At 54.0% G+C, this 53422-nt stretch carries 41 protein-coding genes, 1 tRNA gene and 1 pseudogene; 6 read left to right on the top strand and 37 right to left on the bottom strand.

Going from position 1 to position 53422, the window contains the following annotated elements; genetic code table 11:
* Positions 1-130 precede the first annotated feature (130 nt).
* From ACTNC3_RS10015 to ACTNC3_RS09930, 18 genes and pseudogenes are all read right to left on the bottom strand, one after another.
* Positions 131-1231, bottom strand: a complete 1101-nt coding sequence (locus ACTNC3_RS10015; protein WP_441227338.1) for a glycosyltransferase — start codon at positions 1229-1231, stop codon at positions 131-133.
* 14 nt (positions 1232-1245) lie between these two features.
* A complete protein-coding gene (locus ACTNC3_RS10010; protein WP_441227337.1) occupies positions 1246-2151 on the bottom strand; it encodes a D-glucuronyl C5-epimerase family protein in 906 nt (301 codons plus the stop codon).
* Positions 2152-2164: 13 nt separating this feature from the next.
* Positions 2165-3217: a glycosyltransferase gene (locus ACTNC3_RS10005; RefSeq protein WP_441227336.1), complete on the bottom strand. Its 1053-nt coding sequence runs from the start codon at positions 3215-3217 to the stop codon at positions 2165-2167.
* Positions 3218-3219: 2 nt separating this feature from the next.
* Positions 3220-4539: a nucleotide sugar dehydrogenase gene (locus ACTNC3_RS10000; RefSeq protein WP_441227335.1), complete on the bottom strand. Its 1320-nt coding sequence runs from the start codon at positions 4537-4539 to the stop codon at positions 3220-3222.
* A gap of 13 nt (positions 4540-4552) precedes the next feature.
* Positions 4553-5542, bottom strand: a complete 990-nt coding sequence (locus tag ACTNC3_RS09995) for a glycosyltransferase family 2 protein (RefSeq protein WP_441227334.1) — start codon at positions 5540-5542, stop codon at positions 4553-4555.
* Positions 5543-5746: 204 nt separating this feature from the next.
* Positions 5747-6133 carry a serine O-acetyltransferase gene (locus ACTNC3_RS09990; RefSeq protein WP_441227333.1) on the bottom strand — a complete coding sequence of 129 codons (387 nt, stop codon included), beginning with the start codon at positions 6131-6133 and terminating at the stop codon, positions 5747-5749.
* A 135-nt stretch (positions 6134-6268) separates the two neighbouring features.
* Positions 6269-6967, bottom strand: a complete 699-nt coding sequence (locus tag ACTNC3_RS09985) for a sugar transferase (RefSeq protein WP_441227340.1) — start codon at positions 6965-6967, stop codon at positions 6269-6271.
* A 24-nt stretch (positions 6968-6991) separates the two neighbouring features.
* A pseudogene (locus ACTNC3_RS09980) lies at positions 6992-7384 on the bottom strand (VanZ family protein); the annotation flags it as partial.
* Between the two features lie 134 nt (positions 7385-7518).
* Positions 7519-8751, bottom strand: a complete 1233-nt coding sequence (locus ACTNC3_RS09975) for a DegT/DnrJ/EryC1/StrS family aminotransferase (protein WP_441227339.1) — start codon at positions 8749-8751, stop codon at positions 7519-7521.
* Positions 8752-9436: 685 nt separating this feature from the next.
* Entirely contained in the window at positions 9437-9994 is a 558-nt protein-coding gene (locus ACTNC3_RS09970) for a hypothetical protein (protein WP_410043268.1), read from the bottom strand.
* Between the two features lie 289 nt (positions 9995-10283).
* Positions 10284-10571, bottom strand: coding sequence for a DegT/DnrJ/EryC1/StrS family aminotransferase (locus ACTNC3_RS09965; protein WP_441227332.1), 288 nt, complete (start codon positions 10569-10571; stop codon positions 10284-10286).
* Between the two features lie 152 nt (positions 10572-10723).
* Positions 10724-12676 (bottom strand): polysaccharide biosynthesis protein, encoded by a 1953-nt coding sequence (locus ACTNC3_RS09960; protein ID WP_441227331.1) that lies wholly within the window; start codon positions 12674-12676, stop codon positions 10724-10726.
* Between the two features lie 128 nt (positions 12677-12804).
* Complete coding sequence (locus ACTNC3_RS09955) at positions 12805-13002, bottom strand: hypothetical protein (protein WP_441227330.1); 198 nt, start codon at positions 13000-13002, stop codon at positions 12805-12807.
* A 60-nt stretch (positions 13003-13062) separates the two neighbouring features.
* Positions 13063-13815 carry a CpsD/CapB family tyrosine-protein kinase gene (locus ACTNC3_RS09950; protein ID WP_441227329.1) on the bottom strand — a complete coding sequence of 251 codons (753 nt, stop codon included), beginning with the start codon at positions 13813-13815 and terminating at the stop codon, positions 13063-13065.
* On the bottom strand, positions 13812-14624 hold the full coding sequence (locus tag ACTNC3_RS09945; RefSeq protein WP_441227328.1) for a YveK family protein: 813 nt from the start codon (positions 14622-14624) through the stop codon (positions 13812-13814). Before ACTNC3_RS09945 ends, ACTNC3_RS09950 begins: the two co-directional genes overlap by 4 nt.
* 15 nt (positions 14625-14639) lie before the next feature.
* Positions 14640-15359: a CpsB/CapC family capsule biosynthesis tyrosine phosphatase gene (locus ACTNC3_RS09940; protein ID WP_441227327.1), complete on the bottom strand. Its 720-nt coding sequence runs from the start codon at positions 15357-15359 to the stop codon at positions 14640-14642.
* Positions 15360-15588: 229 nt separating this feature from the next.
* Positions 15589-16134 carry a hypothetical protein gene (locus ACTNC3_RS09935; protein ID WP_441227326.1) on the bottom strand — a complete coding sequence of 182 codons (546 nt, stop codon included), beginning with the start codon at positions 16132-16134 and terminating at the stop codon, positions 15589-15591.
* Between the two features lie 2153 nt (positions 16135-18287).
* The gene (locus tag ACTNC3_RS09930) at positions 18288-19580 is read right to left on the bottom strand and encodes an LCP family protein (RefSeq protein ID WP_441227325.1); all 1293 of its coding nucleotides are present in this window, start codon (positions 19578-19580) and stop codon (positions 18288-18290) included.
* 267 nt (positions 19581-19847) lie between these two features.
* Between ACTNC3_RS09930 and ACTNC3_RS09925 the strand changes: the two genes are divergently transcribed.
* The 3 genes from ACTNC3_RS09925 to ACTNC3_RS09915 all read left to right on the top strand — a co-directional run bounded on the left by ACTNC3_RS09925 (position 19848) and on the right by ACTNC3_RS09915 (position 25033).
* The gene (locus ACTNC3_RS09925; RefSeq protein ID WP_441227324.1) at positions 19848-22025 is read left to right on the top strand and encodes a hypothetical protein; all 2178 of its coding nucleotides are present in this window, start codon (positions 19848-19850) and stop codon (positions 22023-22025) included.
* A gap of 279 nt (positions 22026-22304) precedes the next feature.
* On the top strand, positions 22305-23585 hold the full coding sequence (locus ACTNC3_RS09920) for a CapA family protein (RefSeq protein ID WP_441227323.1): 1281 nt from the start codon (positions 22305-22307) through the stop codon (positions 23583-23585).
* Positions 23586-23839: 254 nt separating this feature from the next.
* Entirely contained in the window at positions 23840-25033 is a 1194-nt protein-coding gene (locus ACTNC3_RS09915) for a DUF819 family protein (RefSeq protein ID WP_441227322.1), read from the top strand.
* 118 nt (positions 25034-25151) lie between these two features.
* Here ACTNC3_RS09915 and ACTNC3_RS09910 read toward each other — a convergent pair whose 3' ends face one another.
* The 8 genes from ACTNC3_RS09910 to ACTNC3_RS09875 form a co-directional block, all read right to left on the bottom strand.
* Entirely contained in the window at positions 25152-25499 is a 348-nt protein-coding gene (locus ACTNC3_RS09910; protein ID WP_410043256.1) for a type II toxin-antitoxin system HicB family antitoxin, read from the bottom strand.
* Positions 25500-26496: 997 nt separating this feature from the next.
* Positions 26497-28173 carry a Na/Pi cotransporter family protein gene (locus ACTNC3_RS09905; RefSeq protein ID WP_410043255.1) on the bottom strand — a complete coding sequence of 559 codons (1677 nt, stop codon included), beginning with the start codon at positions 28171-28173 and terminating at the stop codon, positions 26497-26499.
* A 582-nt stretch (positions 28174-28755) separates the two neighbouring features.
* Positions 28756-30327, bottom strand: a complete 1572-nt coding sequence (citF, locus tag ACTNC3_RS09900; RefSeq protein ID WP_441227321.1) for a citrate lyase subunit alpha — start codon at positions 30325-30327, stop codon at positions 28756-28758.
* Positions 30328-30659: 332 nt separating this feature from the next.
* The gene (locus ACTNC3_RS09895; RefSeq protein WP_441227320.1) at positions 30660-31214 is read right to left on the bottom strand and encodes a zinc-ribbon domain-containing protein; all 555 of its coding nucleotides are present in this window, start codon (positions 31212-31214) and stop codon (positions 30660-30662) included.
* A 193-nt stretch (positions 31215-31407) separates the two neighbouring features.
* A complete protein-coding gene (locus ACTNC3_RS09890; protein ID WP_410043252.1) occupies positions 31408-32229 on the bottom strand; it encodes a C40 family peptidase in 822 nt (273 codons plus the stop codon).
* A 209-nt stretch (positions 32230-32438) separates the two neighbouring features.
* A tRNA-Thr gene (locus ACTNC3_RS09885) sits at positions 32439-32511 on the bottom strand.
* A gap of 157 nt (positions 32512-32668) precedes the next feature.
* Positions 32669-33547: a YitT family protein gene (locus ACTNC3_RS09880; RefSeq protein ID WP_441227319.1), complete on the bottom strand. Its 879-nt coding sequence runs from the start codon at positions 33545-33547 to the stop codon at positions 32669-32671.
* Between the two features lie 145 nt (positions 33548-33692).
* On the bottom strand, positions 33693-35060 hold the full coding sequence (locus ACTNC3_RS09875) for a CapA family protein (protein WP_441227318.1): 1368 nt from the start codon (positions 35058-35060) through the stop codon (positions 33693-33695).
* Between the two features lie 155 nt (positions 35061-35215).
* Here ACTNC3_RS09875 and ACTNC3_RS09870 point away from each other — a divergent pair, with 155 nt between their 5' ends.
* The gene (locus ACTNC3_RS09870) at positions 35216-36709 is read left to right on the top strand and encodes a DNA polymerase Y family protein (protein ID WP_441227317.1); all 1494 of its coding nucleotides are present in this window, start codon (positions 35216-35218) and stop codon (positions 36707-36709) included.
* Entirely contained in the window at positions 36706-37020 is a 315-nt protein-coding gene (locus ACTNC3_RS09865; RefSeq protein WP_410043248.1) for a hypothetical protein, read from the top strand. Before ACTNC3_RS09870 ends, ACTNC3_RS09865 begins: the two co-directional genes overlap by 4 nt.
* A 38-nt stretch (positions 37021-37058) precedes the next feature.
* On the opposite strand, the gene ACTNC3_RS09860 is transcribed toward ACTNC3_RS09865, so the two are convergent.
* From ACTNC3_RS09860 to ACTNC3_RS09835, 6 genes are all read right to left on the bottom strand, one after another.
* Positions 37059-37838 (bottom strand): ABC transporter permease, encoded by a 780-nt coding sequence (locus ACTNC3_RS09860; RefSeq protein WP_410043247.1) that lies wholly within the window; start codon positions 37836-37838, stop codon positions 37059-37061.
* A 21-nt stretch (positions 37839-37859) separates the two neighbouring features.
* Complete coding sequence (locus ACTNC3_RS09855) at positions 37860-39017, bottom strand: polyamine ABC transporter substrate-binding protein (RefSeq protein WP_441227316.1); 1158 nt, start codon at positions 39015-39017, stop codon at positions 37860-37862.
* Between the two features lie 60 nt (positions 39018-39077).
* On the bottom strand, positions 39078-40115 hold the full coding sequence (locus ACTNC3_RS09850) for an ABC transporter ATP-binding protein (RefSeq protein ID WP_441227315.1): 1038 nt from the start codon (positions 40113-40115) through the stop codon (positions 39078-39080).
* 17 nt (positions 40116-40132) lie between these two features.
* The gene (locus tag ACTNC3_RS09845; RefSeq protein ID WP_410043244.1) at positions 40133-40966 is read right to left on the bottom strand and encodes an ABC transporter permease; all 834 of its coding nucleotides are present in this window, start codon (positions 40964-40966) and stop codon (positions 40133-40135) included.
* A gap of 218 nt (positions 40967-41184) precedes the next feature.
* A complete protein-coding gene (locus tag ACTNC3_RS09840) occupies positions 41185-42594 on the bottom strand; it encodes an amidohydrolase (protein WP_441227314.1) in 1410 nt (469 codons plus the stop codon).
* Positions 42595-42752: 158 nt separating this feature from the next.
* Positions 42753-44090, bottom strand: a complete 1338-nt coding sequence (locus ACTNC3_RS09835; RefSeq protein WP_441227313.1) for an amidohydrolase — start codon at positions 44088-44090, stop codon at positions 42753-42755.
* 150 nt (positions 44091-44240) lie between these two features.
* Here ACTNC3_RS09835 and ACTNC3_RS09830 point away from each other — a divergent pair, with 150 nt between their 5' ends.
* A complete protein-coding gene (locus tag ACTNC3_RS09830) occupies positions 44241-45137 on the top strand; it encodes a carbohydrate kinase family protein (RefSeq protein WP_410043241.1) in 897 nt (298 codons plus the stop codon).
* 180 nt (positions 45138-45317) lie between these two features.
* On the opposite strand, the gene ACTNC3_RS09825 is transcribed toward ACTNC3_RS09830, so the two are convergent.
* The 5 genes from ACTNC3_RS09825 to ACTNC3_RS09805 all read right to left on the bottom strand — a co-directional run bounded on the left by ACTNC3_RS09825 (position 45318) and on the right by ACTNC3_RS09805 (position 53304).
* The gene (locus tag ACTNC3_RS09825; protein WP_441227312.1) at positions 45318-47237 is read right to left on the bottom strand and encodes an ABC transporter ATP-binding protein; all 1920 of its coding nucleotides are present in this window, start codon (positions 47235-47237) and stop codon (positions 45318-45320) included.
* Positions 47234-49153, bottom strand: a complete 1920-nt coding sequence (locus ACTNC3_RS09820; RefSeq protein ID WP_441227311.1) for an ABC transporter ATP-binding protein — start codon at positions 49151-49153, stop codon at positions 47234-47236. The genes ACTNC3_RS09825 and ACTNC3_RS09820 overlap by 4 nt, the downstream gene beginning before the upstream one ends.
* Before the next feature lie 489 nt (positions 49154-49642).
* Positions 49643-52027 (bottom strand): HD domain-containing phosphohydrolase, encoded by a 2385-nt coding sequence (locus ACTNC3_RS09815; protein ID WP_441227310.1) that lies wholly within the window; start codon positions 52025-52027, stop codon positions 49643-49645.
* A gap of 9 nt (positions 52028-52036) precedes the next feature.
* Positions 52037-52384, bottom strand: a complete 348-nt coding sequence (locus ACTNC3_RS09810; protein ID WP_441227309.1) for an Hpt domain-containing protein — start codon at positions 52382-52384, stop codon at positions 52037-52039.
* 296 nt (positions 52385-52680) lie between these two features.
* Positions 52681-53304: an AAA family ATPase gene (locus ACTNC3_RS09805; protein WP_441227308.1), complete on the bottom strand. Its 624-nt coding sequence runs from the start codon at positions 53302-53304 to the stop codon at positions 52681-52683.
* Between the last annotated feature and the right edge of the window lie 118 nt (positions 53305-53422).

The raw sequence follows: 53422 nt of genomic DNA, 5'->3' as shown, positions 1-53422 counted from the left end.
TTGATATCGGACATGCTGAGCATCTTCCTTTCCTCCCTTATCTATTGGTTGTGCTTTAGATAAAGGATAATTTTGATTGGTTGGTGTTTCAACGTGTCCTTTCCATTTATAAGGAATTCCTTTTCCAATTTCAGGGATTTTTATTTCCAATTCCTGGTATTATTAGTTTACAACATACAGCCAAATACTTTTCTGCCATTGTCTTTGCAGAGAACTGTCTGGCTCTTATTAAAGCAGCTTGCCCAAGTGACCGGCGCAATTCAAAGTTATTTACAAGCATACCAATGCTATCTGCGATAGACTCAGAATCTGTTCCTGTAAAAATTGCTTCACTGCCATCCTCTAACATATCCACAATTCCGCCAACAGGGGTCGTGATAATTGGTAGCCCCGTAGCCATTGCTTCAATCAAAGTCATTGGCATACCCTCATATAGGGACGGAAGAATAAAAATATCCGCTTCGTTTAGAAACATATTTACTTCTGGTTGTAATCCCAACAAATTAACAGAATCTGAAATGTGTAATTCTTGAATAAGTTCCTTCACTTGTTCTTTTAATTCCCCATCCCCAATCAAGATTAGCTGAGAATCAGGATATTCTGACTTAAATAAATTGAATCCTTTTATCAACTCGATATGGTTTTTTGCTTCAGCAAATCTTCCGATATGCAGTATTTTCATTGGCTTATGAACCGAATAATCATCTTTAGCAATGCACTTCTCAATATTTATTCCGTTGAAAATAATTGGTATTTCGGTTATCGGAAGACTGTAAACCTGAGAGATTGTATTACGAATATATTCAGTTAGTGCCACCGGAATCACTTTACAATATTTATAAAAAAACCTGTTTATTAGTTGATCGATTTTGCCACATTCCTTTTCTGCAACGTTATGAACTGTGTGTACCATTCTTGGAACTTTTGCCATAACCGCAGCTGGAACGGTATATCGCATGACATATCTGTGTGTATGAACAACGTCAGGCTTTTCTTCCTTAAATATTCTATAAAACTTGGCCACCATACTGACGTCCAGACCATGTTTTTTCCCAAGATATCTAATGTCAATCCCGCGCTTTTCCATTCTATCCGTAATAGCCGAATGAAAGCTATACATACTCACTACGATTACTTTGTGTCCTGCCTTCACGAGTTCATAGGATAAATTTTCGCACATTGTTTCTGCGCCTGCTAAACCAAACTCCGGCATTATTTGAATAATCTTCATTCTTTTCACCAACTTTATTCTAGTATCTTTTGATAGGCTTTCTTTATAAAACTTCTACTCCTATTAATAATGGATTGTTGATATTCCGACCATTTCTCTGCCATTTCTTGAAATTTCGCATTATGAGTAATTGCATACATAGCTTTCATTTGAGCTATATGCAGATTATGGTAAAAAGGACTAGTTATCATACCTGCACAGTCATACATACTCCAATATCCATTATCGAAAGCGTCAAGATGATTTACCAGACTTTGAACTGTTTTTTCGAATATTTTCTTTGTTTCTGAGGTTCCACAAACTAAATTATAATCATAAAGACCCCATATACTAAAAATCCATCCGTTCAAAACAACTGGTTTGTGGGTAAATTCGTGAAAGAAAATATCCTCTCCCAAGTATTCCGTCGTTCCTCCATTGTTAATATCCAAAAGCATAAAATCTATTGCTTTCCGTGCGGCCGACAGATATCTTTCATCTTTACTTGTTTCATATAGTCTAAGAAGTAGGGATGTAGCCTCTCCTTGAGCCATTGAGGAGAATGGATGATCTGGGAACTCATAAGCAAAATTATCCCAACTACCATTTTTATTCTGAAATTCCATTGCCCAATCTGCACATTTTTTAGCTTTTTCAAACATCGACTTATCATCTGATAAAAGATACAAATCGTATGCTCCTAATCCATATTGAAAAATCATGATAGGAAAATATATCTTCTCTCCGCTATCAACAGTAAGCAATGGTATTCCTTCAGAATCCAATTCCTGTGATTCACTAACTTTTTCTGTCAAGTCGTTATAATAACCCTTAAGCTCAGATATAGAAAATGCTTTCCCTAATCCCTGGTTTACATGCTGTATGCTTTTCCCTGTCAGCATGCGGCACCATTTCTGTAGATTATAAAATGTAATCGCCATAATTGTTTCCTACCTACACTCGATAATTGTTTAGTTGTAATATTGTTTTCAATATCTCAGGTTGGTATTTCTTAGCCTCTCTCAAACAATTGCATTTCATTCCAGTTATACTTTGCGGATTCGCAATAACCTCTAGGAGCTTTATCTTTAAATCATGCATATTCTCGAAATCGTATCCCATTCCTGTTACGCCAGGCACAATGATGTCTGAAAAGCTCTCCCATTTTGATGCCAGAACAGGTACACCTGCAGCATAAGCATCAATGATTGTCCCTGGAATGCCTTCCGTATAGAAACGAGTCGGAAATACTAGCATAAAATAGTCTTTTATAACAGAAACACTTTCGGAAGCAGGTACACATCCACGATAAAAAACAAATTCAGAATTTGCATTAATCAATCTCTTAAAATCATTCTCGTATCCACAGTCAATCTGACCGTAAATATCCAGAAGAAAGACGGTACGATTTTTTTCTTGATTGATTTCTGAAATTACCTGAATAATGTCCTCAATTCCCTTCTTTTGCATTACTCGAGAAAAGGTACACAGCTTATATGGTTCCTGCTGGGAATAGACCAATTCTTTTTCTGCCAAAATAGGAATATCCTTAAAATTAGGTAGAATAATTACATTTTGGAATCCCTTAGATGACAAGGCCTGGCTCATGGTCGATGTCTCCACATAGATTCCATCCATTCGTTTCAGAAAAAAAGCCAACCATTTCCTTTTTGTTACCATTTCTGGTAGCCAACCGCCAATCACAATGTAGTGAAGACGTTTCCTAAACAATCTGTTCAGAATTACCAAGAACGGAGAAAAAATTTTTACACTGTTATGAGCAGGCAAAATGATAATATTGTCGCAATGAATCAGCATTGAAAAAAGTGCGTATAAACACTTCGGTAATACCCGGATACCCCCATATGTATCTTCTGTAAGAACTTGACTCTCTCCAAGTTCCTTTCGCAATTGTTCTGTAACACTTTTGGTCTTAACCGTTTGGCCATCAAGAAATTCCTTATTACCACCAAAATGTCCGCAAATACCCACTTTATATCTCGCCACAATTACAATCTCCACCATCTCATGCCAGATGCATCAAGGTCTGCTACCTTATACAGGCCCTTAACATCGAGCAGAACCTTCTCATCATCTGCACCGGATTTGAAGAGTGCCTTAATATCATTAAGAGCAAGAGCTCTAAACTCATTGTGGGCAACAGCCACAATCACACAATCCGCATCTTTCACATCATCCAGTTTGGTGAGCGTCACACCGTACTCATGCATAGCATCTCTTTCACTAGCCCAAGGATCGACAACCACCGGTGTAATGCCGTAAGAGCCCAGTCGATTAATGATGTCATCCACTTTGCTGTTTCTGGTGTCCGGGCAGTTCTCCTTGAAAGTCAGGCCAAGAATAACAACCTTGGAATTCTTCGGAGCCTGTCCTGCTTCAATCATTTTCTTAATTGCAGCGTCAGCAACGTATGCACCCATGCTGTCGTTTACTATTCTTCCGTTGAGGATGATCTGGCTATGATAGCCCAACTTCTCTGCTTCATATGTAAAGTAGTACGGATCCACGCCAATGCAGTGACCACCGACAAGTCCTGGACGGAAGCCAAGAGCATTCCACTTGGTGTTCATGCCATCGACAACCTCGTTGGTATCAATACCCATACGGTCAAATACCATGGCGAGCTCGTTCATGAAAGCAATATTGATATCACGCTGGCTGTTCTCAACAACCTTGACTGCCTCGGCTGTCTTGATGTTGGAAACTGGATGAGTGCCAACTTCGATTACCAGGTCGTATACATTCTTGATTTCTTCAAGAGACTCTGCATCGCAGCCAGATACAATCTTGCGAATATTCTCCAAACGGTGCACCTTATCGCCCGGGTTGATACGCTCAGGAGAGTAGCCAATCTTGAAGTCCACGCCACACTTCAGGCCAGACTCTTTCTCAAGAATAGGAATACATACATCTTCTGTACAGCCGGGGTAAACAGTAGACTCGTAGACGACAATTGCGCCTTTGGTGAGATTACGACCAACAATTTCCGAAGCTCCAATAACTGGAGTGAGGTCAGGTGTGTGATCGGTATTAACCGGAGTAGGAACTGCAACGATGATGAACTTCGCTTCCTGGAGCTTCTTCTCGTCAGCTGTAAACTCGACGGTAGTAGCCTTGATGCCCTCATCACCGACTTCTTTGGTCGGATCGACACCCTGCTTATACAGTTCAATTTTTGCCGCATTCAGGTCAAAGCCGATTACCTTAACCTTCTTTGCAAAGGCAACAGCAATAGGCATACCAACATATCCCAGACCGACAAGAGCGATTTTTTCTTCGCCAGCCACAATCTTCTCATAAAGTGTCATTTTACTTTTCTCCTTATCTATATTCCTTAGAAAACAATTTCAAAATACCTTTTAATGAACCTGCTCCATATGTGATGTGAAAAATAGGGAACAGTAAAACCAACAAAAAGAATTCCTTTAATCCACTAGCTTGTTTTGCTGAAAATAGGCAATCCAGAGCAAAATATAGTGCCATTTCTAAAGCAAACAGCCACCATATTGGGTGGTAGATAATCCCTGCGATAGGCAGGATAATTAGTGAAAGCAAGAAAGCTAATGGAATAAAATGTCTTACTCCCATGGAACCTGGACACAATTTCATTGTGATTACATTCCACATTCCATTTTTTACCGCCATGTCCGATATGCCCTTGATGCTATCTCGACAGTAATATGACAGCTTGATATCTGATGAAAGATAAATCTTACCCCCATTTTTTCTAATGCGGTAATTCATCTCGTTATCCTGGTTGCGAGTTAATCTCTCATCATATCCGCCCCATTTTTCAAACACTTCCCTTCGGAATGCTCCAAATGGAACTGTATCTACATATCCTGATTCACCATTAGTTCTGAATTCAGAATTGCCCACGCCAAAGCGGCTAGAGAGCATTTTCGCAATGGCATTACCAACGAAGCCCTTGCTCTTTGTTTCGGCAACTCCACCGACATTATCTGCATCGGTCGTATCAAGATAGTAGACACACTTTGATATGTAGTCTTTATTGTAATCGGCATGGGCATCTAATCTAATGATGTACTTTCCCGTTGCCTCTTTGATTCCGATATTCATTGCGTATGGAACTGTTTTGTTCGGGTTGCTCAAGAGTTTTATCAGATTAGGATATTTCTCAATATACTCCCCGATCAATTCTCTTGTTCTGTCAGAAGACATACCATCCACAAAAATCCACTCCATGCACTCCTGTGGATAATCTTGAAGTAATAAAGAATCAATACAGTTCTCTATGTATTTTTCTTCGTTATAAACCGGCATTACCACGGATATAAATGTTTTATCCATCTAACCTATACTCCTTGCTTGTTCCTTGCTCTCTTTCTTCATTGTGTTTTTCACCGTGTATTCCGGTGTTTTACTTATATTCCTTACCAAGCACAGCAAAAACGGTTCTGAACATGGTTGCTATATCACCAAAAAGGAGAAGTCTATAATAGACCAAAGATTGTACTTCATCTTCACAGGAAGTACTTCTTCCATACAATTTTTCTATTCTCCAATTACATTGTTGATGTAACAATCTGTCGCATTATTTCTGCTTATTATTTTTGCTGGACTACCTATTACAATTGAATGATCAGGAACATCACTATTCAAATATGTATTAGGCGCAATTAAAACATCGTTTCCAATATGAATAGAACCGACGATAGTTGAGTTCATTCCAATCCAGACATTGTTTCCTATCGTAGGTGTCCCTTTTCTAATACCTCGATTTTCCTGACCAATAGTAACTCCTTTATGGATATTGCAATTCCGTCCTATTACTACCTTATCGTTTATTGTTATGCCGTATGGGTGGGCAATAAAAAACCCTTTGCCTATTTGTACGGGATAGTCAATTTCAATTCCATGTTTTTTACCAACAATTAGCAACAGAGCATGATATATCTTTTGTACCCCCCCCGGGAGAATTGGCACTTTCTAAATAGATATGTCCAGAGTTTTATGTACTTATCAATCTTGTCATTGCCGTATCTCTGTAAATCGGCGCAATATACTTCTTTAAAATTACTCATAATCTTTTCCCATAACAGCAAGCACTGTACGGAACATTGTTTTAATCTCTCCTATGAAGGAGAATTCCTTAATGGACTGAAGATTGAACTTCATCTTGCCTGGAAGCACTTCCTCCATGTACACCTTGTCCACATCGTCTGCTGCTTCCAGCAACTCCGCTTCATCTTTGTATCTAATGCTGGCCTCAGATGTTATGCCAGCAGGAAGAAGTAGAGTAGCGTAATACTCAGGCTTATACTTCTCCACATATTTCACTGCTTCTGGTCTTGTGCCCACAAAACTCATGTTGCCGGTGATAAGGTCGAATACCTGTGGCAGCTCATCAAGTCTGCACCCTCTGAGTTTTGCACCAACCTTTGTGATGCGACTGTCATTACCAACGGTGACTGCAGAACCGATTTTATCCGCGTTACTCACCATTGTGCGGAACTTGTGGATTTTGAAGTGTTTGCCATAAGTTGTAATTCGTTCCTGTCTGTAGAAGACGGGACCTTCGGAATCCAGTTTTATCATCACAGCAATCACAGCCATTGGGATGGCAAGGATGATCAGCAGAATCAACCCGCCAACCAAATCCATCGCCCACTTCAAAACCAAGCTCAACTTCTTTTTCTTAAGTGCCTCATAGTATGGTCTGACTTCCTCAGTCCGCATAAAATCAGGCAATTCTTCCCATTTTTTCAAAATCATCAGATCACTCCATGAACACAAAAGAATTCCAATCACAGTACCAATTGTGTTGTTCAACACATCATCCGCTTCGCAGTAACCCAAGAGAAATATGTATTGAGAACACTCAATAAAAGTAGACAGTAGAAAACCGACCAGAATGGCCTTCCAGCCTTTACCACCGAGTAGAACACCCAATGGAATGAACAGCAGAATATTGAGAGCAATATCCCACCAATATCCCATCCGAACTTCCCAGAACAGGCCCTTGGTTATTCTCTCCATTCCCACTTCTCTCGAGAAAAGAGTCACCCACAGGATAAAGAAGATATACAGGGCTATAAGTACTTTCCGTTTCCTCTCCCCCAATGGCGCTCCTTTCTCCGCTTTACTTATCCACACACCATTCCCACACTCTTTTTTCCTCTCCACGCTCATTTCCACACATTTCTCCCTCTCAATCTCTCCATACCCCAAAACTCCTCATCTCCTCATCTCCTCAGGAGTGAGTGGTTAGAATGGTATGGTTTGGTGGATAGGAAGGTTTGACGTGCTTAGTGTTGAAGTGTGGGTTACTTCAAATATCCCTTCACTACTTCCTTGAAATTCTCAATAACATACTCCACATCTTCATCACTCAGTAGCGTATGGAGAGGTAATGTAATGAGGTTCTCATAATACTCATACGCATTAGGGAAATCCTTAATGTCCCAACCTAACTCTCTATAAGCAGTCATCATCGGGAGAGGTTTATAGTGGACATTGCAGTTCACACCACGCTCCGCTAATCTCACTATTATCTCCCTACGCTCCGCGTCTCCGATCCCGGGCACTCTACTTAAATAGAGATGGTTAGAAGATTGGAAGTTCTCGCCGCTGTGGACAAGATGCTTCACACCCAACTCATCACACATCTCGTCATACCGCGCAATAATCTCCCCTCTCCTAGCGAGGAGCTGCGGGTACCTATCCAGCTGCTTTAACCCTATCGCCGCCATGATGTCGGTCATGTTGCACTTGTACCAAGGACCGATTATGTCATATTCCCACGCGCCGATTTGGGATTTAGCTAGAGCGTCTTTGGACTGGCCGTGAAGGCTCAGAAGCTGGTACTGATGATAGATTTCCTCGTTATCTATTCCCTCTATATCTCTCCACGTACTAGCCCCACCCTCTGCTGTGGTAAAGTTCTTGACCGCGTGGAAGGAAAAGTCCGTGAAGTCGGCTATCTCTCCAGCCATCTTGCCGTTTCTAGATGCGCCCAGCGCGTGTGCTGCGTCTGAGAAGACTATTACTCTTCCAAGGGCTCTTTGAATTCTGGCTCCTAAACTATCTCCTTGGAGAGGAGTGAAGAGCGCCCTCTTCTTCTCCACAACATCAAACAGCTTGTCGTAATCACAGACAATTCCACCGAGGTCCACAGCCACAATAGCTTTGGTACGCTCAGTAATCGCCTCGCCCACCTTGTCGTAGTCCATCTCCACACAGTCTTTCTGACTGTCCACGAAAACGACTTTTGCTCCACAGTGGATGGCAGCTGAAGCACTCGCTGTGTATGTATAAGCAGGAACGATAACCTCATCACCCTCACCGATACCACAAACACGGAAGTTCAACTCTTCCGCTGCTGTGGCAGAGTTCAAGCAAACAACCTTGCTCGTATGGCAGTAGGTTGCAAGCCTACGCTCTAACTCTTTCGTCCTTGGCCCTGTGGTGATCCAGCCACTTCTCATCGCTTCCGCTACTTCATTTATCTCCAGTTCCGAAATGTCCGGTGGACTAAACGGTATTACTCTTTTTTCCATCATTGTTCTCCCCTTGCATTGTTTTCTAATTTTCTTATCCACGCCATTGGTGTGGTCATATATCCCTTTTCTTCTTCCAATCCAACCAACCACTCATCCTCACCATTTCCACACCGCTCTCCTCACTGCTCTTTTCCTTTCATCCTCACCACGCGGATGTGGTTGAGCGGAAGAGATAGATGGGTCGATAGATGATTAGGCATTGGTGTCATAATGCACCCCATTTTCACCCCTACACACCGCTTCCAACCCCCTCTTTTCCACCCCTCCTGCACGGTCATACTCACCAAAAAGTGAGTAGTGAAATTGGCGAAGTTGATAGGTAGATAGATAATTAGGGATTGGTGGCAAGATGCAGGTACTTTTTTGGGGTCGATAGATGATTAGGCATTGGAGGTGAAAGTGAGGGTCAATAGATGATTAGGGATTGGTGTCGATATGCACCTCTCTAGCCTTCTCTACACCTCTTTTTTCCTTCTCCTGTGGTCATCCCCACTCCTTTTCGTCTTTTTCCTTCTCGCCGCCACTCTCTTTTTCACTTCCCCGCCATTTCTGGCGTGGTTTTTAGTTGTGTGGCGGGGTTGGATGGGTGAAAAGTAGTGAATAATGACGAATACGGGTATGATATGGAGGTTGTGGATTGGTAGTTTTTTACGGTCGATAGATGATTAGGGACTAATATCGGCTATTGAATATCTCCAATTGTTTTACATTCATTCCATGCATCCACAGGATTGGTAGACATATCCTCTGTTCCCATTGCATAACCGGTGATTGTAATATTAATATCATCAATAGCTGCATACTCTGCATTTGAGATTGATTTCATGGTCATCTGATTTGTCAGAGCACTTGTACTATCTCCAGGAGCCAATATTGTCATCTCAGTACTTCCATAAGCATAAACAACTGTTCCATCATCCTCACTCACAACACACCATTCATCATCAACATCAAATGAGTAAAGAATTCCATCTGCTGTTGTTGGCATATCCACTTGTATAAACACATACATTTCTTCGGTTGCATCATTATATATAACTGGTTTTACATCAAAGCTATCACCAGGTCCCACTTTCGTTGCTGCCATATCAGTGGAAAGATCAAATTGGAAAACCGTCTTTTTTGAGAGTTTTGATGTTTCACTTTTTGTAAAAAATAATGACATTATTGCATATGCAATAATTGTTGTCCCAAGACAAACTCCGCAAGCGACTCCTGTTCCAACTGCTTTCTTATTCATAAATCATTACCTCTTGATTAATCCTTTGTATCCCTACAAAACTTAACCATAGCCCACCGCCAGACATGGCGTGTGAGCTAAGTCAGTTCCTCCTTATAGAATTTTCTACTCTGGATTGTGGGTCAATTCATGAGTATCCAAGAAGCCATCTTCACCTCTTGGATTCTCTGACCCACTCCAGTTTCCGTAGAAAATTTCAAATAACGGGGACTGACTTAGAGCCGAAAACCCTTGTAAATTCAAGGCTTTTTCTTGGTTGTCCCTATTATACAGCTATCACCTGCTTGCCTTAGAGTGCACCGTGGCTGATCGCCGGCTTTCCGTATAAGCGCTCGCCCGCGAGCTTGCAGCAGAGGTGGAGCGCTGCGGTACAGCAGGACAGGCCGACGGCGTACTTCACTTCTGCCTTCTCGGCCGCGATCTTCTCCACCTGGTTGATGTTCTCACCGACGGTGCTCATCCAGTTGGTTTCGTAGGCTTCGGTCACATAGGCGAGCTCCTCGCCGTGCATCGTCGGGGATGCCAGCCATACCTTCTTATCAAACGCTTTAAATTCATCTTTTCTTGTAAAAGCCATGTTTCCCCCTCCGCGCTCTGTTCCCCTGTTCAGGCGGCGCTTGTCTTCACTGTTTATGAATTGAAAAAGGGATTTCCAAACGAATTTGAAATCCCTTGCTTTAAAGGTGCTGATGACGAACTGTGTATCTTAGGCAAGTCTGAACCGTCGTCTTAGACTGTTTTCTGTTCCTTATCCGTCTCCGGCTGGTGATACGTCGGTACCACTCTCTGGATCACATCCCGTATATTCCCGACGTCCTTCCGGCTTTCGCGGTCGAGCTCGTCGAGGTCCTTCAGGAACTGTTCGTCGTCCATCTGAATCGGGTGGCCGATGTGGATCAGCTTGTTCGGTGTATCCGTCATGCCCTCTTCGTTCATGAGGAGCTCCTCGTAGAGCTTCTCGCCCGGGCGGAGACCTACGTACTTGATCTTGATGTCTACATCCGGGGTCAGTCCGGAGAGTCGGATCAGGTTCCGGGCCATGTCGTCGATCTTCACCGGCTTGCCCATGTCGAGGATGAAGATCTCGCCGCCCTTCGCGTAGTGCGACGCCTGGAGCACCAGGGAGACGGCCTCCGGAATGGTCATGAAGTAGCGGATGATCCGCTTGTCAGTGACGGTCACCGGACCGCCCTCTGCGATCTGCTTCTTGAAGAGCGGGATGACGGAGCCATTGGAGCCGAGGACGTTACCGAAGCGGACCGCGACGAAGTCGGTCTTCGGGTACTTCCGGTTCATCATCTGGACGATCATCTCACAGATACGTTTCGTGGCACCCATGACGTTCGTCGGGTTCACGGCCTTATCCGTGGAGATCAGGACGAAGCGCTTCACGCCGGCGTCGGCTGCGGCACGGGCGGTTTTCAGGGTGCCCATGACGTTGTTCTTGATCGCTTCGTTCGGGCTCACCTCCATGAGCGGCACGTGCTTATGTGCGGCTGCATGGAAGACCATGTCCGGCTTGTACTGCTGCATCACACTGCTGATGCGGTGCGTGTTCCGGCAGGAGCCGATGAGGGTCACGAGGTTCAGCTCCGGGTGCTCCATGAGGAGCTCCTGCTGGATGCTGTACGCGTTATTCTCGTAAATGTCGAAGATGACGAGCTGCTTCGGCTCGTGGCGTGCGATCTGCCGGCAGAGCTCAGAGCCGATCGACCCGCCACCGCCGGTGACGAGGATGGTCTTCCCCTGAATCATACTGAAGACTTCTTTGTTGTTGATCTTGATCGGTTCACGACCGAGGAGGTCGAGGACGTCGACGTCACGGAGCTTGCTGACGCTGACTTCGCCGTTGACGAGCTGGTAGATGCCCGGGACGGTCTTCAGCTTACAGCCACTCTCCTTACAGATGTTGAGGATCTCCGCGCGCTCTGCAGCGGTCGCGGTCGGGATCGCATAGATGATTTCCGTGACCTCGTACTCCTGTACGGCACGGAGGATGTCGTTTCGGGTGCCGACGACCGGGACGCCGTCGAGGACGCGGCCCTGCTTGTTCAGGTTGTCGTCGATCAGGCAGACCGGATCCCCCTTCAGGTGCTTACTGGTGAGGAGCTCCTTGATGAGTATCCCGCCAGCATTGCCCGCGCCGATGATCATCACTCGCTCGCGTGGCTCACTGCTCTTCCGCTCACTGGCGATGCCGTCGAGGAGACGGATGAAGCGGTAGAAGAAGCGCATGCCGGTGTGCAGCATGAAGCTGAGGCAGTAGCCGATGATGTAGTAGGATCGTGGCATGTGCATATGCATGAAGAACACGCCGAACGCATACAGTACGATGAGTACCAGGTAGGCGCGGATCATGTTGAGGAGCTCGACGAAGCTTGCGAAGTACCAGATGCTGTGGTACAGGCGGAAGAGGTAGAACACCGTGATGGTGCTCACGATGAAGTAGGGCATCGAGAAGAGGTAGCCCCAGAAGTAGTTCGTCGGGATCTGCGAGAACGCGAGGTCGAAGCGGAAGAACAGGCCGAGGAAGTAGGCGAGGACGAGGATACCGGCGTCGGCGATCATCAGCATGCCGGCGTGCATCACCCAGGACTGCTGGAGGTGACTGGCTTTTCGTTTCGAAAGCGTCGCATCCGCGGTGCTGTGGTTTTCAGTTGTTCTGTCGATCTTTTCGCTCATACTCTCTCACTCTATCCTGCATGCAGTGCTGGATGCGCTGCATATTTTTCGCTCCGTCCTGTGGATGCATCTCCGTATCCTGTCGGGATTCCCGGCTGTGCGGAGCGTCGAAACGCTGCTGTTCTTAATCAGTCTTTATTACGGTGCCAGAAGATGCCGGTGCAGGCGATCATCATGATCGCGGTGCTGATCATGGCGCGGGCACCGTCGATGGTGTCCGGTCCTGCATACGCACTCGGGTGCATGAGACCGAGATAGATCAGGATGATCGCGGCCACGAGGACCACGCCGATAAGACATTTCCACTCTGAACTGATACCCTTCATGATACCTTCCTTCCTGCTAAAATCTGTGTTCAGCTTCGCAGCTGGGCTTCGCTATGCTGCTTACTTCTTTCCGGAAGCGTCGCTCGGGCCGTAGCCGTAGCCATAGCCGTACTTGTCGTACTTCTTTCCGTATTTCTTATAGTAGCTGTTGTAGTAGCCGCCCTTCGTCATATTGACCTTGTTGAGGATCACGCCGAGGAAGCGGACGCCGGTACGGTCGAGCTGCTCCTTCGCGCGCTGGAACATGCGGCGGGAGGTCACCTCGGACTCAGCGACGAGTGCTGCGCCGTCGGCGTACTTCGTGAGGATCGCGGCGTCGATGACGGTTCCGACCGGTGCGGTGTCGAGAATCACGATGTCATAGTTCTCTTCCTTGATGAACTGGAAGAGGCGGTCGCACATCTCATCCTCGAAGAGCTCGGTCGGGTTCGGTGAGTATGGTCCGGCGAGGATCATGTCGAGGTTCGGGATGGCGTCGTCGGTATAGAAACCGTCCTCGATCGGGACCTGGCCGGTGAGGATCTGTGACAGACCCACGGTTTTGACATTGACCTGATGTACCTTGATAAACTCAGACGTACGGATGTCGCAGTCCACGTAGAGGGTGCGCTTGCCGGACTCGGCGAAGACACGGGCGAGCTCGAAGGAGATCGTCGACTTGCCTTCATTCGGGGAGGTCGAGGTGATCAGGATGTTCTTTACGCGGGATCCGGAGAACATGAGGTTCGTACGGAGGGTACGGAGTGCCTCGCTGTAGCGGAAGTCGTCGTCCGGGGCGAGGGTCAGTGTGATCTTATGCTTGTTTTCAATCATCTCTTCGCTCCTTTCTTTACGTTTCGGTTACGGGACTTCGGGTTCGCTGCGTAGTTATACTGCTCAGAGCGCTTCGCGGCGGCATCCTTCTCCGGGATGGCGGCGAGTACCGGGAGGCCGAAGTAGTTTTCGATGTCGTCCTCGGTCTTGATGGTGTCGTTCGTGAGCATGTCGATGGTGACGAACGCAACAGCCGCGAGCAGGAACAGGAGGGCCGCCATCATGGTGTTCCGTCCGGTCTTCGGGCCGGTCTTCTGAAGCGGGATCTCACCATACTCGATGATCTTCGGCGGGTCCTGCTCCATGATATCCGCGATGTAGCTCGACGCGCTGTCGGCGACGGCGTCGGTGAGCTGCTTCGCCATCTTCGGGTCGGTGTCGAGCACGGAGATGTTCAGGATTCGGGTGTTCGACGGGTTGTCGAGGGTGACCTTCCTGCGGAGGGTCGCGTAGTCATACTTGAGGCCGAGCTTCTGGATGACGTCCTCCATGACGGTACGGGAGGTGACGAGTACCTTATAGTCCTGGGTGAGCTGGGAGCTGATCTGCAGGTCCGCGAGGCTCGTGAGGGTCGTCTCCTTACTCATGACGTAGATCATCGAGGTGCTGGTGTAGGTCGGGGTCAGCACGAAGCGTGAGATCACGAAGCCGAGGCCGCCGCCGATGACGGTGGTGAGGATCAGGAGGGCGATGTGGCGACGGAGCTCGTAGAAGAGCTGCACGAGGTCGATGGTGATCACATCGTTCTGGGCGTTTCGCTTATTTGCGGCCGGGGTGTTCGGCTGTGAGGTCTTTGTATTATCAGGCATGAACTTGATCTCCTATTAATATATTTCTTCATCTCGCAGGATCGCTTCTGCGTTTCCCTGTAGGACGGCGTCGGCGTAGTCTCGGTCGAGGTTCCGCTCGATCCAGTCGATCGCGTCACGGAGTACGGGTGGCCGGCGGTCGACGCGATGCATGTCCGTGCCGAGGAAGTCGGCTTCCTGGTTTCGGAGCGCCTTCTGGATGAACTTCGTTTCCCGGTCGAAGAGTCCGGACAGGCCCTTATGGGACAGCGGCTCGGTGGAGAGCTGTACATAGGCACCGAGGTCGCGGACCTCCGCGAGGCCGTGCTCCTGGATCGCTTTAAATCGCTCTGCGTGGGCGATGATCGGGCGGTAGCCGGCGTTTCGCACGTTTCGGATCGCGCGGAGGATGGTCTGGTAGCTCTCCTCCGGGTAGAACTCGATCAGCGTGTAGTGGCTGTCGGCGAGGGTCAGGATCTCACCGGACTGCAGGCGCTCGGTCATACTGTCAAACCAGAGCACTTCGTTTCCCGCGTAGAGACGCACGTCGAGGGCGGAGGCATTGGCCTCTTCGATCGTCGCGAGCTTCGCGCGGATGCGCGCCGGGTCGGTCGGGTACTGGACATAGTAGTGCGGGGTCGCGATGATCGCGTGGGCACCCTGCTCGACGTCCTGCCGGATCAGCTCGAGGGACTCCTCGAGATCGTGGCTTCCGCCGTCGATATGGTAGATGATATGGGAGTGGATGTCGAACATCGCTGTTCTTCTCTCCTTTTCGTGTACTGTTACAGTCCTCGGAACATGGTTCCGGGAACTGTATCGGCGCACGTTCTGGTCGCTAGGCGTCATCGCGGTATGAGCATGATGAAAGGCAGTAGTGCTTTCGCCTGCTGCCTTTCCCATCCTTCATCCATGATGCGGGGATCCTTGTGCGCGCACCCTGCATCAGCGGCTCGAGTCCGCCGGACGTAGGTAAAAGTGCTGATTAAGCGATCGGTGTACCCTCAGCGTTGAAGTTCAGGGTCACGCCATTGATTACGTGAACGCCGGTAAGGAAGAAACCGTTTGCGTCTACATAGTGGTAAACGAGAACGCCTGCCTCGTTGTAGGACATATAGATCTCCGTCTTACCAGTAGCCACTGGACGACCAGTGGTCATATCTACGTAGCAGCCTACAGTTGCTGTACCGTTGTTAACGATCAGCATCGGAGCTGTCTGAACGCCAGCAGCTGCTGTACCAGCAGTGGTACGGATGGTTACAGTAGCACCGTTGGATGTCTGTGTAGCAGTTGCAACCTGAACGTTTGCGTTATCAGCAGCAGCGACAGTAGCTACGCCAGTGCCGTTTGCAGTCTTCTGAGCGTTAAGGCTTGCATAGTAATTCTCAGACTCCTTAGAAAGCGGACGGCTGCTGGAGCTGGAAGAAGAGCCTCTGTTATTGGTAGATGAGTTAGCAGCGAAACCTACAGAGTAGGTAGCAACTGTAAGACAAGCAACCATAGCCAGAGCTAAAAGCTTTTTCATCTTCATGATATTTTTACCTCCATATAAATTTTAAAAACTGCGTTTCGTCCATAAAGCCTGAACAATAAACTTTATAGATTTTTCAGTTTCATTTAAGGATTTTATAGCCGTATGCAGAATTCGTCAACCGGTGTACGGAAAAGAGGTCACGTCTATTTTGTGACCGTTTTCGGAATTTTCGTTTAAACTTTCTTAAGATTTCCATAAGAAATTATGAAATTTATATATATATATATATATATATATTCGTCCCTATTTTCTCGTGCTGGTCCCACGCAGGTATATGTCACACCGTTTCGGCCATGAAAACATAGACACAAATTAAAAATAATCGAGTTTGTGGATAGTCCATTTATAAGAGGTCACTGATGATGTCCTTCGCCGAGTCCCTCTGAAAAAGAGTTCTCCGGAGAGAATATCTGCGAGGTGGTCGCTAAGGAAGAGTTCTCCGGAGAGGCCGGGGTGTGGGGCAGCGCCCCACCTTCTCTCACGTCGCCAGCCTCTACGCGCAGCGGCCCTCCTGCGTACACTGGCTTCCCGATCACGGAAGTACTCCCTGTCTGCTGAGTTCCCCGTGATCGGCACGACCGCCCCACGCAGGAGGGCGCAGCCGTCAAGGGGACCGTGGAATACCGCAGCCCCTCGGGCGAGGATATGCCGCGAAAGCCCCTTGACGGCTGCAAAGCTGTGCGTCCTCTTGCTGTACCACTTGTTTCGCTCTTGGGTATACCATTGGTTCTCAGAGCAATAAATGAGCACAAAAATAACCGCCCGAGCCTCGAAACTTTGGCGGTTACTTTTGTAAATTGCTAAATCGAGGGCCAACCGTCTATCGGTAGCACTTCTATAAATGGAATACCATCTGACCATATATGTGTCAAACGTATATTCGGCTTTTAAAACCTTGCAACGTATATTCGTGTGACAGTTCTGGCAGGGAGGGGCGGCAACGGAGGCACTGTACTCCGTTGCCGCCCCTTCGCCGCCTCTGCCAACGTTCCTATCCAATATGGTTTGATTATAAAAATTCTGGATATGTTTTTTGACTGAAAGCACGACAGGTGGCTGCAAAATATCCACTCTTAGGCGATTTCAAAAATACTGGACACGAAAAACCTTATTTTCTAAGAGGAATCCAGACTCGCGTATCCAGTATTTTAAAAATGAAGTTTTATTGGATATCAGCCGAAAGAAACTCTTCTCTGAAGTCAGAAATACATATCCATTATTTCAAAAAGCGAGGATTATTCGATAGTACGCTTATATGCGTATGCCTGATTTCGCAGAAAACTATCCAATAAGTGCCCTATTTGAAAATCTTAGATAGTTTAGCTCCGTACACAAAAATGATAGATGTTGCTAAAATTATCCACGATTTCGAAATCAACCGATTATTGGATAGTACCGTCCATCTTCATCTATTTCACCCGGTTCACCAGTAAAAATTTCCGGGCCGCGCGCGATGATTCTCTGAAAATCGAGCAGTATTCCCGCGCGGCATCCCTTCCGATTAGCGGCCCCTCCCGCATGGGTGGGCCCACTGATCTTCCGCTACCGCTACTTAAATAGGGTGGGCGGCAGGGGAGGCAAGCTCCGCCAGTCACCCATTCAGCCACTCACCTGACCATCTTTCTTCTTTCGGTCATCGCTGTCATCTCCATCTTTTATTTGGAAACATTTGTTTTTCTTATTGGTCGAAGAACGAACGTTTGCTATAATATATTTAGTGCTACCATACTCGGTAGGCGGTTGGTCCTTCTAACAGAGGACTGTGACCTCTGATCACATAGAAATCTGTTCACAGAAATCTTATGAAAGGAGGGATTGTGTTATGCTGACAACTGATTTGTTCATATCCATCCTTAGCCTGTGTATTACATGCTTTGCGCTTGGATACGCAATGGGTTCCGAAAGCAATAAAAAGGCACAAAAATAACCGCCAGGTCCTGAGAAAACGTTGGCGGTTACTTTTGTAACTATCAAATTTAAGGGCCAACCGTCTATCGGTAGCACTTCTATTAATATAATACCATTCGACCATATATGTGTCAAACATATATTCGCCGTTAAAGCCTTACTATAAGCCGTAAAGCCTTACATATATTCGCCATTAAAGTCTTACACCGTATGGCCCTTACAGCGTATATTCGTTTAAAGCCTCACACCTTCCGGAAGAACTGGTCGAGGGTGAGCTGGTCGACGTCGGCGTAGTCCGGCCAGAACTCGTCGAGGTTTTCGACAGTGTTGACCTTATTCTCACCGGCGAAGCTGGAGAAGTCGCTTTCGGAGAGTGGCTTATCCTTCAGAGCGACGTCCATCGCGATCTTCAGGTAGCTGGTGCGGTCCATATTGGTTTCGATGTTGTCCTCGATGAGGTCGAACATACCGGCGATGGCATTGCTTTCCTTCTTCTGCTTCGCGACAATGGCGTGTTCGAAGGCGATGGCGTACTGGCGCTGGCGGTCCATACGGGTCATGGCACTGAAGTCGACGGATTTGTCACGGTAACGGACGAAGCGCTCGGCCATGTCGCCTTCGAGCTTGACGGTTTTTCCGTTCACGAAGGTCGGATCTGCTTTCGCGAGGTCGTCGCCCTCGATGGTGACCTCGACGCCGCCGACGTAGTCGTTCAGTTCGTTGATGATGTCGATGGAGCCGGCCATGTAGCCGTCGATCGGGAGGCCGCCGAAGACGCCGGACACAGCCTTCATCGCGTAGTCACCGGACTTCGCGTGGTTATCACCGTACATCCATGCGCGGGTGAGGTGGTTGATCTCGGTGCCGATCGGGTTCGAGTTCTCGTCGGTGACGGTGACCTCGGTCATGGTGTCACGTGGTACCTGGATGATGTGGACGCTGTTGTTCGCGGTGTTCTCTGCGACGAGGAAGATACCATCAGAGAGTCCGATCTCCGAGATGTCACGGTCGTACTGGAGCGAGCCCTTATTATCGACGCCGAGGATGAGCCAGGCCTTGACGGCACTGTTCCTTTTATAATGTACGCCATTGTAACTGAACTCGTCGAGGTTGAAGAGGTGTGGGCGCGCGGTAGCGTCGCCGTTCACGGTATAGCTGAGGGTGCCGTCGGCGTTCTTCGTGCAGTTGATCTCGACGAGCTTCGACTGGTTCGCCTGCTGCTCTGCCGCTGCGGATTCGAGCATCTGCGCGAGGTAGTCGGTGTCGAGGGTGACGCCCTCGAGGCCGAGTTTGCCGTCGGCGTCCTCGGTCATGCCGGCATCTGCGAGCTGCTGGTTCGCCAGTGCAGCTGTGTCCTCGGTCCCGTAGACCGGGTTGTCTGCATTGGCCGCCTCTGTGGCTTTACGCGCGCGGTACTGGCTGATCGTCCAGGCGGAACCGACGGCGGCGATGCAGAGGATCGCGCCGACGAAGATGCGCATCGGGCGGCGGCGCTGGTGGCGAAGCTGTTCCTTCGAGTGGTTTTCGTTTTTCATATACTCTCTCCTATGCTGAGCTGCGCGTGGCAGCGGGATGACGTGTGGCGAGGCCGTGCGGACGAGCCTTGACTTTATAGTATAGCGCAGTGCTTACAAAATGCCACATAAATTATGGTTTCCATCACTGAGCGGCTGCGCTAGAATGAGGGATAGAAAACGGGTACAGGTATGACCGCTTCGTGGGTTTTCTCGAGGGACGGTACATGGTCGGAAGACGACGATGTCGGCGACGGATGCATTGGCCTGATATGGGGAGGTTTGGTTGTGATGAGAAGTGATAAGCGTGGTTCGGTGAATCCGGGGCTGCTGAAGGCCGGCGGGGTCGTGCTGGCGGTGCTGATCGTGGGTGCGACGGGGGTCGTGCTCTACCATGACCGGCAGACGCAGGCGGCGTACCAGGAGTGGGCGCGCGCGGAAAATAAGAAGGTGTTCGATCAGGCGACGCAGCAACGGCTTTCGGATCAGCAGCTGCTTTCACTCGAGCGGCAGCTGAACGACAGCTTTTACCAGCGGCTGCAGGACCAGCTGCCGGTGCGTGTGCTGGTGGTCGGTGATGGCTATGGTGCCGGGATGGGTGCGTCGCAGGCGGCGCGTTCCTGGGCACAGCGGCTGAAGGCGTCGCTGGCGATGAAGTACGGTGTGACCGTGGAGCTGACGAATGTTTCGCTGTCTGAGCAGAATGGCGGCTTCGGGGCATGGGCGGCGCTTCGTCAGCAGCCGGATGGCGCGGCGACGGCGATGCTCGCGGAGATGGTCGGGGACGGCCGCGCGGAGGTGGCGAAGGACGGGACGATCTCGGCGGAGGGCTGGAACAACACGATGTCCCACGCGTTCCGGAAGGATGAGTACGATCTCGCGATCGTGAGCCTCGGGATGACGGATGATCCGTCGCAGTTTCCGACCTGGTATGAGGCGGTGCTCCGCGGGCTGCGCGAGAAGTACCGGCAGTGCTCGGTGATTTCTCTCCTCTCCAGCCAGGCGCTGACGAGCCCGGAGCTCGGCTTCGCGGATGAGAACACGGAGACGCTCCGCACGATTTCAAAGCAGTACCACGCGGATGTCGTGAACGTCGGCATGGAGATGCTGGACCCGGAGGGCGCGGGAAAAGGCGCCACGACGTCGGAGATTGCACAGAAGGCCGTCGCGATGGCCGCTGGCTCTAGGGCCGACGGGGCCGGGGATTCAGCCACGGAAGAGGCTGGCTCCGGGACTGGTGCCACAGAGGCCGGTGGGGCCGGGGCTTTGACTACGGAAGAGGCTGGCGATGCGGATGAACAGGTAAAGGCGGCCCAGGCGGCGATACAGAAATACACCGTCGAGGGCCTGTATCTGAACGACGCTGGCCAGGGCTTCCTCGCCGATACGCTGCAGAAGTTCATCGATCAGAAGGTCGCGAACGCGCAGGGCTATACTGCGGACGAGGTGCCGCTGCTGGATCCGGCGGTGGAAGCCCTCGATGAGTTCCACTATATCCCGGTCGCGGGGCTGAACCGCCTGAACGATTACACCTATGCACTTGGGAAGAACCAGATGCGGCTGGCGGATAACAGCGCGGATGATGGCATCGTTCGTCACAGCGAGCATGTGGCCGGCGACTTCTTCCGTGGCATCGTCGGTGTCGATTACATGCTGGCTTCCGGTGACAACGATCTCTACATCGCGACCGGTGACGGCACGAAGCCGTTCGGTCGCATCACAGCGAACAATCCGTACAGCTCTTCTACCCGCTCGGTGGTGCCGGTGAACGACCACTTCTCCGCCGACCGTGATGGTAATCTCATCATCAGCTTCGGTACGAAGGAGCAGGCCGCGGGCCTTCAGGGCATCCTCTTCGGCGGTGACCTCGAGCTCCCGGCTGCACTCGATGACTTCAAGACCGTCGCTTACGTCGGCCCGACCGACGAAAATGGTAAGCGTCTCCCACTCGACGAGGATGGAAGGATCGCCGAGACCACCGCGGAGACCGCACTGGAAGCCACGAAGGCTACGGAGAAGCCGGGACGTACAGGCGATAAACAGAAGCCGGGCACGGCCGGACAGGTCAGTGGAGCTACAGGTGCTTCGCAGACCGGTGGAGCTACGGGTGAAGCAAAGACGGCTGGTGAATCCACTGCCACTGAAAAAGCGCAGGAAGCCGACACTACGAAGACCACTGACAGTAAGAAGGAAACGAAGGCAAGCACCGAAGCTTCCTCTGCTGCTCATACCAGCGACGGAAACACCCGCGAGAGCGCCGCTTCTACGGAAACCGGCACCTCTGCCTCTTCCACTGCTGCCGAGTCGGCCCCGGAAGCCGATCAGCCACACGGCACGATCCCGGGCGTGATCGAAGTTCCGGGTGATTCACCTCGCAAAACCCCCGAAGGAAAACACGTCCTCACAGAGGAGGAACGCCTCGCGATCCTCGACAGAATCAAAACAAGTGAAGCCGCAAACGGCTGATGCAGAGATCGGTCGCACCAAACGGTGCGACCGATCTTTTTTTCACAATTTTCCTCCCGTACTTGCCATGCCATGCCTAAGCGTTATGTGTATTGACAGATGTATTCATTTTCATTAAAATACTACTTGATGTCTATCCGGTTTTGTCCATTTTTAATAAACCGTGTTCAGATATCCACATAGCATTTCGATAACCTGGCAGAAGTAAGAACCCATGACCATGGCGCATTGATGCGCTGCTCTTCCGTTCCTGCTTCTTTTTTTGCATAAGGAGGTTCTATGGCTCTCGATCCTACGACGAGCAGCGTGTGCAATCACGAGGCAGGCGCAACCCACACGACGAGCAGCACGCGTGGTCACGAGGCGGGTACGCCTCACGCTACGGCGGGTGCTGGTAATCATCCGAAATCTTCCACTTCGATCGTGTTCACCGGGGATATCGGTTTCGACCGGTACATGGATAAGCGCTGGGAGGATCCGAATCTGCTCGCGCAGCCGGTGCTTGCGTTTTTCCACAGCGCGGATCACACCGTCGCGAACGTCGAGGGTGCGCTGATCGACGCGGTGGATGACGGCTCCCGCGGGGTCTTCTTCCACAGTATGGATCCGGCGGCGACGCGCGTCCTCGAAGCCATGCACGCAGATATCTGGAGCATTGGCAATAACCACACGATGGACGCGGGTGTCGAGGGTGTGCGGAGCACGAAGCAGTGCGCGGCGTCGATCGGGGCGCGGACGCTGGGTGCGGGCATGAACGAGACGGAGGCGTCGGAGCCGGTCTACCTCGAGGAGGCAGGCGGCATCGGCATGATCTGCGTGGCGTACCAGGCGGAGTGTATCCCGGCCACGGCGACAGAGCCGGGGACCTTCCGCTGGGATGATTTCGAGCTGATCGCGCGGCGTATCGCGGAGATCAAGGCGCGCTGTCGCTGGTGCGTGGTCGTGTCGCATGGCGGCGAGGAGTTCACGAGTCTGCCGAGTCCGTACACGCGCGATCGCTATCTCCGCTACCTCGCGCTCGGCGCGGACGTCGTCGTGGCGCATCACCCGCATGTCCCGGAGAATTATGAGCTCTTCGACGACGGCAAGGCCATCTTCTACTCCCTCGGTAACTTCATCTTCGACACCGATTATCAGCGTGTGCATCCGTACACGGACACCGGCGTGCTGCTGAAGCTTCTGTTCACGGAGGAGCGCATGGATTTCGAGGCGCTCGGTATCCGGATCGTACGTGGCGAGGAGCGGATCGACGTGGCCCCGCTTCCTTCCATTTTTTCCAATGTCTCTGCCGCTGAGTATGCGCGGCTCGCACCACTGTCGGCGCAGGCGTTCATCGCGGAGGAGCGTCGCAAGATGCTCTATCTCGAGCCGGAGCGCTTCCGGGACGCGTCGGAGGAGACCTGGAACGGCTACTTCTACAGCTCGGAGCCGGACGGCTACGTCGAGGGCGCGCACATGGACTTAAGCGTCATCATGGCGCTCGCGGCGGAAGCCGAGAAGGGCGCGTGGAAAGAGAGCCCGCTCGACGCTGTGAAGGAGCATATTCTGCGTCAGCTGTGACGCTGCCCGGGCGCTGTCTGTGCACCAGTGTGCTGTCGCGAAGGCACATTGCCTGAAGCGGCTCGGGCGCTGCCCGGGCGCTGCGACCGGACGACGTATATGCAGTGCGCTATCCTGCGGCGGCTGACCGCGCTTCGCTACAGCTCGCGCGGAGCCACCAGATGCGTGATGCCTGCATTGGCCGAACACAGAGCTATGTTAACTGCAGTGGTGAATCGTTCACCGCTGTAAAAAATAAAAAGGAGTGTATCTTTATGTTTGCAATTCAAAACGGCTTTACTTACATCGCCTTCCTGCTGATGCTGTCTGGCATCATCCTCGCGTTGGAGAAGTACGCGAAGTGGAAGATCTTCAACTACGTTCCGGCGATCGTGTGGGTCTACATCATCAACATGTTCTTCTGCACCATCGGTTTCTACGATTCCGACGGATGTCGTGCGGCGTACGGTGCAGTCAAGAATAATCTTCTGTATGCGATGATTTTCATCATGCTGCTGCGTTGCGATTTCCGTAAGCTCGCGAAGCTCGGACCGCGTATGATCTGCATCTTCATGGGCAGTGCGGTCACACTCGGCGTCGGTTTCTTCGCGCTCTACCCACTCTTCGTGAACGCCCTCGGTGGCGCAGAGAAGACCTGGGGTGCGACGGCTGCGCTCTATGCGTCATGGGTCGGCGGTTCTGCGAACATGGCGGCGATGCAGGATGCCCTTCCGGTCGACGGTGGTGCCTACTCCTGTGCGCTGGCACTCGATACTGCGTGCTACTCCATGTGGATCGCGCTGCTCCTCTTCGCTGTAAAGTTCGCTCCGAAGTGGAACAAGGCAACCAAGGCAGATACCTCGAAGCTCGATGCGATCGCTGCAGTTGCAAATGAAGAGGTGAAGCGTGAGAAGAATGTGCATCCGTCAGCCAATGATCTCGTAATCCTGCTCAGCATCAGCCTGATGGTGTCGGTATTCGGTCAGTTCGTCGGTGCACAGATGGGCGCCTTCTTTAAGAGTGTCGGTCTCGCGATGTTTGATAAGGGAACCTGCACGACCCTCTTCGTCACGATTCTCGGTCTGATCTCTGCGATGACGCCGATCGGTAAACTCCCGGGCGTTTCCGAGCTCTCCGGCTTATACCTCTACACTGTCATCTCCATGCTGGCGTCGACCTCGACCCTCGTCGACCTCCTCGCAGCTCCGATGTGGGTTGTCTATGGTATCGCGATCATCGTTGTACACGTCGTGCTCATGTTCCTCCTGTCGAAGCTCTTCCACTGGGATCTCTGCATGTGCTCGACCGCTTCTGTAGCCTGCATCGGTGGTACCGCGACGGCCCCGATCATCGCAACTGCATATGACACCTCCTACGCTGGCATCGGCGTACTCATGGGTGTCCTCGGCGGCGCCGTCGGAAACTTCATGGGACTCGGCATGGGCGCACTGCTCAGCATGTTCCTGTAAACAATCGAATATGGTATAGTAAGGAACAGGGATTGACCGTTGTGGCCAATCCCTGTTTTGATGCTTGATAAGCTAGACTTTACTGTTATTCTGGATGGTATTGGTCATACGAGAAATTTCAAATTACAACTTGAGCTGCTGGGGAATCTTCAAGCGTTTTTTCGATATACTTATTTATCGTCATGTGATGTGCAGCGGTGTAAATAAATATTTTTTTATGGAGGTCAGGGGAAAGGCGGATATTGAAACTGCCTTTAAAGGCAACCTCAGGCTCTTTCCCAAGCTCTTTACAGGACTCCAGATAATCATCCACTGCACCGTGAAAATCATCTAAAAGTTCTTTCGCATTTTCCCCCTCGTAGGAAATCAATGAACGGATGCCGAGAACTTTACCGTAAAAAATACCATCTTCTTCAGAAAATTCAACACTTCCGACATATCCTTTATATTGAATTGTATTATTCATATGAGTTCCTCCTGTTCTAATATTTCTATCAATTGTTTGATTTGGGTAGTAGTATATACTTTCAAGCGCGCAGATGCAACTAAATATAGTTGCATCCGCGCGCATATTACTGACCAAACATTACTGTTCCCTCGTCAACCGGATTCAGGCAGGAGCCGGAGGGGCAGCAACGTAGGAACAGTATTCCATTGTCGCCCCTTCGCAGCCCCTGTCAACGTTACTATCCAATATGGTTTGATGATGAAAATACTGGATATGTTTTTTGACTGTAAGCATGACAGGTGGCTGCAAACTATCCACTCTTAGGCGATTTCAAAAATACTGGATACGAAAAGCCTTATTTCCTAAGAGGAATCTGGGCTCGCGTATCCAGTATTTAAAAAAAGAAGGTTTATTGGATATCAGCCAAAAGAAACTCTTCTCTGAAGCCAGAAATACATATCCACTATTTTAAAAAGCGAGGATTATTCGATAGTACGCTTATATGCGTATGCCTGATTTCGCAGAAAACTATCCAATAAGTGCCCTATTTGAAAATCTTAGATAGTTTAGCTCCGTACACAAAAATGATAGATGGTGTTAAAAATATCCACGATTTCGAAAACAACTGGTTATTGGATAGTGCCATCCATCTTCATCTATTTCACCCGGTTCGCCAGTGAAAATTTCCGGGCCGCGCTCGATGATCGTCTGAAAATCGAGCAGTATTCCAGCGCGGCATCCCCACGCAAAGAAAAAATCGTCGATTTTTTTGTTTGTTTGCACGGGGCGGGACCGATATGTAAATAGATAAAGGCAGTCGAATGGGGTGGGCAAACAAACAAAAAGAGACGCTCGGCATAGACATCTCTAAAAAATCAAACGAGGATGAAGACATCACCCTGTCTGAACAGTAACGGCTGGACACGCGATGCTTTATTCGAAAGAAAAGCTGCTGTACAACCAGATTTTTCAATCCGGTCGTGCAACAGCCCCTGTTCTTTTCCTGCCCTCGCTTTTACGGTTTCGCGATTTTCGCGGTGCCTGGCTGGGTGTGTGATTTTGCTTCGTAGAGTGAGAAGGCGATGTTGATGGCGTGGTCGCCGACGCGCTCGAGGCCGGATACGAGGTCCGAGAAGGAGACGCTGGCTTCGCCGGAGCATTTGCCGGCGCTGAGGCGCTGGATGTGGCGATCCTGGAGGCTGGTCTCGAGTTCGTCAGTCCGATCCTCGAGGACACGCACCTCTTCGAGGTGGGTCATATCGCCGGTGGCGAAGATGTCGAGGGAGTCCTTCATGAGCTTGTTGACGACGTCGAGCATGCCCCTGATATCCTCCTTCCCTTCCGTGCTCAGCTGTACGTTCTTCAGCTTGAAATCCTTCAGGATGTCCGCGATGTCCTCTGCGTGGTCGCCGATACGCTCGATGTCGGAGTTCACATGGAAGTATCCGGCGATGAGGTCGGCGTCACGGAGCGGGATCGCGTTCTGGTTGATACGCGTGAGGTAGGTGCTGATCTGCTCGGAGAGCCAGTCGATATAATGCTCGTTTTCGTAGATCTTCGCGAGGCCATCTGCGTCATCGCGCAGGAGACATTGAACTGCGCCGTTCAGGTTTTCGAAGGCCATACGGGCCATGCGCTCCATCTCCTGCTGCGCCATGTAGATCGCGACGGCCGGGTTCGGGAGCTTGCTGAGGTTGATGTACTGGAGCTCGTACGCGCCATCCTTCTGCACCTCGTCCTCGCCCTTCACGAGCACGTAGGTGAGGCGGATGATCTGGTCCATGAACGGGTAGAATACGATCACCTGGAACACCTTGAAGAGGAAGTGTGCGAAGGCAATGCTTCTGCCGAGGGAGCCGGCGTCGTCACCGGTACCGGCGATCGTCCGGATGATCATCTCGATCTGCGGCGCGAATAACAGCAGCAGGACAAACATCAGTATGGTGCCGAAGACATTAAACAGCAGATGGATGAGGGCGGCACGCTTCGCGTCCTTCTTGCACGGGATCGCGGTGAGGATCGCGCTCGAGCATGCGCCGATGTTGCAGCCCAGGATGATGAACATGCAGATCCGGAGGTCGACGAGGCCCTGTGCGCCCATGACGACGAGGATCGAGACGGTGACGGACGAGGACTGCACGATCGAGGTGATGACGAAGCCCATCAGCACGCCGAGGATCGGGTTCGTGAACGAGGACAGGAAGTGGATGACTTCCGGGATGTCACGGAGTGTGCCCATCGCCGCTGACATCGTGGAGATGCCGACGAAGAGGAGGCCGAAGCCCATCACGATTTCACCGGATTTTTTCACCACCTGGTTCGGGATGAAGTTCATCATCACGGCACCCGCGAACACGAAGATCGGTGCGATCGCGGAGAGGCGGAAGGCGACGAGGAGCGCGGTGACGGTGGTACCGATGTTCGCGCCCAGGATGATGCCGCAGGCGTTGTTCAGCGCCATGAGGCCAGAGTTTACGAAGGTGACGGCCATGACGGTGGCGGTGCTGGAGGACTGGATCACGGCGGTGAAGAACAGTCCGACCAGAAGGCCGGTCAGGCGGTTGTGTGTGCAGGTTTCGAGGATACTGCGCAGCTTCGCGCCGGCGACCTTCTCGATACCGTGGCTCATCATGTACATACCTGCGATAAACAGGCCGAGGCCTCCCAAAAGACTCACTAGTATTGTCAGCATGGTTTCTCCCTTAATATTCGTGGCGTCATCGCCACAGGATGTTCGGTTCAGTCTTGCTTTATGTAATACCGGGCGGCGCTGCTTCTGGTTTCACAACCAGTCCAGGCGGATTTCCTGGCCGGCCGTCGCCGCGATCGTAATACATGTGGCAGATCGTGGCCGGCATGGTCTTCGCATGAGGTGCTCTCCCATCTTTACAGCAGGAACGTTTCTGGCGTCCGTTTCGTTATTTTTTTAACGTGCGCAGTACAAAAACACGCCGCTGTATAAAGCCCAGTTTGTTTCATTATACCGCATGTATTCAGAAGAAAAAACAGGGATTTTATATGGTCTATACACAATTTTTACAGATTTTTTACGGCATTTCGGGTGATGTTTGCTAATTAGTCAAGTATAACCAGACGTTTTTCGACGCCTGCTTCTATAACGTGCAGTGCACAGCGGCATAACCGGCAGGCATCCTACAGCAGCCAAGGTGGTCTGGAGCCCAACATAAAAAGCAGCCCTCGCGGAGCTGCTTTTCTACTCTTTTATTGCATCGCAATGCGATGCTCGCTCCAGAGGAGCTGGTGGCCGGCAAACTTACACAATCCAGTGCAACGGCTTCTGCGGTTCGACGCGGCGCACGACATCGATGATGCTGCCGTCACGGGCCTCGATGATGCCGACGACCTCGTCGTGGAACTCGATCGGGTCCGGGCGGCCGACGATGCTGTATGCGATGTCACGCAGCTCTTCGATGGTGATGAGCGGGAGCTTCGCATCCCGGAGCCACTGGAGGAGATCCTTCCGGCGCGGGTTCACGGCGATGCCGTAGTCGGTGACGAGGACGTCGATGTTCTCACCCGGGGTCACGCAGGTCACGACGCGATCGACGACGGTCGGGATACGACCACGGATCAGGGGTGCCACGATGATGGAGCATTGGCATCCGGCTGCCGTGTCCGGGTGTCCGCCCGGGGCGCCGCGGAGCACGCCGTCGGAACCGGTGGTGACGTTCACGTTGAAGTCGGTGTCGATCTCGAGCGCGCCGAGGATGACGAAGTCGAGCTTGTTGACGAAGGCTCCCTTATTCAGCGGGTTCGCGTACTCGGAGGTCGAGATCTCGTAGTGCTGCGGGTCCTCTCGGATCGACTGGATGGCCGTCTGATCGAAGCATTGAGCATCGACGATCGTGCGGATGTAGCCCTTATGCAGGAGGTCGACGAGTGGCTTCGTGATGCCGCCGATGGCGAAGCTCATATGGATCTGGCGCTCGGCGAGGAACGGCTCGAGGAAGCGGGTCGCGGCGAGGGATGCGCCGCCGCCACCGGTCTGGAAGGAAAATCCGTCGCGGAAGTACGGGGTCGCGGCCATGACGCGTGCGCAGTCTTCAGCCATCTTCAGCTCGCGGACGTCCTGGGTCATGCGGATGACGTTGCTCGCGATCTTCGCCGGGTCGCCGATTTCGTCGACGACGCAGACATAATCGACGTCGACCATCGGGATGGATGGCGGGAAGTTCGGGAACGGCACCATGGTGTCGGTGATGGCGACGACGTGGTCGGCGTAGCGGGAATCCACGACACTGTAGGACAGCACGCCGCAGTCACTCTTGCCGCCGACGCCGCGGAGGTTGCCATACTCGTCCGCAGTCGGCGCACCGATAAATGCGATGTCAATGTGGACGTCCCCTTCTTCGATGGCGCGCACGCGGCCGCCGTGGCTTCGGATGATCGCCGGCGTCGCGAGCCGGCCGAAGGATACATCCTCGCCGATGCGGTCACGGATGCCGGAGGTCTGGATGCCGATGACGGTGCCCTCTTCGATCATCTGTGCGACGCGGCTGTGCGACTTGCCGAGCGACGACGCGCAGATCGTGAGGTCACGGAGGCCCATCTCCTGTGCGGCCTCGAGCACCATATTGACGATGTGGTCACCATCGCGGAAGTGATGATGGAAGGAAAAGACCATGCCGTCCCGCGCGCCGCACTTCTCGAGTGCCTCGCGGATACTGCCGACCATCTTACTTCTCCGTGGGTCGACCATGCCGCGCACCGTCGGCGCCGCCTTCGTATATGGTTTGTCGTCCCGGTAGCTGCTGCCCCGGAACGGCTCCTTCCCATAGCGCTTCAGAATCTCGTCCGGGATGTCCCGGCCTACTGCATTTAACATAACTGTGTCCCCCTGTGGTGTGGTGTAGTGTGGTTTTTGCCTGCTGCGCAGGCTGGAGTTTGTGCTATCGTGGCACCTGGCATACGCGCAGACTGCGCGGCCCCCATCGCCACGATGACTGTGCGACGTCCTCGGAAATTCCAACCCGGATGGCGGCTAGCTGGACCGCTCGTCGCATACTTCACTTCTTCTGCAGCTTCTTATATTTCCTGTACAGATACACCGGGATGCCGATCATGACACTCAGGCAGATGATGATAAAGACGATGGCCAGAACCACTTTACTCATGATGTTCTCTCCTATCCTTAAACTCGAGCTTCGACCCACGATATCACTTCTGTTCTGTATACTCGAACTTCTTCCCGCACTTCGGGCAGTACTCGAAGTCTTCCGTCGTGGTGTAGCCGCAATTGTAGCAGACCTTCGTCCACTTGCCCTGCTGCTCGAGGAGCCGCTGCTGCGTACTTCCTGCTGAAGCCCCGGCCGTATTCTGCCCACACGCCGCGCCGGCCTGCCAGTACGTCTGATCCGCACCATGCGACTGCCACGCACCAGCATCGTCCTGCTCACGCTGACCAGCCGAGCGATTCTGCCCGCCGGCCTGCCCACGCTGTTCGAGGTAGAGGTCCGTCTGCTGTATCGCAACGTTCTCTCCACGCTCGATCGCGCGACCGACCTCCGGACGAAGCTGATACAGCGAGCCGCAGCAGCTCGTGCGCACATAGTACGTACGCCCCCACTTAAAAATCGGAATGAAGAAAATCGACAGCACCATATACGTCACAAACACCTGGTACTGCCCCATGCGCCCACACACATCGCAGGTCATCGGCTGATGAAAATCGAGATCCTTCTGATCATTCATGATTCCGAAGAAGAAAAACATGTGCACCTCCACGTGCTTCCGCCAATGCTGTCGACCTTTACGGGTTCACCGCGCGCCGGATTTTCACTTCCACAGCACACCATGACACGACCCGTCAATCCGGGGTAATCCGCAGGCGTCATGCGCGCGAAGTTTCCAGACCATAACTGCATGAACATCCCGGCAGTACATTCATACCGCGCGCAGGATTATATCACCAGTACCGCCCGATGGCGATGATCGGGGCGTAGTGTATCGCAGAAGAGCCGCTGTCCTCGAAGACCCAGCCGCGGGAGCTGTTCGTCGCATGGACGATGGAATTCTCACCGGTATAGATGGCGACGTGGTTCACGCGACCACCGTTGCCATAGAAAATCAGATCGCCCGGAAGCATCTCTGCCTCGGAAACATAACGCGGAGCAGCTGCGCACTGCTCGGCGGAGGTTCTCGGAAGCGAAATGCCGAACTGACGGAAGACGGCGAGCACGAAACCAGAGCAGTCCACCGGCCCACCGTTCAGATTCGTACCAGCACCATAGCGGAGCTTGCCTGCACCGACATACTGCCGCGCGAAGTTTACGATATCCTTACGACCGGTGACCTGCTGTAGTGATTCCTGTGAATGCATATAATTCTTGCCATTCTCGTATGCACTGCCTGCGACCAGGAAGCTGTCGCTCGACATCGACGAGCTGCCGGCTACCGTACCGAGACGGCCCAGCGCATTCGGATTCGAAAGAGGAATCACCTTCGTCTGCACGCTTCCATCCTGTACCCAGGCGCCATCCGAATTCACGGTATAGCCATCCGGTGTCGTCGTAGCGGTCGCTAAGCATCCATTCAGATCAAAATAATACGACTCGGCGATCCCGTCCTGGTTGCCATCGATCCACGCCCAGCCCGTCTGAAGCTGTCCGGCGTCGTTCAGATACACCCACGAACCGTTCTGCTGTCCCCAGCTTCCGGCCAATGCTGTCACCGTCGCTGTGATGGTCAGAGCCGCGGTCGCTATGGCTGCACTCACTATTTTTTTCACTGGAATCTCCTTTGCATAGACGCCCCTGAGGGCAGCCTTGACTGAACAACGTTTGCGCAGTAACGCCGACGCGTCCGTCAGCTGTGTTACAAAAAAAGTCCTGGTTTCTCGCATCTGAAACCAGGACTCTGTCTTCGGTAATATTCGCTTTACGATTTAACGGTAGTCACTCTAGTTCAGATTGACACTGCTGTCACAAGAGAATATCGAGCTACTGACCGGATTCGAACCGGTGACCTTCTGATTACGAATCAGATGCACTACCGACTGTGCTACAGTAGCATGCGCCTCAAAACGCCATTACAATATAGCACGTCGCCCGCCAAATGTAAAGCGGAATTCTCACAGTTCACAAACACCGGCGCCCCGGCGGTTACTGTTCACTCGTAGCTCGGCAGACAGCAGCCCTGTCTGAACGGTAACACCCAGTGGTAAGCGTTCAGGTAGCAGGGGACCCGGATTTCGGTATCGGCTTCTCTCGGGAGAAGCCCTCTCCCATGACCTCGCGGACATCTGAAAGGATCACGAAGGCGTTCGGGTCGATTTCATGTACGAGGTCCTTCAGGTACGTGATCTCGCGGTTCGACATGATGCTGTAAAGCATCGTCGTTTCCTTACCGGAGTACATACCGATCGCATGCACACCAGTGACACCACGGTCCAGCTTCTGCAGGATGGCATCCGAAATCTGCGTCGGCTCCGACGTGATGATCCAGACCGCCTTCGCGTAATGCGTGCCTTCCATCAGGCCGTTCGACACCTTCGTCACGACATAAACAGAGATGATCGCATACAGCGCATGGATACCGCCGAACGCACCGACACCGATAGCGACGATCAACCAGTCGATGACCTGGAGAATCTGCGGGATGCTGTACTGCGGAAACGGAATATGCAGGAGCGCTGCCAGGATATCTGTACCGCCGGTCGTCGCCTGTCCGATCAGGATCAAGCCGAAGCCGAGCCCCGAAAGGATACCGCCGAATACAGCTGCCAGCAGCAGATCACCATCTGGAATCAGACTGACACCAGGCAGCAGCCAGAGGAAAAAGGACAGCATCGCCGCACCATACAGAGTCCTGCCGATAAACTTCACGCCGAGAAACTTCCACGCCGCAAGAAACAGCGGGATGTTGAGCAGAGTATTACTGAGCCACAGCGGCATCCCGATCCAGCTCCGCAGGATGATGCCGAGACCCGTCACACCACCAACGACCAGCTGATTCGGATCATAGATATTTTTACTGCCAATCGCCATCAGCAGCGCGCCCAGCGCAATCAGCATATAATCCCGCATCGGTGTTCGTTTCATCAGCATATCCAGTCCTCCCTGCTCTACACCATCTGTCCATATCCGGTTCAGCACATCATCCCGCGCTTCGGAATCGGCTGTATGTTCACCAGACTCCGTTCATCATAACATATTTGGCATGGCAGATATAGATAATATTTATTCATTCATCTCACGACGCACTGACATATCCATCCGCGTCGATCTTCACACCACTGCTGAGACCGCTCATCTTTTCATAGAAAGCTGCGATTTTCTCCGCATCGTCCAGCTTCCGCGTATAGCCAGCGGCAGACGTACCTGGTATCAGGCGAAGCCGGATGCCCTCATCATCGACATCTGCCTGCAGCAGTGCGGTGCTCGGAATCGAGCTGCCGAACACGAAGTTTCCGAGCGAGTACGCGATCGGCACGCCCTGGTAGTATTCGATGCCCTGCAGAACGTGCGGATGTGCGCCGACCACCAGATCTGCGCCCGCATCCACGAGTCGATGTGCGATGCTCTTCTGCACCTCGTTCGGCGTCTCCTCCCGCTCGATGCCCCAGTGCACATAGGCGATGACATAGTCCGCCTGCTGCTTCGCCGCCTTCACTTCCTCCGCGAGCTGTGCACCGCCATCATAGGCTGAAAACATGCCGGCAGAATCCGTGCCCGCCGCCCAGTCCGCCTCCGGATATACACGCGTCGCGCCGATAAAGGCAAACGTCCGCCCGTTCAACTCGACGACGTCCGGCTTCCGTGCCTCCGCAAGGTTCTTTCCGGCACCCACGTGACGGATCCCTGCATGGTCCAGCGTATCGATCGTATCGAGCATCGCGTCACGCCCATAGTCAAGCGCATGATTGTTTGCGAGCGTGACGAGGTCGATCCCCATCTCCTGCATCAGCTTCACCTTCTCCGGGTGCACACGGAAGGTGAACTGCTTGTCCGGTGCCGGCGTTCCACGCGTACTGAACGGGAACTCTTCATTCGTCATGAAAAAATCTGCCGCCTGAATCTCCGCCTGGTAGTCCTGTGACAGGACACCGTCGATGCCGCCGGCGGCGTCATACGCTTCCAGCACATGGTCGCTGAGATACACATCGCCCGCAAACAGAAGGCGCGTCGCTCCCTTCACAGCTTCTGTCCCCGCTGTTTCGGCATCCTCCGTATCCGCGGTGCCAGGATTCCCCGCAGCGTCTGTCTCCGTCGGATTCTCAATCATGATCGTGGTGTCGTCCGCTCCGCGCTCACTTTCATCTGATTTGGAAACGGATCCATCCATTTCCTTCCCTATCGAGTCTGCTCCATCTGCACCGGCTTCTCCATTCATACCCGTGGTTTCACTGGAAGCCGTCCGATTTTCTCCTATATTGCCGACAGCTGATGATATACGTCTCCCATCATCCGGGCACAGCGTAATCACCCCAAGCGCCACGATGATACCGAGCAGAAGGACACTCCACAGCCCGACCCAGCGCTTCGTTCCGCTTCCTCTTTCCATCTGTTCTTCCAGTTTCCGACGGCTCCGCCCGTGCTCTCTCCGATTCTCCTGCTCCATTTCGCTCCCTCTATTTTCCCGCCCTATGTCGGGCGCTGTTATAAAAATTAATTAGAACATCTGCTCGTTTTTATGATTGACATCCGTTCCGTTCACGGCTATCATAATAAATAGAACAGATGTTTGTCAAGCGTTTCGCGTTAAGAGGTGGGATTATGGAACGGATTATCTTTCATATCGATGTGAATTCTGCGTTTCTCAGCTGGGAGGCGTGCTATCGGATCCACCATCTCGGTGGTACGCTCGATCTCCGCACGATTCCGAGTGCGGTGGGCGGCGACCAGAGTAAGCGCCACGCGATCATCCTCACGAAGTCGATTCCGGCGAAGAAATATCATATTAAGACCGGCGAGCCCATCGTGGACGCACGGCGGAAGTGCCCGGAGCTCGTCATCGTCCCGCCGAATTACACGCTCTACAGCCACGCGAGCCGGGCGATGATCGAGATTCTCGAGGAGTACACGGACACCATCGAGAAGTACAGCATCGACGAGGCCTTCCTCGATATGACGGGCACGCCCTGGCTTCAGGACCGCGCGCTGCTGCTCCGCCATACTGCACCAGGGCCGTCCCCGGCCGATGCCTCTACCGACCATACCGTACTCGGCCCTTCATCCACTCCATCCGACAGGCAGCGGGCGACAGGCTCCACAAACACGCTCGAAGACCGCATCCGTGCCTTCGATGCGATTCGGCTGCCGGCGGAGATCGATGCCACCTGGCAGAGCGAGGTCGAGCATCGAGCGGTACTGCTGGCCTGGCAGCTGAAGGAGCGGATCCGAGAGGAGCTCGGCTTCACGGTGAACATCGGCATCTCGAGTAACAAGCTGCTTGCGAAGATGGCCTCCGACTTCCAGAAGCCGGATCAGGTGCATACCCTCTGGCCGTCTGAAATCGAGCATAAGATGTGGCCGCTCCCCGTGGAGGAGCTCTTCTATGTCGGCTACGCGACGGCCCCGAAGCTGCATCGCCTGGGCATCCATACCATCGGTGCGCTCGCGCAGTTCGACCCGGACATACTCTATCACCGCATGAAGTCGCATGGACTTCTGGTACGGCAGTTCGCCTGCGGCATCGACGACAGTCCGGTCATCCCCCAGCTCATGGAGGCCCCGCCGAAGGGCTATGGAAACTCCTGCACGACCATCCATGACGTGACGGACCGACAGGAGGCCTACTGGCATCTTCTCTCCCTCGCAGAGACGGTTTCCCAGCGCATCCGTGCCGATGAGGTTCGTGTCAGCTGTGTGGATATCAGCATTCGCGACAGCGAGCTTCGCTTCTACGGGCATCAGAAGCAGCTCCGCTCACCGACGGACCTGACGCTGGAAATCTACGATGCCGCATGTCGCTGCTTCGATGAGCTGTGGACCGGTTACCCGATCCGCCACCTGGGCATCCACACCAGTAAGGTGAGCCACGCTGTCGGCCGACAGGTAGACCTCTTCGACCGCTACGACTATGGGAAGCTTCGCCAGGCCGAGTACGCCGTCGATGAGATCCGTACCCGCTATGGAAACGACGCGATCAAGCGCGCCCGCTTCGTTTCCGCCCCCGGCTGCGCGGATCCGTACGCCATCGACCACATGAACGGCGGCATCTCCCGCGAGCGGCGAACGGTGGACTACAATAAGGAAACAATATTATGACCGGTTTCACTGCCATCAGTGATGTGCTCCCGCACATCGACAGCGGCACCCGTAAGGGTCGCCCATACCCCATCGCCGTCAAGAGCTGGTTCACCAGCTCCGGTACGATCATCCCGCTTTCCTTCAAGTTCGAAGGAGACGACGGCGAGATCCATTACATCCAGAACATCCATGTGAAGTCCTCCGAGGAGAAGCACTACGCAGGTATCCCCAGCCGGGATTTCAGCTGCACCGCCGTCCTCGGCGGCCTGGAGCAGAGCTTCCGGTTGGTCTACTATCCCGCCGAAAGCAAATGGGTGATGATCATGTGATCACCACCCATTTCCGATTCTTGTTCAGTTTTAGATGCTTACACCACCGACTTCAGTCCGAGGGTCTTCTCGATCAGGAGCATGATGCCGAGGGTGATGACCATCATGAGGGTCGCGAGGGCGGCGATGGTCGGGTCGAAGTGATACTCTACGTAGCTCATCATCTCGATCGGGAGTACATTGACGCCCGGGCCGGTCAGGAAGGCCGACAGCGATACGTTGTTAAAGGAGTTGATCATCGCCATGATCGAGGCCGACGCGATGGCGGATTTGATGTTTGGCAGGATGATATGGAAGAAGGAATACACCTTCGTCGCACCCAGACTGCCGGCTGCTTCCTCGATCGCGAAGTCGAAGTTCGCGAGGCTCGCGGTCACCACACGCATGACGTATGGGATACCGAGCAGGGTGTGGCCGATCAGAAGACTCGGCATCACTGGAAGCTTCAGCACATTGACAACATAACGGAGCATGACGAAACCGAGTACGACGACCGGAACCAGCACCGGTGACAGGAAGACGGTCTTGATGGCTTCCTTGCCGCGGAACGAATAGCGGTTCAGCGCATAGGCCGCCGGCAGTCCGAGTACCAGGGCGAGCAGGGTCGACACGATCGCGACGATCACCGAGGTCTGTGCTGCGGAGATGAAGGATTTCATCGTCAGCACCTGTGCATACCACTTCAGTGTGAATCCATGGCCCGGGAACGTCAGATAGTTCGTATCACTGAAGGAGGCCGCCATGATAATCAGGAGCGGTCCGATCAGAAAGACGTATACCAGGATGGTGATCAGCAGCAGGGCTTTGTTCTTTTTCATTTCTTCATCTCCAATTTATTATTACTGAACTGAGAACAGCTCGTTCCAGCGGTTGATCCAGTCCGCCTTCTTCTCTGTGATGAGGGACCAGTCCGGAAGAACCAGGCTGTCGACCATCTCCTGGCCATAGGTGAAGTTTGCAGCCTGCTCCTCGGTGAGCTCGACCTCGGTATTTACCGGAGAGTCGACACCGTCGAGTGCCTCGGCCTGCTGTACGTCCTTGGAAAGGTAGAAGTCGATGAACGCCTCCGCGAGCTCCTTATTCTTGCAGCCCTTCGTGATGTTCAGCATGTTGAAGCCGGCGAAGTTACCCTCGCTCGGATTCACCCATACATAGTCCGGGTTTGCCTGCTTCGCAGTGGTGTAGCTGTAGTCGAGGAGGGTCGCAACGGAAGCCTCACCCTGGTTCAGCATGGTGATGGTGTCGTTGGCAGAAGTCCAGGTCTTTACGACATTTGGCTTCAGCTCCTCGAGCTTTGCGAAGATGGCGTCATCGTCCTGACCCGGGGTCAGACCGAAGGCAGCTGCGGTTGCATAGTAGAACAGCATACCGGAGGTGGTGGTGATATCCGGAACAGCGATGCAGTCCTTCAGCTCTGGATTCCAGAGGTCTGCGAAGCTCTTGATCTCTACGTCGATCATCGACGGATCATAGACGATACCGAGACGGTTGAAGGTGTACGCCGGGCCGTACTCCTCGCCCATCGGTGCCTTCGCGACATCATAGATAGAATCGAGGTTCGCGATCTTCGAACGATCGATGCTCTCGAAGATACCGTCATTGGCAAGCTGTGCTGCGAAAGAATCGCCGATGATGACCACATCGTAATTCTCCGGAGACTCCTCGATCTTCGTTACACGCTCTGCGTTCTTACCGGTCTCTACGACGAGCTTCGCGCCGGTCTGCTCCATGAACGGATCATATACGTTCTTCTGAAGAAGCTCCGCGTTGAACGAGAAGGTTGAGATGGTCAGTGTCTGGCCGGCGAAGTCCTGGGCAGCAGACGCGTCTGCAGTCTCTCCCGCAGCAGCGGTGGTCTCAGCAGCTGAAGTCTCAGCAGCGGCTGTCGTCTCAGTAGCGGCAGCGGTGGTTGTAGCGGTGTTGTTCGATGAACCGCACGCAGCGATGGTGGTGCTCAGCATAGCAGCTGCAAGCACAAGGGATAATGTCTTTCTCATAATTTCCTCCACTAGATGATGATATATCAAGCGCCTTATACGTAGCGCCGAACGACGAATTTATACCATAACGATCTTATGCGCGTCGAGGGAAAGCGTGATGTTCTCTCCCACATCGAAGAGACGGTCGTTCGAGGTGTTGACGATGAGCTCGCCGAGGGCGGTCTCCACGTTATATTGCATGCGCTTGCCGAGGTAGGTACGCACACCGACTTTACCGGAGACAGCATTGGCGACGTCCTCTCCCGCTGCCGCGACGAGGATGTCGTCCGGACGGATGCAGGCGCGGGTCGTGTCACGGCCCTCCTTCGGATGTGCGATCTCGAGAACGCTGCCGTCGGCCGCTGTCCAGCGCGTGCCCTCACTGTGCTTGAGATCGATGAAGTTCTCGAAGCCGACGAAGTGCGCGATGAACTCGGTCTTCGGGTGCGCGTAGATCTCCTCCGGGCGATCCAGCTGCTCGATCACGCCGTGGTTCATGATCGCGACCTTATCACTGATCGCGAAGCACTCCTCCTGGTCATGGGTGACGTAGATCGCAGTGAAGCCGAGCTCCTGCTGCAGCTTACGGATCTCAACACGCATCTGCACGCGGAGCTTCGCGTCGAGGTTACTGAGCGGCTCGTCGAAGAGCATGAGATCCGGCTCGATAACCATCGCACGGGCGAGGGCTACACGCTGACGCTGTCCGCCGGACATCTCCTTCGGAAGGCGCTTCTCGAAGCCGTCGAGGTCGACCGTGTGGAGCATCTTCATGACGCGCTCCTGGATCTCTGCCTCCGGCAGATTGCGGCGACGCAGACCGAACGCGACGTTCTCGAAAATGTTCATGTGCGGGAACAGCGCGTAGCTCTGGAACACGAAGCCGAAGTTCCGCTTATGCAGCGGCACATGGGTGTAGTCCTTTCCGTCGAAGAGGATGTCGCCCTGCATCGGCTCAGAGAAGCCGCCGATCAGGCGGAGCGTCGTGGTTTTACCACAGCCGCTGGAGCCGAGGAGGCTGACCAGCTCGCCCTTCTCGACGTTCAGGTTCAGGTCCTTCAGAATGATGTTCTTTCCATATCCTGCGGTGATATTTCTTAACTCAAGTAATGACACGGTATTTCCTCCTATTTTTATGCCAGCGGGTTCACCTTGCGGCTCACACCATTCACGATCGTGGAGACGATCATCGTGACGACGATCATGACGACCGCAACGACGGAAGCATTGACCCAGTCACCGAGACTCATCGCATACTGATAGATCATGGTCGAGAGCACACGGGTGTCGGTGCCACCGAGGAGTTGCGGCGTGGTGTACGCGGTGATGCAGCCGGTGAACACGAGCACGGAGCCAGTGACGAGACCGGATACGCTCAGCGGCAGGGTGACGCGCAGGAAGCTGCCGAGCTTCGTGGAGCCGAGGCTTTCGGCGGCGAGCGTCAGGTCCTCCGGGATGCTCTCGATCACGCCGATCAGCGACAGGATCATGAGCGGGAGGAAGAGCTGTATGAAACCGATGGTGATGGAAAATTCGTTATAGAGAAGGCCCTGCGGCTTCGCGAAGAGTCCGATCGCCACCAGGAACCGGTTGACGATGCCCTTCTTTCCGAGGATGACCATCCAGCTGAAGGAGCGGATGACCGGGCTCGTGAACATCGGGAAGACGGCGAAAGCCATCAGCATGCCCTTGTTCTTCGCGAATTTCGCGATGTAGTAAGCCGCCGGATAGCCGAGCAGCGCACACAGGATGGTGCTCAGGATACTCAGCTTCAGGCTGCGGAGGAACACCTGCTGGAAGTAGGTGCTCTGAAGTACCGTCGCGTAGGCGGACATAGAGAAATCCCCCTGGTCTGGAAATACTGTAGTGAGCAGCAGTGAACACAGCGGGATGAGCATGAACACCACCAGGAACAGCACGCCCGGCAGGATCATGAAAAACCAGATATTCTTCTTGAAAAGTTGCACGATTACCCTCCAGTCGACGACCTCCTCGCAAAGGCCGCGGGTTTCCTCTTTCGCTTCGGTGATGCATCAGCCCTCTTCGATCAGCCGCGCCAGCCCTCGATCAGGCGATGTTCGTAAACTCGAAGCAAAAGATTTGTAAATAAGTAAACGGAGTACTTTAAAACAACGTTATTTATAACATAGGTAGCGCGCGGATTCAAACCTATTTTTGTACATTATCAAATAATATCGCTGTACTTCTCCGCGGCGGACATAAACGGCTTCATTTTTTCCACGAGCTGTGCGCGGATCTCCGCGAGGTCGAGCGTCGTGAGCTCTCCGTGGCGAACGACCATCCGGCCGTTTGCGAACACCGTGTCGACGTCGGCCGCGTTCGCGGCGTAGGCCAATGCTGAGAACGGGTTGTACACCGGGAACATATGGGCAGCCTCGGTCGAAACGAGCGTGAGGTCGGCGGCCATCCCCGGGGCGAGGTAACCGTAGTCCGTGCCATGCAGTACTTCGGCACCACCGCGGGTCGCCGCGCGGACGATGGTCCGGGCCGGGAAGAGCGAGCGATCATGGTTCGCCGTCTTCTGGGCATTCGGGAGCATCCGCATCTGGTCAAACATCGACAGCGTGTTACCGGAGGACGGGCCGTCCGTGCCGAGGCCGAAGCCGACGCCGAGCTGACGTGCCCGCTCCATCGGGGCCACCCCCTTGCCGGCCTTCGTGTTGCTGCAGATGCAGTGGGCGATGCCGGCGCCGCGGCGCTTCATAAGCTGCAGGTCCTCTTCGGTCATGTGGATGCAGTGCGCCGCGAGCGTATGCTCGTCCAACGCGCCGATCGAATCGAGGAAGGCGGTCGGGGTCATGCCCATCGCGCGGAAATGCTCCATTTCGTAGTCCATCTCGGAGGCATGCAGGGTGAAGATCGTGTCGTACTTCACCGCAAGCTCATGCGCCTCGCGAAGCTTCTCCGGTGACAGGGTCGTCGTGCCATGCGGCGCGATAATCGGGTGGATGCGTGGATGCCGTGCCCCGTGATACTCCGCGAAGAAGTCCTTCTGATAGGCGAAGCCACCATACGCTTCGTCCGGGCTGTCGCAGGTTTTCTGTCCGATCAGGGTCTCACCGAGGTAGCCGCGGATGCCGGCCTGCTCGCAGGCCTCCGCAACGCGATCCTCGAAGTAGTACATATCGAGGAAGGTCGTAGTGCCTGAGAGGAACATCTCCGCGATGCCGTAGAGCGCGCCCCAGTAGACGAGTTCCGGTGTCATCGCCTCGAGCTCCAGCGGGAACAGGAAGCGGCGCAGTCGGTCCGGGCAGTCGTCGCCCATCGAACGAAACGGCACCATCGACACATGGCAGTGCGTGTTTACGAAGCCCGGCAGCAGGATGCCGCCCGCCCCGTCGATCACCTCGTCCGCCACCGCTTCCGCCTGCTGCAGGTTCTCGATCGGCTGGGCAGCGGCGTTTGTCTGTGCTGAAGCTACCGTACGATCGTCGAGCGAGGTCTCCGTCTGCTTCTGTTCTTCTTCACCGAGCGCGGCGATCTTCTCGCCGTCGATGAGGAGCCAGCCGTCGTGAAGCACGCGGTCGGCGTCATCCATCGTCAGGATGGTCACATTTTTAATCAGTGTTTTCATATCGTAAGAAGCCTTTCTTTTTTCGCATTCATCTCGTTCACCAGTGACGGATGCCCGGAATTCCGGAAATCTTTCATCGCACTTCCGCCGGTCGAACTCGATTCGGCCCGCCATCGGATGAGCGACCGAGGCATTGGCCGCAGGCAGATGCCTCGGCGTCACGCACGACCGGCGAGGTCGTAGACGATCGCGCTGAACAGGGTGATGCCGCGCGCGAGCACCTGCTCGTCGAAATCGAAGCGGACGGTGTGCTGCTCGCTCGCCATGTCGGTCATGGTGCGCATGTAGGTCGCCTGGCCGCCGTGGCTCTGGACGCGGTTCATCATCAGGGAGATGTCTTCGGAGCCCCAGTTCTGCGCGTTCGGGGTGGAGCTCACGCGGTACTGCGGGAGTTCCGTCCGCACGAGCGTCGCGATGCGCTGCCAGAGCGCTTCGTCACTGTGCTGTGACTCGCCGCGGCCTTCGATCTTCATCTCGCAGCGGCAGCCATGCATCGTGGCGGCACCCTGACAGATCTGCTCCGCCTGCTGCATCATGTATTCATTGATCTCGGTCGTCTCGCCGCGCACCTCGATCTCCATCTTCGCACGGTCCGGGATGACGTTGCGCCCCGTGCCTGCGTGGAGCGTCCCGACGTTCACGCGGGTAATGCCGGCGGAGTGGCGCGGGATCGCGTAGAGTCCGAGGCTCGCCTGGGCTGCCGCGAGGAGCGCATTCTGTCCGCGCTCCGGGAAGCCGCCTGCGTGGGCTGCCGTGCCGGTATAATAGACGTCGTACTTCGTGTTTGCGAGAGAGCCGTAGGTGCCCGGCGTGACGTCGCCGTCGTCAAGCGCGCCGGTCGGCGCGATGTGATTTCCGATCAGGTAGTCGACGTCGTCGAGGTGTCCGTGGGCCACGATAGCCGCAGCGCCGCGGCCGCCCTCCTCGCCCGGCTGAAAAATCAGCTTGATCGTGCCATGAAGTGCGTCGCGATGCTTCATGAGAAGCTCCGCCACGCCGAGGCCGATCGTCGCATGCGCGTCATGGCCACAGGCGTGCATCATACCTGCATTGACACTGGCAAAGCCCTCGCGGGTCGGGCGATGCGTCGACTCCGGGCACTCGACCATGCCGAGCGCGTCGATGTCAAAGCGAAGCGCCACCACCGGGCCTGGGCCGCAGTCGAGGATGGCGATCGCGCCAGTGAAGCCCTCGCGGAGATCCGGCGTCAGCTCCTCTTCCGTCACGCCCTGCTGCAGCACCGCCTCTGCGTGCGCCGCCATGATGTCTGCGTCCGGGAGCCCGAGCCGCGCGGATGCGAGACAGACCTCGCGCCCCGTCAACACCTGATAGCCGAGCGCGCGGAGCCGCCGCACGATGATCGCCGTCGTCCGCATCTCGAGCCAGCCCGTCTCCGAATGCCGGTGAAGATCACGCCGCAGCGCCACCGAACGCGCCTGCATCGCCGACGCCTCCGCCGCAAATTCCTGGTAGATGCTGTTCTTATCTATTTCCATGATTACTCCTTGTGTGTTCTGTATATCCTGTATAGCCCGCGTGCTAATGTCATGGCAGGTATAAAACTCTGTATTGCAAGAACTCCCTCATGTGAAGTAGTATAGTAAACGCAGGCAGAAAATGCCACCCTGAAATCATGGAGGAATATTATGAAACGACTTCTCATCATCGGCTCCACCTGTGTGGATGTGATTCTCCGACTCGACCACCTGCCGACAACCGGCGAGGACATGCATCCGGTGCAGCGCTTCGCGATGGGCGGCTGCGCGTTCAACGTGGCGCAGGTACCGAAGGCCTATGATGTCGATCTTCGCTTCGTGACGCCGATCGGCGACCACGGCGTGTTCAGCGACTTTGTGCGCGCGCATCTCGACAATGCAGGCTTCCGGGGGCCAATCACCGTCCCGGATAGTGAAAATGGCTGCTGCTACTGCCTCGTGGAGCGAAGCGGCGAGCGCACCTTCCTCTCCGTCCACGGGATCGAGTACAGCTTCCATGCGGAGTACATGGACGCCTTCGCGGGCGAGCGCTTCGACTATACCTACATCTGCGGACTCGAGGTCGAGGAAACGACCGGTGGCGAGCTCGTGGCCTGGCTCGAGGCGCATCCGGACATCGCCGGCACCGTCGTGTATGCACCGGGCCCGCGCGGCATCGAGGTCGACACGGATCGTACGGAACGCATCCTTGGGATGCACCCGATCCTTCACCTGAACGAGCAGGAAGCGCAGGCCCTCGCCGGGATGAGCGGTAGCGAGGATCGCGTTCTCGCCGCGGCGCAGGTGCTGCACGCGAAGACCGGAAACATGGTCATCGTGACACGCGGTGCCGACGGCGTCCTCTGGATCTCTGCGGATGGCTCCGTGCACAGCGCACCATCCGTGCCATCGACCGTCGTCGATACCATCGGTGCTGGTGACTCGCACTGCGGTGCGGTCCTCACCGGCCTCACACTCGGCTGGACCGAGGAAGACACCATGCGCTTCGCAAACCAGATTGCTTCCGAAGTCGTCGCCCAGGAAGGCGGCGCGTACATCCGCCGCTGACCTAAGTTTATGGGGTCTGACCCCATTAAATTTTTCTAAACAAAATCTAAACTGAAGTTTATGGGGTCAGACCCCCTTACGAAATTCTTAAGACGAAAGCGGCGGCAGTCTGGAATCGCCGCACAATAAAAACAGAGGATGTCGCGCGAGCGACATCCTCTGTTTTTAACTTTATCAAGATCACTCCAGCTCGAAGGCGCCGGTGTACAGCTGGTAGTAGCTGCCGCGGGCGGCGATGAGCTCGTCGTGGGAGCCGCGTTCGATGATGCGGCCATGGTCGAGGACCATGATGACGTCGGAGTTCTGCACGGTGCTGAGGCGGTGGGCGATGACGAAGACGGTGCGTCCGGCCATGAGGGCGTCCATGCCCTTCTGCACTACGGCCTCGGTGTGGGTATCGATGGAGGAGGTGGCCTCATCCATGATCATAACCGGCGGATCGGCGACGGCGGCACGCGCGATGGAGAGCAGCTGGCGCTGGCCCTGCGAGAGGTTCGCGCCGTTTGCGATCAGCATCGTGTCGTAGCCCTTCGGCAGTCGACGAATGAAGCTGTCCGCACCGGCGAGCTTCGCAGCTGCCATACACTCCTCATCCGAAGCATCGAGCTTTCCGTAGCGGATGTTCTCCATGACCGTACCCGTGAAGAGCACGGTATCCTGCAGGATGATGCCGAGCGACTTTCGAAGGGACGCCTTCTCGATATCCTGGATATCGATGCCGTCGTAGGTGATGGTGCCCTTCTGAATCTCGTAGAAACGATTGATGAGGTTCGTGATGGTCGTCTTACCGGCACCGGTGGCACCGACGAACGCAACCTTCTGACCCGGACGGGCGTAGACATTGACCTCGTGCAGTACCGTGTGCTCTCCGTCGTAGGAGAAATCCACATTCTTCAGGACGACGTCACCCTCGAGGCGCTTATACGTCACGCTGCCGTCCGCCTCGACCTTCTTCCAGGCCCACTGCTCGGTGCGCTCACTGCACTCCTCGATCTGCCCGTTCCGCTCCTGACAGCGCACGAGCGTCACCGTGCCCTCATCCTTCTCCGGCTGCTGATCCATCAGCGCGAAGATACGACGCGCACCCGCGAGACCCATGACGATCGCATTGATCTGCTGCGAGATACCGCCGATCTGGCCGGCGAACTGCCGCTCCATGTTGAGGAACGGCACGGTGATGCTGATGCTGAGGGCCATACCGCTCAGGCTCAGGTTCGGCACCTTCAGGAAGAGCAGCACGCCGCCGGCGAACGCCAGCACGACATAGAGCATGTTTCCGATATTGCCGAGGATCGGCATCAGGGTATTCGCGTAGCGGTTCGCCTTCTCCGACACCGCGAAAAGCTCGTCGTTAATCCGGTCGAAGTCGCGCTTCGCCACATCCTCGTGGTTGAAGACCTTCACGACCTTCTGACCATTCATCATCTCCTCGATGAAGCCCTCGGTCTGTGCAACCGCCGCCTGCTGCTTCACGAAGTAGCGTCCGGAGCTGCCACCGACCTTCTTCACGACCTTCGTCATGACGACAATGCCGCCGACCACGAGGATCGTGAGCCAGATGCTGTAGTACAGCATGAGCGAGAAAACGGTGACGAGGATGATACCCGAGTTCAGGAGCTGCGGGATCGACTGTGAAATCATCTGGCGCAGCGCATCGACGTCGTTCGTGTAGTAGGACATGATGTCGCCGTGCTCGTTGTGGTCGAAGTACGAAATCGGCAGCTTCTGCATACCGTCAAACATCTTCGTACGGATTTTCTTAAGCGAGCCCTGCGTGATCACCGCCATGCACTGGTTGTAGGTGGTGCCCGCGATGAGCGACAGCACATAGAGGACCGCCAGCGTCAGCACGAGGCTCAGGATCCGGGCGGACACACCGGCCCAGTCACCGCTCTGCCAGTTCTGCTCGATCAGCGCGATGATGCGCTGCTGGAACAGGGACGGGATCGCCGTGATGATCGCATTTACGAGGATGCACGCGAGCGTAAACGGCAGCAGCACCGGATAAAACGAAAAGATCATCCGGATCAGCCGTCCGAGGGTCCCGTCCTTCAGCACCGTCTTATCGACCGGGCCGCGCATATTTCTGTTTCCCTTCATCGCTGCTCTCCTCCTTTCGCCTCTTTTGCCAATGTTTCCGGCTTCACATCGTCACGCAGCTGCGCACTTCCGCCTGCTTCTGCCAATGCTTCCGGCTTCACACCGTCGCGCTGCGCGAGTTCTGCTGCCATCGCCTCCGGGGTGGCCACGACACGTACAGGGTCGACTGCATTGGCCTCTTCCGAGGTTTTATTCTGGCTGTAGTAGATGTCCTGGTACATCGCGTTGCGGCTGAGGAGCTCCTCGTGGGTGCCGATGTCCGCGATGCGGCCGCCCTCCATGATGAGGATGCGGTCGGCGTCCTGGACGGAGGACACACGCTGCGCGATGATGATCTTCGTGGTCTCCGGGATGAAATCGCGGAAGCCCTTACGGATCAAGGCGTCGGTCTTCGTGTCGACCGCGGAGGTGGAGTCGTCGAGGATCAGCACCTTCGGCTTCTTCAGGATCGCACGGGCGATGCAGAGACGCTGCTTCTGACCACCAGAGACGTTGGTACCACCCTGGGTGATGAAGGTGTCGTACTTGTTCGGGAAGGTCTGGACGAACTCGTCCGCCTGGGCGAGCTGACATGCGGCGACGAGCTCTTCGTCACTCGCCTGCGGGTTGCCCCAGCGGAGGTTCTCCGCGATGGTGCCGGAGAAGAGGACGTTCTTCTGAAGCACGACAGCGACCTGATCACGCAGGAGCTTGAGGTCGTACTTTCGTACGTCGACACCGCCGACCAGCACCTCGCCCTCGCTTGCGTCATAGAGACGGGAAATCAGCTGGATGAGCGAGGACTTCGAGGAGCCGGTACCGCCCATGATGCCGATGGTTTCACCTGATTTAATATGAAGATCGATGTCCGAGAGGACGTAATTCTCAGCATTGGCCTGATACTTGAAGCTCACGTGGTCGAAATCGATGGAGCCATCCTTCACCACGGTCACCGGGGAGGCCGGATTCGTGAGGGTGCTCGTCTCGTTCAGGACCTCAGCGATACGCTCGGCAGACTCGGCCGACATGGTCACCATGACGAAAATCATGCTGAGCATCATGAGGGACATGAGGATCTGGAAGCTGTAGGTCAGGAGCGAGGAGAACTGTCCGACGTCGAGGTCGGCACCGTGGCTCGTGATGATCGTGTAGGAGCCGAAGCTCAGGACGAAGAGCATGACGGTGTAGATACAGAACTGCATCAGCGGGTTGTTCAGCGCGAGGAAGCGCTCAGCCTTCGTGAAGTCGCGCTGGACGTCGGTCGCGGCGCGGTCGAACTTCTGCATCTCGAAATCCTCACGAACGAAGGACTTCACGACGCGCATGCCGTTGATGTTTTCCTGCACGGAGTCGTTCAGACGGTCATACTTCCGGAAAACGCGGCGGAAGATCGGCATAACCGTGCGGATGATGACGGCGAGGCCGACGCCGAGGATCGGGATGACCGCGACGAAGATCCAGGCCATGCGTCCACCCATGAGAAAGGCAGCGGCGAAGGAGAAAATCAGCATCGCCGGCGCACGGAAGCCGAGTCGGATCAGCATCATGTAGGCCTGCTGCAGGTTCTGGATATCCGTGGTCATACGGGTGACGAGGGAGCTCGTCTGGAAGTGGTCGATGTTTTCGAAGGAAAAGTCCTGAATCTTATAGAAGAGGTCTTTTCTTAAGTTGCGCGCGAAGCCGGTGGATGCGGTCGCGCAGTTGTTGCCGGCCGCGACGCCGGAAAGAAGTGACAGGGTTGCCAGCACGAGCAGCACGATACCGTACTTCCCGATGGTGCCCATGCCGGCGCCATCCTTGATCTGGTTGATCAGCATCGCCGTCACAAACGGAATGGCGGTTTCGATCAGTGACTCGATCAGCACGAACAGCGGCGCGCGCAGGCTCGGCCCCTTAAACTCGCGGATGGATTTCGAGAGCGTCTTGATAACGTCCATAAATTCCTCCTGTAGATGTAAACGATAGGCGGCGAAAAGCAGTGTAGGATCCCCCGTCGGCTCTGTACCTGATCAACATTCAGGGAGTCCGGGGTTCTGCGTATGATTCCCGCAGCCGACCCTATACCCCCGGCGCAGGAATCACGAGGCGCTGGTGCATGGAATGCAGCGAGCGCCTGAAGACGCCGGTTTCATCCCGGACGCCTCTCTTCCATATATAGTATACGCTGAAAACATCTGCTTTTCGCGAAACTTTACTATATTAAAACATTGCGTGCAACAATTCAACGACTTCACAAAAAGTTCAGATTCAGGCGCGGCCTTACGCCACCGGCGCTCCCATCTTAAGAATTTCGTAAGGGGGTCTGACCCCATAAACTGAAACTTTAGATTTTGTTTAGAAAAATTTAATGGGGTCAGACCCCATGACGGGACCCCCTTACGGCGGAAAAACCGGAGCGCAGTGCCCGGTTTTTCCTGTGATTACATTTAATTATCGAGCTGATGCTCGTGATTATACGCCTGCTTCTGCGCATACATGCGGAGGTCCGCCTGGCGGATCGCCTCGGTGATCGGGTGTACGCCCGTCACACCACCGATCGAGATCGAGAGGCGAAGCTCCGGATAATCCGCGATACGGATGTTCTCGACCGCCGACGAAATCTCCTGCATCTTCCGCTCGAGGATCTCCTCGCTCATCTTCGGGAAGAGGAGCAGGAACTCATCCCCGCCGTAGCGGATCAGGATGTCGGTCTTTCGTATGCAGTCCTTGATGGCGCGCGCGATCTCCCGCAGCACAGCATCTCCCGCAGGGTGCCCGAAGGAGTCATTGACCTGCTTGAAGCGGTTCGCGTCGATGATGGCGGTGGATTCCATGCCCTCGAGGTGCGCGCGGTAGGTCTCATAGTAGCGGCGCGAGTAGGTGTCCGTCACCGGATCCAGGAAGAGGTCCATGTTCCCGTCGTGATTCCGATCGAGGAGCAGACGTGTGCCGTTCGCGTCGATCCAGCGGCCCTCGTCGAGGCGGCTTAGGAGCTCGAGCACGCACGGCGTACCGTTCAGGTTCAGGTACTTCGACACCACGAAGTACATATCGGTGCTCGTGAACTCCAGCTTGTTGAGCGTCGATTTCTGCGCATAGGCCCGCGCCGAGATACAGTTCGCACAGACGCCCTCGTTGTTCCAGAAGGCGGCGCAGTGCTGCTTCGAGTGCCGGAGCACGCCCGCCTCGTCGAGATCGAGCACTTCATAGGTCGTCGGATCGATGAGACGCACGGTGTCAAAGACGGACTGCAGGCAGCGGATATTCTGAAGGACGACCGGTGAGGTCGAATCCAGCGGACCGCCCTGGGACGGAAATTCCTTCTCTTCCTTCATCTGCGGGTCCAGCAGCTGGCCGACCGCCGCGATGTAGTGATCCGGTCGGAAATCCGACCAGAGTGTACGCACCCGGAGATCGCACCAGTGGTACTCGTTGCCGACCGGGAAGAGGATGCTGAGGGCGAACTCCGGATTCTCCTTCGTCGTCGCATCCATCGCATCCCGCAGACGCTTGAAGTCATGCTGACTGAGATAGCGGAAATCGTTCACACGCGTGACGTTCTTCACGCTGTGACGGTACTGTGGCGGCTCGTTCCAGTTCGTCACATCCGCAAGGCGTGACACCGCATCGTACTCGAACTGGATACCACCGCTGGTGGATGCGAAGAAGTCGATCCGCTCCTGCATGGTCGCGAGGAGGTTCTGTACACGGTCGTTCTTCGGGAGGTCCGCATGCGCGAGGATTTCCTCTGACAGACGGTTCAGCTCGAAGCGGTATGGCATCGCATCTCCGTTCACTCCCGTCACGATACGAATCTGCGGGGCGGTCTCCGTCAGGCACTCCAGCAGCAGCGGGTTGAAGGCACCACACTCACCGTTCAGGATCATGTTGATCGCAGTCGTGTGGTCGTACGCCTTCTTATAGCAGCGCTCGCTCGTGAGCGCATCGTATACATCCGCGATCGCTACGATCTGGGCGGAGATCGGGATCTCCTCTCCCATCAGACCATCCGGGTAGCCATGCCCGTCCCAGCGCTCGTGGTGCCAGCGGCAGATCTCCAGCGCATAGCGGTACAGCGGCTTATCCTGGCCGTACTTCATCTGCTCCAGGATCTGTGCACCCGCGGTGGAGTGTGTCTTCATAATCTCAAACTCTTCCTTCGTGAGCTTCCCCGGTTTGTTCAGGATTTCCTCCGGAATCGTGATTTTTCCGATGTCGTGGAGGGACGACGCGGTCATGATCAGCGCGATGTCCTCCTCACTGAGATGATAGGCCTTCGTCTTCTGCACGAGCTGATGCAGCAGGAGCTCCGTGATGCGACGGATGTTCCGGATATGGTCGCCGCTCTCGTGGTTTCGGATCTCGACGACGTTACTGAGGATACTCACCATCAGGGTGTTGTTCTCCTCTTTTTCTGCGATCTGGTCCGACACGAGACGCATGAGGCGCTTCTGATTCACGTACAGATTCAGCGTATTCTCCACGCGCCGACGCACGATGTAGACATTGAACGGCCGCGGGATGTAGTCGGTGACGCCGAGCGAATAGGCGTGCTCCATCGACTCCACGGACTCCTCCGCGGTGATCATGATGACCGGAACCTCCTCGATCCAGTGGTAGCGGTTCATCTCCTCGAGCACCTCGAAGCCGTTCATCTCCGGCATGTTGATGTCGAGCAGAATCAGATCGATGGACACGTTTTTCTCCAGGATCCGAAGTGCCTCGCGCCCATCCGCAGCCTCGACGTAATCGTACTGATCACCTAGCATGTCGCTCAGCATCATGCGATTCATCTCCGCATCGTCTACAATGAGTATTGTCTGACGTTCCATGAAATCTCCTTAGTCGACCTGGCGCAGCGCTGCGACGGTCTTCTCGTACTCTGCGACCACCTGCTCGTACAGCGGTTCGTAGCCATCCATGCGACGGCCGCGCAGGAGCTCCGTGAGCTCGATCGACGGCTTCGCGAGCCGTGTGAAGCCGAGTGTCAGGCAGAGGCCCTTCAGCGTATGCGCTGCGCGGAATGCATCCTCAACTGCGCCATCCTTCAGTGCTGCGGTCAGCTGCTCCATGCTCTTGTCGTCCAGAAACTTCAGCGCGAACTTCTTCACCAACGCCGGATTCGGGATGCGGTGTGATACATCCTCGTAATCCGCCCCTATCGCCTGATAACACTCTTCAATCGTCATGATTTATCCCCCTATTAAAAAAATAAATATTTCGGAACAGGCAGACCCATTTCGTCCCTATGCTGCCAAATTCGTACCTCTCAGCCATCATAAAAATAACTACACTCAAGAGGCCTCTTTCCTACCCGATCCCCCTCCGGTACGAAAGCGCCTCTTCATGTTTAACAAGGTATAATTATATAAATTTAATATACAGAAAATGCCAGAGAATACAAGCGAATTTACGGGTTTACCTGCCTGGTTTACATTATTTTTTGTTATAGCGGCGATAGTTCATGTAACGCTCCCGGAGGGCTTCACTCCTCTGCCGGCTTCGGTGTTTTCTCCACCTCGTCGTCCTGGCAGATGTGGTAGATGATGTCGACACAGTGATCGATACCGAGGGAGCCACTGTCGAGGGTCAGGTCGTAGTTCTGGCACTTGCCCCACTCCTGCTCGGTGTAGTAGCGATAGTTGAACTTACGCTTCTTATCCATGTCCTTCAGCATCTTGTCGGTGTTCTCCGGCTCCTTATAGATCTCGGTGATTCTGTGCTTCCGCTTCTCGAGATCCGCATGGATGAAGACATTGAGCACATCCGTACGATCACGCAGGATGTAGTCCGCACAGCGTCCGACGATCACGCACGGTCCCTTCGCGACGAGATCGAGGATGACCTCTCGCTGCTTCGCCCAGAGATAATCCTCCGGACTCATACCGTAGCTGTTTCGCGCCGAGAAGGAATACTCGATCCAGTTGCGGGCGCTTGCATACTCGCCCTGTTTCTTCACATAATCCTCTGCGAAGCCCGTCTTAAACGCGGTCTGCTCGATGATTTCCTTATCATACAGTGGGATGCCCAGCTTATCCGCAAGCTTGCGGCCGACCTCACGTCCACCGGAACCATATTCTCTCGAAATCGTAACGTAATTAATCTTCATAGTCTGCCCTTGTATGATGATTCCAGAAGCTAAATCAACATTTTCCTTTCTTTTTGATTCTGTGGTTCAATACATTCAGATACTGTGGGACTTTTTATTATCCCCTGTAGCTCTGACT

The sequence above is a fragment of the Oribacterium sp. HCP3S3_B9 genome (genome assembly GCF_052064255.1).
Taxonomy (GTDB): domain Bacteria; phylum Bacillota; class Clostridia; order Lachnospirales; family Lachnospiraceae; genus Oribacterium.
Note: the sequence above shows the minus strand (reverse complement) of the source record. Positions and strands in the feature narration are given on the sequence as shown.

Excerpts from the sequence above, each read along its gene's own strand:
- citF (WP_441227321.1), bottom strand. The coding sequence starts at position 30,327 with ATGTTAAATGCAGTAGGCCGGGACATCCCGGACGAGATTCTGAAGCGC.
- ACTNC3_RS09935 (WP_441227326.1), bottom strand. The coding sequence starts at position 16,134 with ATGAAGATGAAAAAGCTTTTAGCTCTGGCTATGGTTGCTTGTCTTACA.
- ACTNC3_RS09875 (WP_441227318.1), bottom strand. The coding sequence starts at position 35,060 with ATGGAGCAGGAGAATCGGAGAGAGCACGGGCGGAGCCGTCGGAAACTG.
- ACTNC3_RS09970 (WP_410043268.1), bottom strand. The coding sequence starts at position 9,994 with ATGAATAAGAAAGCAGTTGGAACAGGAGTCGCTTGCGGAGTTTGTCTT.
- ACTNC3_RS09815 (WP_441227310.1), bottom strand. The coding sequence starts at position 52,027 with ATGGAACGTCAGACAATACTCATTGTAGACGATGCGGAGATGAATCGC.
- ACTNC3_RS10000 (WP_441227335.1), bottom strand. The coding sequence starts at position 4,539 with ATGACACTTTATGAGAAGATTGTGGCTGGCGAAGAAAAAATCGCTCTT.
- ACTNC3_RS10015 (WP_441227338.1), bottom strand. The coding sequence starts at position 1,231 with ATGAAGATTATTCAAATAATGCCGGAGTTTGGTTTAGCAGGCGCAGAA.
- ACTNC3_RS09920 (WP_441227323.1), top strand. The coding sequence starts at position 22,305 with ATGGCTCTCGATCCTACGACGAGCAGCGTGTGCAATCACGAGGCAGGC.
- ACTNC3_RS09835 (WP_441227313.1), bottom strand. The coding sequence starts at position 44,090 with ATGGAAATAGATAAGAACAGCATCTACCAGGAATTTGCGGCGGAGGCG.
- ACTNC3_RS09930 (WP_441227325.1), bottom strand. The coding sequence starts at position 19,580 with ATGAAAAACGAAAACCACTCGAAGGAACAGCTTCGCCACCAGCGCCGC.
- ACTNC3_RS09830 (WP_410043241.1), top strand. The coding sequence starts at position 44,241 with ATGAAACGACTTCTCATCATCGGCTCCACCTGTGTGGATGTGATTCTC.
- ACTNC3_RS09855 (WP_441227316.1), bottom strand. The coding sequence starts at position 39,017 with ATGAGAAAGACATTATCCCTTGTGCTTGCAGCTGCTATGCTGAGCACC.
- ACTNC3_RS09820 (WP_441227311.1), bottom strand. The coding sequence starts at position 49,153 with ATGGACGTTATCAAGACGCTCTCGAAATCCATCCGCGAGTTTAAGGGG.
- ACTNC3_RS09880 (WP_441227319.1), bottom strand. The coding sequence starts at position 33,547 with ATGCTGATGAAACGAACACCGATGCGGGATTATATGCTGATTGCGCTG.
- ACTNC3_RS09865 (WP_410043248.1), top strand. The coding sequence starts at position 36,706 with ATGACCGGTTTCACTGCCATCAGTGATGTGCTCCCGCACATCGACAGC.
- ACTNC3_RS09955 (WP_441227330.1), bottom strand. The coding sequence starts at position 13,002 with ATGAAGGGTATCAGTTCAGAGTGGAAATGTCTTATCGGCGTGGTCCTC.
- ACTNC3_RS09870 (WP_441227317.1), top strand. The coding sequence starts at position 35,216 with ATGGAACGGATTATCTTTCATATCGATGTGAATTCTGCGTTTCTCAGC.
- ACTNC3_RS10010 (WP_441227337.1), bottom strand. The coding sequence starts at position 2,151 with ATGGCGATTACATTTTATAATCTACAGAAATGGTGCCGCATGCTGACA.
- ACTNC3_RS09995 (WP_441227334.1), bottom strand. The coding sequence starts at position 5,542 with ATGGATAAAACATTTATATCCGTGGTAATGCCGGTTTATAACGAAGAA.
- ACTNC3_RS09805 (WP_441227308.1), bottom strand. The coding sequence starts at position 53,304 with ATGAAGATTAATTACGTTACGATTTCGAGAGAATATGGTTCCGGTGGA.
- ACTNC3_RS09960 (WP_441227331.1), bottom strand. The coding sequence starts at position 12,676 with ATGAGCGAAAAGATCGACAGAACAACTGAAAACCACAGCACCGCGGAT.
- ACTNC3_RS09965 (WP_441227332.1), bottom strand. The coding sequence starts at position 10,571 with ATGGCTTTTACAAGAAAAGATGAATTTAAAGCGTTTGATAAGAAGGTA.
- ACTNC3_RS09825 (WP_441227312.1), bottom strand. The coding sequence starts at position 47,237 with ATGAAGGGAAACAGAAATATGCGCGGCCCGGTCGATAAGACGGTGCTG.
- ACTNC3_RS09915 (WP_441227322.1), top strand. The coding sequence starts at position 23,840 with ATGTTTGCAATTCAAAACGGCTTTACTTACATCGCCTTCCTGCTGATG.
- ACTNC3_RS09860 (WP_410043247.1), bottom strand. The coding sequence starts at position 37,838 with ATGAAAAAGAACAAAGCCCTGCTGCTGATCACCATCCTGGTATACGTC.
- ACTNC3_RS09945 (WP_441227328.1), bottom strand. The coding sequence starts at position 14,624 with ATGCCTGATAATACAAAGACCTCACAGCCGAACACCCCGGCCGCAAAT.
- ACTNC3_RS09985 (WP_441227340.1), bottom strand. The coding sequence starts at position 6,967 with ATGATTTTGAAAAAATGGGAAGAATTGCCTGATTTTATGCGGACTGAG.
- ACTNC3_RS09895 (WP_441227320.1), bottom strand. The coding sequence starts at position 31,214 with ATGTTTTTCTTCTTCGGAATCATGAATGATCAGAAGGATCTCGATTTT.
- ACTNC3_RS09950 (WP_441227329.1), bottom strand. The coding sequence starts at position 13,815 with ATGATTGAAAACAAGCATAAGATCACACTGACCCTCGCCCCGGACGAC.
- ACTNC3_RS09810 (WP_441227309.1), bottom strand. The coding sequence starts at position 52,384 with ATGACGATTGAAGAGTGTTATCAGGCGATAGGGGCGGATTACGAGGAT.
- ACTNC3_RS09905 (WP_410043255.1), bottom strand. The coding sequence starts at position 28,173 with ATGCTGACAATACTAGTGAGTCTTTTGGGAGGCCTCGGCCTGTTTATC.
- ACTNC3_RS09840 (WP_441227314.1), bottom strand. The coding sequence starts at position 42,594 with ATGAAAACACTGATTAAAAATGTGACCATCCTGACGATGGATGACGCC.
- ACTNC3_RS09975 (WP_441227339.1), bottom strand. The coding sequence starts at position 8,751 with ATGGAAAAAAGAGTAATACCGTTTAGTCCACCGGACATTTCGGAACTG.
- ACTNC3_RS09910 (WP_410043256.1), bottom strand. The coding sequence starts at position 25,499 with ATGAATAATACAATTCAATATAAAGGATATGTCGGAAGTGTTGAATTT.
- ACTNC3_RS09940 (WP_441227327.1), bottom strand. The coding sequence starts at position 15,359 with ATGTTCGACATCCACTCCCATATCATCTACCATATCGACGGCGGAAGC.